Source organism: Streptomyces coacervatus (genome assembly GCF_029223485.1).
In the GTDB taxonomy this organism is placed as follows: Bacteria; Actinomycetota; Actinomycetes; order Streptomycetales; family Streptomycetaceae; genus Streptomyces; species Streptomyces coacervatus.
The window spans coordinates 56,797-111,990 of record NZ_JARHTP010000023.1; the positions used below are offsets into that span (position 1 = coordinate 56,797).

The 55,194-nt window shown below is 70.1% G+C and carries 52 protein-coding genes and 6 pseudogenes (1 of these 58 only partly in view); 33 read left to right on the forward strand and 25 right to left on the reverse strand.

What is annotated here, in order from left to right:
* Positions 1-908, forward strand: partial view of an aldo/keto reductase gene (locus P2Q00_RS41725; protein WP_275779924.1) — the 3' portion only. It extends 151 nt beyond the left edge of the window; the window shows 908 of its 1,059 coding nt (coding positions 152-1,059); the start codon falls outside the window, past its left edge; its stop codon occupies positions 906-908.
* Positions 909-966: 58 nt separating this feature from the next.
* Here the strand turns inward: P2Q00_RS41725 and P2Q00_RS41730 are convergent, their stop codons facing one another.
* Together P2Q00_RS41730 and P2Q00_RS41735 are read right to left on the reverse strand one after the other, a co-directional pair.
* On the reverse strand, positions 967-1,890 hold the full coding sequence (locus P2Q00_RS41730; RefSeq protein WP_275779925.1) for an alpha/beta hydrolase: 924 nt from the start codon (positions 1,888-1,890) through the stop codon (positions 967-969).
* 301 nt (positions 1,891-2,191) lie between these two features.
* Positions 2,192-2,429: pseudogene (locus tag P2Q00_RS41735) on the reverse strand (MmyB family transcriptional regulator); the annotation flags it as partial.
* A 766-nt stretch (positions 2,430-3,195) separates the two neighbouring features.
* On the opposite strand from P2Q00_RS41735, the gene P2Q00_RS41740 reads away from it, so the two are divergent.
* Both P2Q00_RS41740 and P2Q00_RS41745 read left to right on the forward strand, forming a co-directional pair.
* Entirely contained in the window at positions 3,196-3,423 is a 228-nt protein-coding gene (locus P2Q00_RS41740) for a hypothetical protein (protein ID WP_275779927.1), read from the forward strand.
* 41 nt (positions 3,424-3,464) lie between these two features.
* Entirely contained in the window at positions 3,465-3,692 is a 228-nt protein-coding gene (locus P2Q00_RS41745; protein ID WP_275779928.1) for a hypothetical protein, read from the forward strand.
* 472 nt (positions 3,693-4,164) lie between these two features.
* Here the strand turns inward: P2Q00_RS41745 and P2Q00_RS41750 are convergent, their stop codons facing one another.
* Positions 4,165-4,989 (reverse strand): hypothetical protein, encoded by an 825-nt coding sequence (locus tag P2Q00_RS41750; RefSeq protein ID WP_275779929.1) that lies wholly within the window; start codon positions 4,987-4,989, stop codon positions 4,165-4,167.
* A gap of 120 nt (positions 4,990-5,109) precedes the next feature.
* Here P2Q00_RS41750 and P2Q00_RS41755 point away from each other — a divergent pair, with 120 nt between their 5' ends.
* Complete coding sequence (locus P2Q00_RS41755; RefSeq protein WP_275779930.1) at positions 5,110-5,577, forward strand: Lrp/AsnC family transcriptional regulator; 468 nt, start codon at positions 5,110-5,112, stop codon at positions 5,575-5,577.
* 91 nt (positions 5,578-5,668) lie between these two features.
* Entirely contained in the window at positions 5,669-6,415 is a 747-nt protein-coding gene (locus P2Q00_RS41760; RefSeq protein ID WP_275779932.1) for a hypothetical protein, read from the forward strand.
* A 114-nt stretch (positions 6,416-6,529) separates the two neighbouring features.
* On the opposite strand, the gene P2Q00_RS41765 is transcribed toward P2Q00_RS41760, so the two are convergent.
* From P2Q00_RS41765 to P2Q00_RS41775, 3 genes are read right to left on the reverse strand one after another with little or no spacing between them, the layout of a single operon-like run.
* The gene (locus tag P2Q00_RS41765; RefSeq protein WP_275779933.1) at positions 6,530-7,729 is read right to left on the reverse strand and encodes an aminotransferase-like domain-containing protein; all 1,200 of its coding nucleotides are present in this window, start codon (positions 7,727-7,729) and stop codon (positions 6,530-6,532) included.
* A gap of 38 nt (positions 7,730-7,767) precedes the next feature.
* Positions 7,768-8,103, reverse strand: coding sequence for a branched-chain amino acid transporter permease (locus P2Q00_RS41770; protein ID WP_275779935.1), 336 nt, complete (start codon positions 8,101-8,103; stop codon positions 7,768-7,770).
* Positions 8,096-8,698: an AzlC family ABC transporter permease gene (locus P2Q00_RS41775; RefSeq protein WP_275779936.1), complete on the reverse strand. Its 603-nt coding sequence runs from the start codon at positions 8,696-8,698 to the stop codon at positions 8,096-8,098. The genes P2Q00_RS41770 and P2Q00_RS41775 overlap by 8 nt, the downstream gene beginning before the upstream one ends.
* A 195-nt stretch (positions 8,699-8,893) precedes the next feature.
* Here P2Q00_RS41775 and P2Q00_RS41780 point away from each other — a divergent pair, with 195 nt between their 5' ends.
* On the forward strand, positions 8,894-9,352 hold the full coding sequence (locus tag P2Q00_RS41780) for an Lrp/AsnC family transcriptional regulator (protein ID WP_275779938.1): 459 nt from the start codon (positions 8,894-8,896) through the stop codon (positions 9,350-9,352).
* 247 nt (positions 9,353-9,599) lie between these two features.
* Entirely contained in the window at positions 9,600-10,388 is a 789-nt protein-coding gene (locus P2Q00_RS41785) for an alpha/beta fold hydrolase (RefSeq protein ID WP_275779939.1), read from the forward strand.
* 114 nt (positions 10,389-10,502) lie between these two features.
* Here the strand turns inward: P2Q00_RS41785 and P2Q00_RS51025 are convergent, their stop codons facing one another.
* Positions 10,503-10,913, reverse strand: a complete 411-nt coding sequence (locus P2Q00_RS51025; RefSeq protein ID WP_345601052.1) for a pyridoxal-phosphate dependent enzyme — start codon at positions 10,911-10,913, stop codon at positions 10,503-10,505.
* Here P2Q00_RS51025 and P2Q00_RS41790 point away from each other — a divergent pair.
* The gene (locus P2Q00_RS41790; protein ID WP_275779940.1) at positions 10,837-11,775 is read left to right on the forward strand and encodes a LysR family transcriptional regulator; all 939 of its coding nucleotides are present in this window, start codon (positions 10,837-10,839) and stop codon (positions 11,773-11,775) included. The genes P2Q00_RS51025 and P2Q00_RS41790 overlap by 77 nt on opposite strands.
* Here the strand turns inward: P2Q00_RS41790 and P2Q00_RS41795 are convergent.
* The 4 genes and pseudogenes from P2Q00_RS41795 to P2Q00_RS41810 all read right to left on the reverse strand — a co-directional run.
* On the reverse strand, positions 11,721-13,058 hold the full coding sequence (locus tag P2Q00_RS41795; protein ID WP_275779942.1) for an enolase C-terminal domain-like protein: 1,338 nt from the start codon (positions 13,056-13,058) through the stop codon (positions 11,721-11,723). The genes P2Q00_RS41790 and P2Q00_RS41795 overlap by 55 nt on opposite strands.
* Positions 13,059-13,080: 22 nt before the next feature.
* Entirely contained in the window at positions 13,081-14,421 is a 1,341-nt protein-coding gene (locus P2Q00_RS41800) for a gluconate:H+ symporter (protein ID WP_275779943.1), read from the reverse strand.
* 45 nt (positions 14,422-14,466) lie between these two features.
* A complete protein-coding gene (locus tag P2Q00_RS41805) occupies positions 14,467-15,414 on the reverse strand; it encodes a 5-dehydro-4-deoxyglucarate dehydratase (protein ID WP_275779945.1) in 948 nt (315 codons plus the stop codon).
* A 119-nt stretch (positions 15,415-15,533) separates the two neighbouring features.
* Positions 15,534-16,127 (reverse strand): annotated as a pseudogene (locus P2Q00_RS41810) (mandelate racemase/muconate lactonizing enzyme family protein); the annotation flags it as partial.
* A gap of 39 nt (positions 16,128-16,166) precedes the next feature.
* Here P2Q00_RS41810 and P2Q00_RS41815 point away from each other — a divergent pair.
* The 4 genes from P2Q00_RS41815 to P2Q00_RS41830 all read left to right on the forward strand — a co-directional run bounded on the left by P2Q00_RS41815 (position 16,167) and on the right by P2Q00_RS41830 (position 22,384).
* A complete protein-coding gene (locus P2Q00_RS41815) occupies positions 16,167-16,433 on the forward strand; it encodes a type 2 periplasmic-binding domain-containing protein (RefSeq protein ID WP_275779947.1) in 267 nt (88 codons plus the stop codon).
* Positions 16,434-16,558: 125 nt separating this feature from the next.
* Positions 16,559-17,545: a hypothetical protein gene (locus P2Q00_RS41820; protein WP_275779949.1), complete on the forward strand. Its 987-nt coding sequence runs from the start codon at positions 16,559-16,561 to the stop codon at positions 17,543-17,545.
* A 49-nt stretch (positions 17,546-17,594) separates the two neighbouring features.
* Positions 17,595-19,442, forward strand: coding sequence for an HSP90 family protein (locus tag P2Q00_RS41825; RefSeq protein WP_275779950.1), 1,848 nt, complete (start codon positions 17,595-17,597; stop codon positions 19,440-19,442).
* 2 nt (positions 19,443-19,444) lie between these two features.
* Complete coding sequence (locus P2Q00_RS41830) at positions 19,445-22,384, forward strand: hypothetical protein (protein WP_275779951.1); 2,940 nt, start codon at positions 19,445-19,447, stop codon at positions 22,382-22,384.
* 271 nt (positions 22,385-22,655) lie between these two features.
* On the opposite strand, the gene P2Q00_RS41835 is transcribed toward P2Q00_RS41830, so the two are convergent.
* On the reverse strand, positions 22,656-22,982 hold the full coding sequence (locus tag P2Q00_RS41835) for a terpene synthase family protein (RefSeq protein WP_275779953.1): 327 nt from the start codon (positions 22,980-22,982) through the stop codon (positions 22,656-22,658).
* Here P2Q00_RS41835 and P2Q00_RS41840 point away from each other — a divergent pair.
* Both P2Q00_RS41840 and P2Q00_RS41845 read left to right on the forward strand, forming a co-directional pair.
* Positions 22,962-23,459, forward strand: a complete 498-nt coding sequence (locus P2Q00_RS41840; RefSeq protein ID WP_275779955.1) for a hypothetical protein — start codon at positions 22,962-22,964, stop codon at positions 23,457-23,459. The two genes, P2Q00_RS41835 and P2Q00_RS41840, sit on opposite strands and share 21 nt — an antisense overlap.
* A 344-nt stretch (positions 23,460-23,803) precedes the next feature.
* Positions 23,804-24,049, forward strand: coding sequence for a Smr/MutS family protein (locus P2Q00_RS41845; RefSeq protein WP_275779957.1), 246 nt, complete (start codon positions 23,804-23,806; stop codon positions 24,047-24,049).
* 99 nt (positions 24,050-24,148) lie between these two features.
* On the opposite strand, the gene P2Q00_RS41850 is transcribed toward P2Q00_RS41845, so the two are convergent.
* The gene (locus tag P2Q00_RS41850) at positions 24,149-24,445 is read right to left on the reverse strand and encodes a hypothetical protein (protein WP_275779958.1); all 297 of its coding nucleotides are present in this window, start codon (positions 24,443-24,445) and stop codon (positions 24,149-24,151) included.
* A gap of 360 nt (positions 24,446-24,805) precedes the next feature.
* On the opposite strand from P2Q00_RS41850, the gene P2Q00_RS41855 reads away from it, so the two are divergent.
* Positions 24,806-25,366 carry a MoxR family ATPase gene (locus P2Q00_RS41855; protein ID WP_275779960.1) on the forward strand — a complete coding sequence of 187 codons (561 nt, stop codon included), beginning with the start codon at positions 24,806-24,808 and terminating at the stop codon, positions 25,364-25,366.
* Here P2Q00_RS41855 and P2Q00_RS41860 read toward each other — a convergent pair.
* Positions 25,305-25,625, reverse strand: a complete 321-nt coding sequence (locus P2Q00_RS41860; protein ID WP_275779961.1) for a Rossmann-fold NAD(P)-binding domain-containing protein — start codon at positions 25,623-25,625, stop codon at positions 25,305-25,307. The genes P2Q00_RS41855 and P2Q00_RS41860 overlap by 62 nt on opposite strands.
* Positions 25,626-25,856: 231 nt before the next feature.
* Here P2Q00_RS41860 and P2Q00_RS41865 point away from each other — a divergent pair.
* Positions 25,857-26,009, forward strand: a pseudogene (locus P2Q00_RS41865) (universal stress protein); the annotation flags it as partial.
* Positions 26,010-26,018: 9 nt separating this feature from the next.
* On the opposite strand, the gene P2Q00_RS41870 reads toward P2Q00_RS41865, so the two are convergent.
* Positions 26,019-26,768 carry an APC family permease gene (locus tag P2Q00_RS41870; RefSeq protein WP_275779963.1) on the reverse strand — a complete coding sequence of 250 codons (750 nt, stop codon included), beginning with the start codon at positions 26,766-26,768 and terminating at the stop codon, positions 26,019-26,021.
* 1,195 nt (positions 26,769-27,963) lie between these two features.
* Between P2Q00_RS41870 and P2Q00_RS41875 the strand changes: the two genes are divergently transcribed.
* The 4 genes and pseudogenes from P2Q00_RS41875 (at position 27,964) to P2Q00_RS41890 (ending at position 31,275) form a co-directional block, all read left to right on the forward strand.
* Positions 27,964-29,100, forward strand: a complete 1,137-nt coding sequence (locus tag P2Q00_RS41875) for a molybdopterin-dependent oxidoreductase (RefSeq protein ID WP_425579656.1) — start codon at positions 27,964-27,966, stop codon at positions 29,098-29,100.
* Positions 29,097-29,507 (forward strand): hypothetical protein, encoded by a 411-nt coding sequence (locus tag P2Q00_RS41880; protein ID WP_275779967.1) that lies wholly within the window; start codon positions 29,097-29,099, stop codon positions 29,505-29,507. Before P2Q00_RS41875 ends, P2Q00_RS41880 begins: the two co-directional genes overlap by 4 nt.
* A 76-nt stretch (positions 29,508-29,583) precedes the next feature.
* Positions 29,584-30,177 carry a hypothetical protein gene (locus P2Q00_RS41885; protein WP_275779968.1) on the forward strand — a complete coding sequence of 198 codons (594 nt, stop codon included), beginning with the start codon at positions 29,584-29,586 and terminating at the stop codon, positions 30,175-30,177.
* 52 nt (positions 30,178-30,229) lie between these two features.
* Positions 30,230-31,275 (forward strand): annotated as a pseudogene (locus P2Q00_RS41890) (NAD-dependent epimerase/dehydratase family protein).
* A 79-nt stretch (positions 31,276-31,354) separates the two neighbouring features.
* On the opposite strand, the pseudogene P2Q00_RS41895 reads toward P2Q00_RS41890, so the two are convergent.
* Together P2Q00_RS41895 and P2Q00_RS41900 are read right to left on the reverse strand one after the other, a co-directional pair.
* A pseudogene (locus P2Q00_RS41895) lies at positions 31,355-32,466 on the reverse strand (sensor histidine kinase).
* A complete protein-coding gene (locus tag P2Q00_RS41900) occupies positions 32,456-33,184 on the reverse strand; it encodes a response regulator transcription factor (RefSeq protein ID WP_275779970.1) in 729 nt (242 codons plus the stop codon). The pseudogene P2Q00_RS41895 and the gene P2Q00_RS41900 overlap by 11 nt, the downstream one beginning before the upstream one ends.
* A 142-nt stretch (positions 33,185-33,326) precedes the next feature.
* Here P2Q00_RS41900 and P2Q00_RS41905 point away from each other — a divergent pair, with 142 nt between their 5' ends.
* The 5 genes and pseudogenes from P2Q00_RS41905 to P2Q00_RS41925 all read left to right on the forward strand — a co-directional run.
* Entirely contained in the window at positions 33,327-34,052 is a 726-nt protein-coding gene (locus P2Q00_RS41905) for a glycosyltransferase family 2 protein (protein ID WP_275779972.1), read from the forward strand.
* The gene (locus tag P2Q00_RS41910) at positions 34,049-34,690 is read left to right on the forward strand and encodes a TIGR04282 family arsenosugar biosynthesis glycosyltransferase (protein WP_275779974.1); all 642 of its coding nucleotides are present in this window, start codon (positions 34,049-34,051) and stop codon (positions 34,688-34,690) included. The genes P2Q00_RS41905 and P2Q00_RS41910 overlap by 4 nt, the downstream gene beginning before the upstream one ends.
* Entirely contained in the window at positions 34,687-35,556 is an 870-nt protein-coding gene (locus P2Q00_RS41915) for a class I SAM-dependent methyltransferase (protein ID WP_425579657.1), read from the forward strand. Before P2Q00_RS41910 ends, P2Q00_RS41915 begins: the two co-directional genes overlap by 4 nt.
* A complete protein-coding gene (locus P2Q00_RS41920) occupies positions 35,553-36,971 on the forward strand; it encodes a glycosyltransferase family 87 protein (RefSeq protein WP_425579658.1) in 1,419 nt (472 codons plus the stop codon). Before P2Q00_RS41915 ends, P2Q00_RS41920 begins: the two co-directional genes overlap by 4 nt.
* Before the next feature lie 261 nt (positions 36,972-37,232).
* A pseudogene (locus P2Q00_RS41925) lies at positions 37,233-37,788 on the forward strand (transposase family protein); the annotation flags it as partial.
* A 214-nt stretch (positions 37,789-38,002) separates the two neighbouring features.
* On the opposite strand, the gene P2Q00_RS41930 reads toward P2Q00_RS41925, so the two are convergent.
* Both P2Q00_RS41930 and P2Q00_RS41935 read right to left on the reverse strand, forming a co-directional pair.
* Positions 38,003-38,941 carry a sigma-70 family RNA polymerase sigma factor gene (locus tag P2Q00_RS41930; RefSeq protein WP_275779976.1) on the reverse strand — a complete coding sequence of 313 codons (939 nt, stop codon included), beginning with the start codon at positions 38,939-38,941 and terminating at the stop codon, positions 38,003-38,005.
* Positions 38,942-38,951: 10 nt separating this feature from the next.
* On the reverse strand, positions 38,952-40,142 hold the full coding sequence (locus P2Q00_RS41935) for an NAD(P)/FAD-dependent oxidoreductase (RefSeq protein WP_275779978.1): 1,191 nt from the start codon (positions 40,140-40,142) through the stop codon (positions 38,952-38,954).
* A 1,007-nt stretch (positions 40,143-41,149) separates the two neighbouring features.
* Here P2Q00_RS41935 and P2Q00_RS41940 point away from each other — a divergent pair.
* Genes P2Q00_RS41940 through P2Q00_RS41955 form a run of 4 tightly spaced genes read left to right on the forward strand, consistent with a single transcriptional unit; the run spans position 41,150 to position 46,557 of the window.
* Positions 41,150-42,739 carry an NAD(P)-binding domain-containing protein gene (locus P2Q00_RS41940; RefSeq protein WP_275779979.1) on the forward strand — a complete coding sequence of 530 codons (1,590 nt, stop codon included), beginning with the start codon at positions 41,150-41,152 and terminating at the stop codon, positions 42,737-42,739.
* A 5-nt stretch (positions 42,740-42,744) separates the two neighbouring features.
* Positions 42,745-43,881: an alpha-hydroxy acid oxidase gene (locus P2Q00_RS41945; protein ID WP_275779980.1), complete on the forward strand. Its 1,137-nt coding sequence runs from the start codon at positions 42,745-42,747 to the stop codon at positions 43,879-43,881.
* Complete coding sequence (locus P2Q00_RS41950; RefSeq protein WP_275779981.1) at positions 43,878-45,266, forward strand: cytochrome P450; 1,389 nt, start codon at positions 43,878-43,880, stop codon at positions 45,264-45,266. The genes P2Q00_RS41945 and P2Q00_RS41950 overlap by 4 nt, the downstream gene beginning before the upstream one ends.
* Before the next feature lie 13 nt (positions 45,267-45,279).
* The gene (locus P2Q00_RS41955; RefSeq protein WP_275779983.1) at positions 45,280-46,557 is read left to right on the forward strand and encodes a cation:proton antiporter; all 1,278 of its coding nucleotides are present in this window, start codon (positions 45,280-45,282) and stop codon (positions 46,555-46,557) included.
* 69 nt (positions 46,558-46,626) lie between these two features.
* Here P2Q00_RS41955 and P2Q00_RS41960 read toward each other — a convergent pair whose 3' ends face one another.
* A complete protein-coding gene (locus tag P2Q00_RS41960; protein WP_275780078.1) occupies positions 46,627-46,764 on the reverse strand; it encodes a hypothetical protein in 138 nt (45 codons plus the stop codon).
* Positions 46,765-47,063: 299 nt separating this feature from the next.
* Here P2Q00_RS41960 and P2Q00_RS41965 point away from each other — a divergent pair, with 299 nt between their 5' ends.
* Positions 47,064-47,399 carry a TfoX/Sxy family protein gene (locus P2Q00_RS41965; RefSeq protein ID WP_275779984.1) on the forward strand — a complete coding sequence of 112 codons (336 nt, stop codon included), beginning with the start codon at positions 47,064-47,066 and terminating at the stop codon, positions 47,397-47,399.
* 59 nt (positions 47,400-47,458) lie between these two features.
* On the opposite strand, the gene P2Q00_RS41970 is transcribed toward P2Q00_RS41965, so the two are convergent.
* Together P2Q00_RS41970 and P2Q00_RS41975 are read right to left on the reverse strand one after the other, a co-directional pair.
* The gene (locus P2Q00_RS41970) at positions 47,459-48,871 is read right to left on the reverse strand and encodes a GNAT family N-acetyltransferase (RefSeq protein WP_275779985.1); all 1,413 of its coding nucleotides are present in this window, start codon (positions 48,869-48,871) and stop codon (positions 47,459-47,461) included.
* Between the two features lie 128 nt (positions 48,872-48,999).
* Positions 49,000-49,734 carry an SDR family NAD(P)-dependent oxidoreductase gene (locus P2Q00_RS41975; RefSeq protein ID WP_275779987.1) on the reverse strand — a complete coding sequence of 245 codons (735 nt, stop codon included), beginning with the start codon at positions 49,732-49,734 and terminating at the stop codon, positions 49,000-49,002.
* A 104-nt stretch (positions 49,735-49,838) separates the two neighbouring features.
* On the opposite strand from P2Q00_RS41975, the gene P2Q00_RS41980 reads away from it, so the two are divergent.
* A complete protein-coding gene (locus P2Q00_RS41980) occupies positions 49,839-50,468 on the forward strand; it encodes a TetR/AcrR family transcriptional regulator (protein ID WP_275779989.1) in 630 nt (209 codons plus the stop codon).
* 404 nt (positions 50,469-50,872) lie between these two features.
* Positions 50,873-51,220 carry a flavodoxin family protein gene (locus P2Q00_RS41985; RefSeq protein WP_425579659.1) on the forward strand — a complete coding sequence of 116 codons (348 nt, stop codon included), beginning with the start codon at positions 50,873-50,875 and terminating at the stop codon, positions 51,218-51,220.
* Here P2Q00_RS41985 and P2Q00_RS41990 read toward each other — a convergent pair.
* Positions 51,211-51,909, reverse strand: coding sequence for a hypothetical protein (locus P2Q00_RS41990; protein WP_275779990.1), 699 nt, complete (start codon positions 51,907-51,909; stop codon positions 51,211-51,213). The two genes, P2Q00_RS41985 and P2Q00_RS41990, sit on opposite strands and share 10 nt — an antisense overlap.
* Before the next feature lie 41 nt (positions 51,910-51,950).
* Here P2Q00_RS41990 and P2Q00_RS41995 point away from each other — a divergent pair, with 41 nt between their 5' ends.
* On the forward strand, positions 51,951-52,592 hold the full coding sequence (locus P2Q00_RS41995) for a winged helix-turn-helix transcriptional regulator (protein ID WP_275779991.1): 642 nt from the start codon (positions 51,951-51,953) through the stop codon (positions 52,590-52,592).
* A gap of 221 nt (positions 52,593-52,813) precedes the next feature.
* On the opposite strand, the gene P2Q00_RS42000 is transcribed toward P2Q00_RS41995, so the two are convergent.
* Both P2Q00_RS42000 and P2Q00_RS42005 read right to left on the reverse strand, forming a co-directional pair.
* Entirely contained in the window at positions 52,814-53,398 is a 585-nt protein-coding gene (locus tag P2Q00_RS42000) for a haloacid dehalogenase type II (protein ID WP_275779993.1), read from the reverse strand.
* 49 nt (positions 53,399-53,447) lie between these two features.
* Positions 53,448-54,941, reverse strand: coding sequence for an NB-ARC domain-containing protein (locus tag P2Q00_RS42005; RefSeq protein ID WP_275779995.1), 1,494 nt, complete (start codon positions 54,939-54,941; stop codon positions 53,448-53,450).
* Positions 54,942-55,194 lie beyond the last annotated feature (253 nt).

The following is a 55,194-nucleotide window of genomic DNA, read 5'->3' on the forward strand; positions in this document are numbered from 1 at the left end:
CGGCCGACGCCTACTCCGGAGGAGTCTCGGAGGAACTCGTCGGCAAGGCGCTCAAGGACGTCGACCGCGACTCGGTGGTGCTGGCCACGAAGTTCCGCCTGCCGGTGGGTGACATCAGCAGGCTGGGCGAGGCGAAGGGGCCGGACGTCATGAATCGGCAGGGCGGCTCACGCCGTTGGATCGTCAAGGCCGTCGAGGACAGCCTGCGCCGCCTCGGCACCGACCACATCGACCTCTACCAGATGCACCGTCCCGACCCGGCCACGGACATCGAGGAGTCCCTGTCAGCCCTCACCGACCTGCAACGCGCGGGCAAGATCCTCTACATCGGCTCGTCGACCTTCTCCGCCGCGGAGATGGTCGAGGCGCAGTGGACGTCCGAACGGCGCTCCCTGGCACGCTTCGTCACCGAACAGCCCCCATACTCGATCCTCGTCCGCGGTATAGAGGCCGACGTCCTGCCCACAGCACAGAATTACGGCATGGGCGTGCTCACATGGAGCCCCCTGGCGAGCGGATTCCTCTCGGGCAAGTACCGGCCGGGGGCCGAGGCGCAGCGGTCGCACCGGGACCGGTTGGCGGCCGGACGCCCGATGCCGCCCGCCAACGCCTACGACACCCTCAAGCGGGAGGCCGCCGAGAAGCTGTACATCCTGGCGAAGGAGCACGGCATGTCGCTGATCGAGATGTCCCTGGCGTTCGCGGCCGGTCACCCGGGTGTCACCAGCGTGATCATCGGTCCGCGGACACTGGAACATCTCGAAACGCAACTGCCCGCCAGCCACCGCACGCTGCCCGGCGAACTCCTTGACCGGATAGACGAGATCGTCGCCCCCGGCACCACAGTGAAGCCGGGCGACACTCACGCCGTCGTCCCCGCCCTGGAGAAGGCCAACCGCCGCCGCTGAGCCGGTGGCGATTCCCGTCGGATACTTCAGGCCGTCGGGTGGTGTCCCTGACGACCGGTCACAGGTGCTTGCCGAAGAACTCGGTGAGCTTCTCGGCGACCTGGGGAACGTACTCGGGATTCCAGTACAGGTCGATGTGGCTGGCGCCGTCGAGGACGACGAGCTCCTTGGGCTCCTTCGCCCGCTCGATCGCGTCCTGGCTCATGTAGAGCGTGTCGGCCTCGGAGCCGGCGATCAGCAGCAGCGGGCGCGGGGAGATCAGCTCGATCCCCTCGAACGGGAAGAACGCCATCTGCTGACTGAGGCTGGAGAGGGCGAACGTGCCCATGAACCGGGGGTTGGGGTCGATCTCGGAGTAGTACTTGTAGCCCTCCAGGTACATCGCGGGGATGGTGGAGAGGTCGTTCATGTCGAACTTGGGGTTGTCAGCGATGAGGGAGAACATCTCGACCTCCCCGCCGGCCGCCTCGCGCGTGCGGGCCTGGGCCGAGCGCCTGAGCAGGTCGCTGCGGTACTCCGCCGACTGAGCGCCGAGGGGGCCGACGCCGTCGCGGCGCGCGGAGCCGATGTTGAAGGTGCTCACGCCCGCGACGGCCTTGATCCGCAGCTCGGTCTGCGAGACGTTGACCGTGTAGCCGCCGCCCGCGCAGATGCCGAGGGCGCCGATGCGCTCCTCGTCCACGTCGGGGTGGATGCTCAGGAAGTCCACCGCGCGGCGGATGTCCTCGACCCGCGCCGAGGGGAACTCGGAGAAGTGCGGCTCGCCGCCGCTCTCGCCCTGGTACGAGGCGTCGAAGACCAGGGCGATGAAGCCCTGTTCGGCCAGCAGCTTCGCGTAGGTGGTGGGGACCTGCTCCTTGACCGCGCCGAACGGGTGGGTCACCACGATCGCGGGGTACTTCGTGCCCTGCTCGAAGCCGTCCGGCTTGAACAGGTTGCCGACCACCGTGTTGCCCTTGTTGGTAAAGGTCACTCGGTCCATTTTCAGGTCCTTTTCGTTCCAGGTTTTTCTGTCGCACGTGGGGCGGTCGACGGAGCGAGGGGTTCCCGGGCGCGCACGCGCCCACGCCCCGGTCCAGCCCCAGTCACCCGTACGTTTGTACGTCTGCGTCGGGGAGGCCGACGGACGGCTGCCGACGGGTGTTGCCGGTACGCGACCAGCCTCGTTGCCCCGGCCTCCGAGTGGCAGGCCCCACGGTGGCGTGGAGTACCGATCCGTGGTGTGACAGGGCACCCCACGTGTCTGCCGCGCAGGTCAGCGGGCCGGCGCGGTGCCGGGACGCTGAGGTCACCTACTTCCGGACGGTGGAAGGTCTTGGACTCGCGGGGGTGCCCCTTCACGTCGTAGCGTTCCCACAGACGGGCGAACTCCGGGCTCTTCAAGAGGAGTTCACCGACGAGCCGGGGCAGGTCGGGGGCGTCGGGATCGGTACCGGCCAGGGCGCGCAGATGGGCGAGGCAGCTGCGGATCTGGTTGTCCCAGTTCTCGAAGAGGTCGGGCGCGGCGGGGTGGAGGAAGAGCTGCCCCTAGTGCTCCGGCAGCACCGACGGGGATGCCTCCCCGGGGGACTGCCGGACGACGCCCCCGAGCACGTCCCACACCGGCACGCCTTGATTGCTCCATCGCTCCCAGTTCGGCACGTGGTCACCCATCGCGCCGAGGTCAGCTGCGAGTGCCACTTGAGCCTGGCATTCAGACAGTTCCAATACCCGACTCCACCGTCAGCCCGCCCCGGCGGCTCCCAGACCAAGTTCATGTCCGAGGTCAGCGCGGAGGAGCAGGTCCGAAACAAGGACCTGACCCTGGCGGCGTTCCGTGACTACCAGAACGGAATCCGCCCGGCCGGACCCGGAGCCCGCGACCTGATGGCCCACTTCAAGTCCGTCGACGAGACGATCCGCGAACTGCAGGCATCGTCCCCCGGTGTCCGCCCCGGGGACGAGGAAGTGATCCAGCTACTGGCCCGCCGAGCGAAGACGCTGCACCTGGGCGTCGCGAACTACTGCTGGTTCGCCGACCCCTCCTGGGCATTGTGCCTCTTCTTGGCCGGCACACCAGGAGCGGACAAGCCGATGGTCGGCATGTGCGACTCCGCCCGGTGTCCGCAGGCCACCCACCACATCGGACACCGGACAGTGTGGGTCTCCGCCGCAGAGAACAAAAAGGTGTTCATCGGCAACATCGGGCGCGGGCAAAAGGATGAGAAGGCCCGCCTGCAGAAGGAACTCGACCGCGACCTGCGGGTCTTGGCCGAAATCGACGCCGCGACCGGAAGGGCAGTGTGACATGGGACGTATCAGCGTGGACACCCGAGCCCATAACGAGGAGGCGATCCGCGCGGCGATGGACCGGCTGCTGCGCGGCGACTTGCCGCCCGGCGGCAAGTGCGACCTCCGAACCGTGGCGAGCGAGGCCGGGATGCCCCGCACCGCCTTCTACGCAAGAAGAACCGCGACGGCACTGCCAGAAAGGGCCCGTATCAGCACCTCGCCCAAGAGTTCGAACGGCCCTTGACCGCCCTCAGGGATGCCGGAACGGTCCCCGACCCCCGAACCGTGCAGATCGAGCGGCTCAAGGAGGCCAACGCCACCCTCAAGACCCGGCTCGAACAGCGGGACGCCGAACTTGAGACGCTCAAGGACTTCAAACGACGCGCCCTGTCTCAAATTGCAGCCCAGCACCTGGAAATCGAGCGCCTACGGGAACAGAGCGCGGGCCTCGGCAACGTTCGCAGGATCCCGCCTGGCCGAGTGGGCACGGCGCCGTATGGGTCATGCAGCTGACGACATTCACATACAGGGGGGCGGCTGCCCGGCCGATGAATGCCGGCCAGCCCCCCTGGTGCTGCGCCAGGGATCTACTCGTCTGAACGAGGACGCGCGCTGCCACCTACCGCGTCCTGGGTCGTCACCAGCCGATGGTCAGGCGGGTCTCGGGACTCGGGCCGCGTGACGCGGACACCGGCGGCGAGCCGGTCGTCGGGGGCGCTTGCGGGGTAGGCGGTGACGACGGGCTGCTGGGGCCTCTCCTGACCTCAGCGCCGCAGGAGGTCGTTGACCTGGCCGATGAGTTTGCTGCTGTCCGGGCCGTGCACGATGAGACCGAGCTCGTTGGCGTCCTCGCCGGCCGGGCGGGCGGTCACGTAGACGGGTGTGCCGCCGTCGTACAGGCCTCCACTTGGGAGACCCCGCCCGTGACGCCGCGACTCCCTGCTGAGCGCGCTGGTCGCGACCGGCCTGCAGGTCGTTCTCGCCTTCACCGTGTTCGCCGCGTGACGGGCAACCGCTGCGTGGGTGATGGCTGTCGTGATCCGTCGGTTCCGCGTCCGGCGAGGGCCACCCGCAGGAGCCCGTTCGTGAGCACCATCCCCGCAATGGCCAGCAGGAATGCCGCGGGCGCACCGAACGGGCCGAGGGCGGCGGCCAGCACCATCAGGAACACGGTGCTGCCGGCCGCCGCGGTCAGCGCACCGTGGGTCAGTTCCACTGCCGCCCGCGGACCGGTCGACCGGTGCAGGCCAGGAGCCATCACCGCCAGCAGTACCGGCAGCGACGAGAGCATGCCGCCCAGCGTCGGCCCCAGAGTCTGCGAGGCCGCGAGGGCCACGGTGACCGCGGCTGCCGATACTGCCATCCGTATCGGCAGCTCCCAGCCGCCCTCCCGGCGCGGTGCACGCGGCGCCGCACCGGGCTCGGGCCAGGTCCACAGCCCGGCCACGATCGCCGCACCGGCCAACGCGGCCGTCAGCCACGCGTCGTCCACCGCGATGCCCAGTGCCGCTGCCGCGCCACTGGCCACAAGGGCCGCCCCGAGGGCCTGCCGGGGCCGCACCCGCGGCGCGAACTGCCCGTAGGCCAGGGCGAAACACACCACCACCAGCTGCCCCGTCACCGCCCCGAGTGCCGCTCCGGCAGCCACCCGGTGCCCGGACGTCAGACACATCAGCACCAGGAACGGCCCCGTCGTCGTCGGAGCACCAAGGAGCTGCCCGCCCAAACGCGGGCCCAGCCTTCGGGCGAGGACGGAGGCGAGCAGAACAACCGAAGGCGCCAGAGCGACACGGAACAGCAGCATTTCCATGACTTCGACCCTGCCGGAAGAACCCCCGATTCAGATTCGGATCTCGACCCGCCCATGGCCACAGTGCCGATCAATCCTCGGCAGATGCACGAAGAGGCCGAGGAATCCTACGATCCATGCATGGACCGTATCGACCGGCAGCTCCTCGTCCTTCTCCGGCGGGACGGCCGCGCCACCTACCAGGACCTGGGGCGACACGTGCGTCTCTCGGCGAACACCGTGGCCGACCGGGTCCGCAGACTGCAGAAGGCCGGCATCATCCGCGGCTACCGAGCCGACATCGACCTGGCCGTCCTCGGCCGCACCATGGAGATGCTCAGCGACATCCGGCTGCGCGACGGCGTCGACCGCGCCGCCTTCGAGCAACAGCTCACCCAGATCCCGCAGGTGGTCGGCGCGATGCGGCTCACCGGCGAGTACGACTACCAGCTGCGCGTGGTCTGCACCGACGCCCACGAGTTCGAGGGCGTCATCGACCGCCTCAAGGGGGATGCGGGCGTGCGCGAACTGCGCAGCCGACTGCTCCTCCACGAAGTGCCGCTGGGCCCCGACAACCTGATCGACCAAACCACCCCCGCCCGTCCCTGAGCAGTGCAGGTCCTCATCACCCTCAAGGCCCGGCACGCCGCGCTCTGCGGCATCTCTGCGCGTGTATGGGGCGGCACGACGTTTTCCGCCAATGCCTCTGTTTGAATCGGCGGAGCGATTGAAAGGTGGACCAACCGATGCAGCCACGCAAGCACCCGTCCGGGCCGGCGCGATGACCGCTTCCGATCGCCGCCGGAGCGCGCCGGAGCATCCTTGGCGTGGGATTCACCTCGACGTGTACGAGCGGCACATGGGCGACCCAGGGGTCGGGCAGCTCCAGCGGCTCCGCGAGATCACCCGGGAGCAGCTCGCGGCGTACCCGTTCCGTGCGATCGGGGTGCTGGGAGTCGCAGGAGGCAACGGCCTGGACCTCATCGACCCGGAGACCACGGATGCCGTCTACGGGTACGACATCAACCCCGACTACCTCGACGCCTGCGAGACCCGGTATCGCGACACCCTCGGCGATCGCCTCCAGCTGATCGAGACGAGCATCGACCGTTCCGTGCGGATCGAGCGCGTCGACCTCCTCATCGCCAACCTCATCATCGAGTACGTGGGTGCCGAAGAGTTCGTCGCCTTCTCGGCCGCGAACGCCCGCTCCATCGGCGTGCTGTCGTGCGTGATCCAGCGCAACGACGCGGCAGGCTTCGTCAGCTCGACGGACTACTCATCGTCGTTCGACGCTCTTGCCTCGGTGTCATCGGACATCGACCCCGAGACGCTGACCTCAGCGATGTCGGATGCAGGGTTCGCAGACCTGGGTCGCTGCGATTACCCCTTGCCGAACGGTAAAACCCTGGTGCGACAGGACTTCCGGACGACCCCGCGCCCATGAGCAGCCAGACCCCTGCGCCCGCGTCGTCGTACTTCGAGGCGGTGCCGGAGGATCTGGTGGCCGGGTTCCAGTAGGCCGTGACCAGGACCGGGTGACAGTTCGACAGGGCTGGGGTCAGTTCAGGGCTTTGGACAGGCGGTTCAGGCCGTCCGCGATCTCGGCGGGGGTGTGGGTGGTGAACGACAGGCGCAGCGTCGCCGGGTCCGGGTGGCCGGCGAAGAAGGGGGCGCCGGGGACGTAGGCCACGTTGCGGGCGACCGCTTGCGGGAGCAGCGCGGTCGCGTCGTGGCCGGAGGGGAGGCGGGCCCAGAGGAACATGCCGCCGTCCGGACGGTTCCAGCTGCTCCCGGCGGGCAGCGCGTCCGCGAGTCCGGCGAGCAGGGCGTCGCGGCGCTCGCGGTAGGCGTCGCGGACGGTGGCGAGGTGAGCGTCCAGGTCGCAGTCGGCGAGGTAGCGAGCCGCGGCGGCCTGGTCGACCGTCGAGGTGTGCAGGTCGGCGGCCTGCTTGGCGATCACACAGGCGCGCCGGAGCGCGGCCGGGCCGCGCAGCCAGCCGAGCCGCAGCCCGGGGGCCAGCACCTTGGAGAAGCTGCTCAGCAGCACCGTACGGTCCTCTGCCCCGGCGCAGCCCGCGACCCACTGCACCGGCTCGCCGCTGAAGCGCAGTTCACCGTACGGGTCGTCCTCGATGATCCAGAGCCCGCGCCGCGCCGCGACCTCCGCGACCGCCCTGCGGCGGGTGAGCGGCAGCGTCCGGCCGGTCGGGTTCTGGAAGTTGGGCACCAGATACAGCAACTTGGGCCGTTCCGCCGCGACGAGCGCGTCGAGCGCGTCCGGCATGATGCCGTCTGCATCGGTGGGGGCCGCGATGATCCGCGCGCCTGCCAGTCCGAAGCACTGCAGCGCGGCGAGGTAGGTCGGGTCTTCGACCAGGATCGTGTCGCCGGGTTCCAGCAGGGCCGAAGCCAGCAGCGACAGTCCCTGCTGCGAGCCGCCGGTGACCAGCAGCTCCTCGGGTCCGGTGGGGAGGCCGCGCGTGGTGAGCCGAGCGGCGACGGCCGCGCGCAGCGACGGGTCGCCTTCGGTGGTCGAGTACTGCAGCACTTGCCGCGGTGACTCGCGCAACACCGCGTCGTAGGCCGCGCGGATGCCCTCCGCGTCGAAGAGCTCGGGGGCGGGAAGGCCGCCCGCGAAAGAGATGACGTCGGGGCGGGCGGTCAGCGCCAGGATCTCCCGGACCGGCGACCCGCCCACGACAGCGGTGCGGGCGGCGAGAGCAGGGACGGCGGCGGCGCCGCTGTCGGCAGTGGTCATCTCATGGGGCCTTTCGGAGTGCGCGGATGGGGCGCGGGTCAGGAGAAGAGAGGCAGGGTGGAGGCGATCGCGACGTGCACGGCGGTTCCGCCGACGACACTGAGGACGGCGTTCTTGCGCCAGATGTGCAGTGCCGCGGTGGTCACCAGGGCAGCCAGGGCCGCCGCGGTCTGCGGCGCGATGCCGATCGGGGTATGGCGCAGGGTGTAGAAGACCAGAATCGTCAGCACGCCGACGGGCATGCTCTCGTTCAGGTACGGCAGCAGTGCGCTGTGACGGATCGGTGCGAGGAAGGCGAACGGCGCTGCCCGCAGCGCCCAGGTGACGGCCGAGGAGACGAGTACGGCCGTGATGATGTACGTCGGCTCAGGCATGCGCGCTCCTGCGCTTGACGCGGGTGAGCGCGTACTGGATGAGCAGGATCGCGACGAAGGCGGTCATGGCGGCCACGAGCATTCCGTCCCCGAACAGCAGGTACGAGCCCAGGGCGCACAGCAGCGCGATGACGGGCGCAGGGACACTGCGCCGGACGCGGAACGCGTCGATGGTCAGGACGAGGAAGAACGCCGTGACCGCGAAGTCCAGCCCGACGACGCCGTCCGGGATCAAGGTCCCCACCAGGGCGCCGACGGTGACAGAAGCGACCCACATGACCTGAAGCGCCGCCTGAATCGTCAGGATGCGCCGCCTGCTCCAACGCTGCGCCTGGGGACCGGTGGTCAGTGCCCACGCTTCATCTGTGAGCGTGAACGTGGAGTACACCTTCGCCCCGCGCCCGTGCACTCGATGCAACGGGAACGACAGCGCGTAGAACACATGGCGGAAGTTCACCAGGAACGCCGTTGCCGCGATCTGCGCCAGCGGCGCCACGGCCACCACCATCCCCAGAACCAGGAACTCCAGCGAACCCGCGAAGATCACCGTCGCGAATACCGGGCCCCACCACCATGCCAAGGGCGACTGGGACACCACGAAACCCCATCGGCAGGGCGGCCAGCGCCGCAGGTGTGACGATGCGCAAGCCTTCCCGAACCTCGTTGCCGAGGCCCGTGGTCGGTGGGGGAGGAGGGCTCGTGGAAGGGGCGACCGCCGGGGAAGTCATTCGACAATTTTATGTCAGTATCGGGCGCAAATGATTGCCATAGATGGGTGCATAATGCTCGTATGAGCAACGCCAGGAAGCTCGATGCCACTGACAGAGCAATTTTGTTTCAACTCTCCAAGGACGGTCGATTGAGCAACGTCGAGCTGGCCGCTCGGGTCGGTCTGACTCCGGCGCCCTGTCTGCGCCGCGTCAAGCGCCTGGAGGAGGAAGGGGTGATCACCGGCTATCGGGCCAGGATCGATCCCGTTGCTGCGGGCCGGCCCTTCTGCGTGGTCATGTCTGTGGAGATCACCATGACCAACAGGCAGACGGTGGAGCAGTTCGAGCGAGCTGTCGCCGCGTTCGACGAGGTCACAGAGGTCCGTCGAGTCTTCGGTGTGCCCGACTACATCATCCGCGTCGACGTCGCCGACGGGAACGCGTACGAGCGGTTCCAGACCGAGAAGATGACGCAGCTCCCCGGCGTGCACCGCATCGTGTCGCACCAGACCATGAAGCTGATCAAAAGCTTCGAGTGAGCCTCGCTTGCTGCTGCACATGGAAAGCGGGCGGTCGACCGGCCCTCCTGGCGACGGCCGGAGTCGGTCATTCCCCAGCGGTACCGTTCGGTTCGCGCAGGGGCCGCCACCGACTCGTCCTGCTGGTGCTCGGCGGCACGGTCGCCGCTGGCGGCTGACGCCCGTCGCCAACCAGGCACTGCGGCGGGCCGGGTGCCGTCAGCGTCACTACACTCGCTGAAACCCGCCCACCAGGAGTGAAGGACCGATGCAGCACACGATCACGCCTGACGGGGTCCGTATCGCCTACCAGGTCCAAGGTGCAGGAGCGCCGCTCGTTCTGCTCGCGGGCCAGGCGAACAACCACCAATGGTGGGACGGGGTACGCGAAGACTTCCACGCCGACCGCAGCACCCTCACGCTCGACTACCGCGGTACGGGCGAGAGCGACAAGCCCGACAGGCCCTACAGCACCGAGGTCTTCGCGCAGGACGTGATCGCGGTGCTCGACGAGCTCGGTGTCGACCGGGCCGACGTCTACGGCACGTCCATGGGCGGACGCGTGGCCCAGCAGCTCGCGGCCCGTCATCCGCACCGGGTGCGCGCCCTGGTACTCGGCTGTACGTCGCCCGGCGGCCAGCACGGCGTCGAACGCGACAACGACGTGCGCAGGTCGCTGGTACAGACGCAACCGGGTGCGGCGCGACAGGCCCTGCTCGACCTGATGTACACCCCTGCCTGGCTGGCGACCCACCCCGGCCCCTACCGGACACTCGGCGACCCGGGCATGCCCGCCTACGCCCAGCGTCGCCACCTGGCGGCCAGTAACCAGCACGACGCGTGGCACCTCCTGCCCGGCATCAGCGCACCCACTCTGGTCGTACACGGCAGCGACGATCTGCTCAACCCGGCCGCCAACGCTCCCCTGCTGGCGAAACGCATCCCCGGTGCCCGGCTTCACATGATCCCCGGAGCGCGGCACGCCTATTTCGAGGAGTTCCGCGCCATCGCAAGCCCGCTCGTCCTGGACTTCCTCACCACCGTGCCGCACCAGTGACAGGGAACGAGCAGTCTCCGCACGGCAGCCGGTCAGCGACGGTCGTGGCCTCAACACCACCACCAACGAGGTCGAGTCGAACAGGCGACGGGCGGGCCACTCAAAGCCACAAGATCATCTCGTGACCCCTTTTGCCAGCGCCGATCCGCCGCTCGTGTTCGCTGGAGCCACTGGTGAGGGTCTACGGCGGCTCGTCGAAGCCAGCCCGATACTGATCATCCCCAGCTTCTCGTGGGAGAAGGCATCCGAGGAGCCCGTACTGCCTCCGGTGTACTCGACGACGCGTTGCCCGGGAGGCAAGGCACCGCGGCGTTCCGCGCCCTCGACGACGGCGAGCGCCATACGGTCCTTGTAGCTCCCGGTCGGATTGCAGCCCTCCAACTTGACCAGTACCTGCGCCGCGCCCCCGGGAACGACGTGCCGCAGGCGCACCGGCGGGGTGTTGCCGATGGCTTGCAGAGCCGTCTGCCTGTTGGTGGTCTTCGCCGCCCTGATGCGGGAACGCAGCGTGACGCGGGCGGCCACCGCCCTGCATCTGAGCCAGGGCGCGGCCGGCGCTGCCCTCGGCCGGCTCCGTAAACTCTTCGACGACGAACTGTTCACCCGCACCCGCACCGGCATCGAACCCACACCGCGCGCCGTCGAACTGGCCCGCCGCATCGAACCCGCTCTCGGGCTGATCCACGGCGCCGTCACCGACCAGGACCGCTTCGATCCGGCCACCGCCAAATGCACCTTCACCCTCGGCATGTCCGACGACCTGGAAGCCGTCCTGCTGCCCCGGCTGCCGGCCGCCACTGCCGACCTGCCGGGCATCCGGATCGCCGTACGGCAGGCCACCCGCAACACGGTCGCCGGAATGGTCGACCGCGGCGAGATCGACTTCGGCATCGCCACGGCACCCGCACACGGCCCCGACCACCGCACCCGGACACTGTTCACCTCCGGCCACAGCCGCCTCTTCAACCCCCGCCTCCTACCCCTTGCGACCCCGCTCGGCCTGGAGGACTTCCTGGCCCACCCGCACCTGCTGATCTCCTACGACGGTCGCCGGGGCATCGTCGACGACCTCCTCCAGGCACGTGGCCTGGACCGCCGGGTGATCGCCTCCACCACCCACTTCGGCGGCGCCGCACTCCACCTCGCGACCGTGCCCGTTCTGGCCATGGCCCCCGCCCATGCAGCTACCGTCTACGCCGACGCTCTGGGCCTGACGGTCGCCGAGCCGCCCCTGCCCATGCCCGAGTACGTCGTCAGCGCGATCTGGCATGCCGCGGCGACCGACGACCCCGGTCAGCTCTGGTTCCGCAACCTGGCCTGCGCGCACAGGGCCTACCGCACCAGACACGGCCGCTTGTTATCGAAGGTCCAGTCGGGGATGAGGTAGCGCATGCCGATCGCGTCGTCGCGGGCGCCCAGGGCCTTTGCGCGGTAGAGCTCGTGGGCGGCGAGGAGGCGGTCCGTGTCGAGCTGGATGCCCAGGCCCGGGGCGCGGGGGATTGCGATCTCGCCGTCGACGATGCGCGGCGGGGAGAGGGTGAGGCGTTCCAGGCCCTCCTGCCAGATCCAGTGCGTGTCCAGGGCGTTGTACTCGCCGGGCGCCGCGGCGCCGCAGTGGGCGACCATGGCGAGGCTGATGTCGAAGTGGTTGTTGGAGTGGCAGCCCCAGGTGAGGCCCATCGAGTTGCACAGCTGGGCCACGCGCACGGAGCCTTGCATGGTCCAGAAGTGCGGGTCGGCGAGCGGGATGGAGACGGACTGCAGGGCCAGGGCGTGGGTGAGCTGACGCCAGTCGGTGGCGATCATGTTGGTCGCCGTGGGCAGCCCGGTGGCCCGGCGGAACTCCGCGAGGATCTCGCGGCCCGAGTAGCCGTCCTCCGCGCCGCACGGGTCCTCGGCGTAGGCGAGGGTGCCGAGCAGAGGGGCGCACAGCTCGATCGCCTTGCGCAGGGACCAGGCGCCGTTGGGGTCCAGGGTGATCCGTGCGTCCGGGAAGCGTTCCTTCAGCCGCTGGACCGCCTTGACCTCCTCCGCGCCGTCCAGCACCCCGCCCTTCAGCTTGAAGTCGCGGAAGCCGTAGTGGTCGTAGGTGGCCTCGGCCTGGCGGACGATCGCCTCGGGGGTCAGCGCCTCCTCGTGGCGGATGCGGTACCAGTCCACGTCCGCGTCGGGTTCGCGGACGTAGTCGAGGTCCGTGCGGTCCGGGTCGCCGACGTAGAAGAGATACCCGAGGACGCGTACCGAGTCGCGCTGTTGGCCGTCGCCGAGCAGGGCCGCCACAGGGACGTCGAGGTGCTGGCCGAGGAGGTCGAGGAGCGCCGACTCGACGGCGGTGACCGCGTGGACGGTGGTGCGCAGGTCGAAGGTCTGCAGGCCGCGGCCGCTGGAGTCGCGGTCGCCGAACCGCTGCCCGATCTCGCGCAGGACCCGCTTGTGGTCGCCGACCTTCGCGCCGACGACGAGGGATTCGGCGTCGCGCAGCGTCTGTGTGATCTTTTCGCCGCCCGGGACCTCGCCCAGGCCCGTGCGGCCCTCGGAGTCCGTCAGGACGACCACGTTGCGGGTGAAGTAGGGGCCGTGCGCACCGGAGAGGTTCAGCTCCATCGAGTCCCGGCCGGCGACGGGATAGACGGCGAATGCGGTGACGGTCGGCTGGCTTCCGCTTGACATCGGGTTCCTTGAGAGAGGTGGGTCAGATATTCAGGGCGTCCAGGGCCCATTCGACGGCGAGTACACCGCCCAGGCCCAGGATCGCGAGCACGGTCGTGTACGTCGTACGTGCCTTGATGGCGTCGAGGACCGACAGGTTGAAGTACTCCTTGAACATCCAGAAGCCCGGGTCGTTGACGTGGCTGAAGGCGATCGAGCCGCAGGAGACGGCCAGCACCATCAGCTCGGGGTGCACGCCGCTGCCCGCGACGAGCGGGGCGACGACTCCGGCGGCCGTGACGACCGCGACCGTCGCGGAGCCCAGTGCTATGCGCAGGATCGCGGCGATGAGCCAGGCCAGGATGATCGGCGAGATGTTCCAGCCTTCGGTGAAGTCCTTGATGTAGTCGGCGATCCCGCCCTCGACGAGGACCCCCTTGTACGCGCCGCCGGCGCCGATGACCAGCAGGATCATCGCCATGGACTTGGCCGCCGACACACAGGACGCGCTCACCTCGTCCAGGCTGCGGCCGATGCGCGGGCCGAAGGCCCAGATGGCCAGGCAGAGGGTCAGCAGCAGGGCGACCGGGGCCGAGCCGATGAAGTCGACGGCGTGCAGGACGGGGTTGTCGTCGTCGGACACCGCCATGTCGGCCACGGCGGCCCCTGCGATCAGCACGATCGGGACCAGGGCGACGAACAGGGACCAGCCCAGGCCCGGCAGCTCGTCCTCCTCGAACTCCCGCTCGGTGACCAGGCCTTGGGGGATCGTGGGGTTCATCCGCCGGACGAACGGCAGCCGCGGCCACACCAGCGCGATGGCCGCGCCGATCGGTACGGCGAAGAACAGGCCGTAGAGGAGGGTGTGGCCGACTGAGGCGTGGAAGGTGGCGGCGACGGCCGTGGGGCCGGGGTGGGGCGGCAGGAAGCTGTGCATCGTGGACAGGGCGATCGACATCGGAAGGCCCACCCACAGCAGGTTCTTGCGGGTGACCCGGACAATGGTGAAGGCGACCGGCACGATGATGACGAAGGCGACCTCGTAGAACATCGTCACGCCGATGAGCATGGCGGTGACGACCATGGCGACCTGGACGTAGCGCGGGCCGAAGGCGCCGACGAGCCGGCCGGCTATGCGCTGGGCGGCGCCCGAGTCGCCCATGACGCGGCCGAGCATGGCGCCGAGTCCGACGACGAGCAGGGTGTCGCCGATCTGGTCGCCGACCCCCTGCCCGAGGACGTCGCCGATCTTCGCGGCCGGAATCCCCTGGACCAGCGCGACCCCGACGGCCACCAGGAGCAGAGCGACGAGGCCGTTGAGCTTCAGTCTGGTCATGAGGAACAGCAGGACCAGCACGCTGATCGCTACGACGACAAGTGGCATGGATCAGTTCCCCTTTGAACTGTTCTGAACTGGGGTGAGGGTGGTTCAGCCGGTGGCCCCGACCAGAGCCAGGCCCGTCTCCAGGAGCTTCTCCAGCTCGGCGAGGTCCTGCGGGCCGGGGTCGGTGAGCGGGGCGCGGACCGGGCCGACCGGCCTGCCGCGCAGCCGGGCCGCGGCCTTGACGAGGGAGACCGCGTAGCCCGGTACGCGGTCGCGCAGTTCGACCAGGGGAACGTAGAAGTCGCGCAGCAGGTCGTCGACGGTGTTGTCGTCGCCGCTCTGGAGGGCGGCGAAGAACGCGTTCGCGATCTCGGGGGCGAAGGCGTGGACCGCCGAGGAGTACGCCGGGACGCCGACGGTGGCGTACGCGCGGGCCTGGATCTCCGCGGTGGCGGCGCCGTTGAAGAAGAGCAGATGGTCGGGGGAGTTGAGGGTCAGGCGCTGGAGGCGGTCCAGGTCGCTGTGGCCGTCCTTGAGGCCGATGACCGTGGAGATCTCCGCGATGCGGCGCAGGCTCTCGACGCTGAAGGCGACCTGGTCGCGCTGGTAGACGATGAGCGGTATACCGGTGCCCGCGGCGATCCGGCGCACCTGCTCGACCAGACCGTCCTGCGGGGCGTTCAGCAGGTAGTGGGGGAGCACCAGCGCGGCGTCCGCGCCGGCTTCCTCCGCGATCCGGGCGAAGCGCAGGGCCTGGGCCCAGCCGTAGCCGATGCCGGCAACGACGGGTATGCGTCCGTCGGCCACCTCCACGGCGACGGTGACGACCTGGCGGTACTCGTCCTCGTCCAGCGCACTGAACTCGCCCGTGCCGCAGGCGGGGAAGACCGCGCCGGGACCGGTGGCCAACTGGCCCTCCAGGTAGGCGCGGTAGGCGTCCAGGTCGAGGCTGCCGTCGTCGGTGAAGCTGGTCAGCGGGAAGGACAGCACACCGCGTGCCATGCCGTCCCGCAGGCGTCGCGCGACGTCTTGGGCCGCCGTGTTCAGTGACATGAACTCTTCTCCATGTATATGGATGCTATCTACGTATGAGGATGGAGGTTAGGGTGCTGTACATGGCTGGTCAATGGGTCGACGGCCGCCGGGCACCCGATGAAGCCCGATACGGCGGCTCAGGGCCGCGTGCCCACCTCGCGCACCGCCTGCGTCCAGGCGCGGGCCTGCTCGCTGAGGGCGATGCCGAGGCCGGGGCGCGACGACAGGTGCATCCGGCCGTCGCTGATCCGGAGCCGCTCGTTGAACAGCGTCTCCAGCCAGTCGAAGTGCTCCACCCACGGCTCGTGCGGATAGGCGGCGGCGAGGTGGAGGTGGATCTCCATGGCGAAGTGGGGTGCGAGTTGCAGGTGTTGGTGTTCGGCGAACGCGGCGAGCTTGAGGAACTGTGTGATGCCGCCGATGCGGGGCGCGTCCGGCTGGATGAGGTCCACCGCGTTGTGGCGCAGCAACTCCTGGTGCTCGGCCACGCTCGCGAGCATCTCGCCCGTCGCGATCGGCGTGTCCAGCGAGGCGGCGAGAGCGGCATGGCCCTGCGCGTCGTACGCGTCGAGAGGTTCCTCGATCCAGATCAGGCCGAACTGCTCCAGCGCACGGCCCATGCGCTGGGTGGCGGGTCGGTCCCACTGCTGGTTGGCGTCGACTATCAACGGCACGTCGTCGCCGAGGTGTTCGCGTACGGCGGTCACCCGGCGCAGGTCCGCCCTGCCGTCGCTCTCAGGCCTGCGGCGAAGGAGCGGCTGGTCGCCGCATTGCCGACTGCACACGAGCTGACGACACATCAAGGAGCGCTCTCGGTACGGGACTTCGAGGGCCGGGAGCTGCTGATGTACTCACCCGTCGAGGCCCGCTACTTCCACGAACTGCTCATCAGCATCTTCCGGTCCGCCCATGTCACCCCCGTCTACTCCCAGTACCTCAGCCAGGTCCAGGGCATCCTCGCCCTGGTGTGCCGCGGCGCCAACGACAACCCGGCCCTGCACGCGCTGCTCAAGTGTCTGCCGGAGCGAATGCCGTGACGTGCCGGGCATGACGGGATGGGGCCCGGCGCCGTGGAGCATCGGTGAAAACCCTGTGGAAGCGGTGTCAGTGGGGCCGTTTATGCTGCCCCACACGATCACGCGGCACCAGGGGAGGGCGCGGCATGTTGGGCAAGCTGTTCGGTAAGGGGGCGGAGAGACCGGCGGCGGATCCGCATGCGCTTCCCGCGCCGCGCTGGCAGAAGCAGGGGATGTACACCCTGCGCGCACTCGGGGACGCGCGGGTGCGCGCGCTGGTGGACGCCGCGGAGGCGGGTGACTGGGACGCGGTCAAGGTGGCACTGGCCCCCTTCGATCTCGGCCGCGACCACCAAGTCCTGGGCGAGCTGGCCGACCTGGAAGGTGTGCAGGACTGGATCGGCAGGGCAGTCGAGGAGGACAAGGAGCACCGGGCGACCGCTCTGCTGATATCCGGGGCGCGCCACATCAGCTGGGGCTGGGAAGCGCGCACCCGCCGGCTTGCCAAGAACGTCTCCCAGGAGCAGTGGCGGATCTTCCACGAGCGCCTGCACATCGCCGAGGATCAGCTGCTGGAGGCCGCCGAGCTGCGGCCGGAATGGGTCACGCCGTGGCGCCGCCTGCTCACCTCCGGCCGCGGCATGTCGCTGGGCCCTGCGGTCAACGAGACCAGGCGTGATGCCGCCCTGCGCCGCGACCCGCTGGACCTGGAGACCCATATCGAGTGGGTGTCGCAGCTGCAGCCCCGCTGGAGCGGCGAGCCCGGCGAGGCCCTGGAGTTCGCCCGTGAGGCGTTCACCGGCGCCCCCGAAGGCCATCGCCTCGGCTGTGTGATCGCCATGGCGCACATCGAGGACTGGGTCGAGTCCGACCACAAGAACTGCCTCATCACCCCCGAGATCCAGGACGAGCTGCTGGAGGCGGCCGAGCGCAGCATCCTCCACCCCGCCCATGTGCGTCGCCCGGGCTGGCAGGAGGACTTCAACATCTTTGCCATGGCCCTGTCGCTGGCCTCCGAGCGGATCGCGTTGCCGCGTGTCTTCCGCGAGCTGGGCGGCGCCTACACCTCGTGGCCGTGGAGGTACATGGCGGAGCCGGAAAAGATGTACGCCCGCGCCCGGCGCAACGCCTGAACCCGCCACCCACCAGCCGCCCGTCGATCACCTCACCCCGGACTGCCCCATGACTCTGCCCGACACCTCTTTGAGCCCGGCCGGCGCCGACCGCACCTTCCAGGTCGATCTGCGCGGCCTCGTCGACCTCCTCTCCCACCACCTCTACTCCAGCCCCCGTGTCTATCTGCGCGAACTGATGCAAAACGCGGTGGACGCGCTGACCGCCCGGCACACCCTCGAACCGGCCGCGCCCGCAGGGGACTTGGGCATCCGCTTGTACGCCGACCGCTCCGTGGTCCGCGTCGAGGACGACGGCGTCGGTCTCACCGAGGCCGATGTGCACACCTTCCTCGCCACCATCGGCCGCAGCAGCAAGCGCGCCGAGGGGATAGCCGAGCAACGCGGCGACTTCATCGGCCAGTTCGGTATCGGCCTGCTCTCCTGCTTCCTGGTCGCCGACGAGATCCACGTCCTGAGCCGCTCCGCCCGCACCCCCGACGCCCCCGCGGTGGAGTGGCGGGGACGCGGCGACGGCAGCTACACCGTCCGCACCCTGCCCGTCTCCGCCCGTCCCCGGCCCGGCACCACCGTCACACTGACCCCGCGTGCCGACACGGCCGAGTGGACCCGCCCGGCCCAAGTACACGCGCTGGCCCGCCACTTCGGCTCCCTGCTGCGCCACCCGGTCACCTTCGACGACGGCACGGGCGGCCCGGGTGCGCCCGTCAACCCCGAGGCCGCGCCCTGGGCGCGTACGTACCCCACGCCGGGATCCCGCTCCCGAGCGCTGGCCGCGTACGGCGAAGAGGTCTTCGGGTTCAAGCCGCTGGACACCATCGAACTGGACCTGCCGGCCGTGGGGTTGAAGGGCATTGCCTGTGTGCTGCCCGAGGCGGTGCCGGCCGGGCGCCGCCACGGCCACCGCGTGCATGTCAAGGGCATGCTGCTGTCCGAGCACGCCGAGGAGATCCTGCCCGAGTGGGCCTTCTTCGTCCGCTGCGTCGTCGACGCCGAGAGCCTGCGCCCGACGGCGTCCCGCGAGTCCCTGTACGAGGACGACACCCTCGCCGCGGTTCGGGACGCCCTCGCCGAGCGGCTGCGCGACTGGATCGCCCGGGCCGCCGCCAGCGACCCCGACCTGCTCGGCCGCTTCCTCCAGGCCCACCACCTGGCCGTTAAATCCCTCGCCGTGCACGACGACGAGATCCTGCGGATGCTCCTGCCCTGGCTGCCGTTCGAGACCACCGACGGGCACTGCACCCTCGACGAGTTCGCCCGCAGCCACCGCACCGTGCTCGTGACCTCCAGCGTGGAGGAGTTCCGCCAGGTCGCCGCGATCGCCTCGGCGGCCGGACTCGGCGTCGTCAACGGCGGCTACACCTACGACCGTGAACTGGTCCACCGGCTGCCCGAGATCAGGCCCGAGGCCACCGTCGCCGACCTCGACCCGGCGACCCTCACCGCCCATCTCGACCCCGTCGACCGGGAGACCGAGCTGGCCGCCGCGGCCTACCTCGCCCAGGCCCGCGACGCCCTCGCCGTCTTCGACTGCGACGTCGCCCTGCGCACCTTCCAGCCCGCCTCCGCCCCCGCCCTCCTCGTCGACAGCCGCGAGGCGCGGCACGAGCGCACCCGCTCCCAGCTCGCCCGCGAGCAGCAGGGCGGCGTATGGGGCGACATCCTCGGCGCCCTGCGCCAGGAGGCACCGCGGGCCCAGCTGATCCTCAACCAGCTCAACCCGCTGGTCCGCACCGCCGTCACCATCGACGAGCCCGAACTGGCCCGCACCAGCGCCGAAGCCCTCTACGGACAGGCCGCGATGCTCTCCCGGCGTCCGCTGAGGCCCGCCGAGTCGAGTCTCATCAACCGCTCGTTCCTCGACCTTCTCGCCCACGCCCTCCGCAAGGACAGCTGACGATGCCGACCGCACCCCATCCCCAGAACACAGACGAGCTGTTCAAGGCGCTCCAGGAGAACGACGCGCGTCCCTACGGGCGCACCCGCACCGTCACGGCCGAGGAACTCGTCGACGCCGCCGAGCAGTTCGAGGAGCCCGTCGTCCTCGTCCACGCACTCCTCGAACTGCAGGAGGCGTACACCTACGGCTCCGAACCCCGGAAGTCGCCCGTCGTCTTCGCGCGTCTGCTCACCCTCTTCGACGAGCAGCCCGACCTCTTCGACGAGCGCCTGCGCCACATGCTGTTCTGGCGGTTCAAGTGGGTCGCCCACGCCCTGCGTCAGCTGCCCGAGATACCGCTTGCCAGCCTGCGCCAGTGGCTGACGGAGATGCGCGACCGCTACGAGAGGGCCGACCTCGACCTCCAGCCCTACTACGGACAGGCCTACCAGCTCGCCGCCCACGTCGGCGAGGACACCGACCTCGCCTACGAGCTGTGGGCGGGCCGCACCCGCACCAGGCTCAGCGACTGCGAGGCCTGCGAGATCTGCCAGCGAGCCCGGTACCACCTCAGGGCGGGCGACGACGAGCGGGCCCTGCGCGCCTGGGAGCCCGTCCTGGCCGGGAAGGAGTCCTGCCAGGAGGAGCCGGCCCGCTCCGCCTCGTACGCCCTGTTGCCCCTGCTGCGCACCGGCCGCACCGACCGGGCCCGCGAGCTGCACCTCGCCGGCTACCGCGCCTGCCGCCGCAATCCCTCGATGTCCGAGGAGGTCGGCCGGCACCTGGAGTTCTGCGCGCTGACCGGCAACGAGGCACGCGGCCTGGAACTCCTTGCAGAGAACCGGAACCTGTTCGACGAGGTCGACTCGCCGCTGGACCTGATCGGCTTCCTCACCGGCGTGGAGGTCCTCCTCCAGCGCGTCGAGCACCTCGGCCACGGTGAACTGCCCGCCGCCGGATACGCGGGCCGCACCTGGACGGTGGCCGGACTGCGCGCCGAGGTGCGCGGCCGCGCCGAAAACCTCGCCGCCCGCTTCGACGCCCGCAACGGCACCACGGCCCAGAGCGACGGCCGTACGGCCCGCCTCGACCGTGCCCCGCTCCTGGAGACACTGGAACTGACCCTGCGCACCCGCGGCCTCGACGACGTGGCCCCCGCCGCGCAGGTTGCCGCGCCCGCCGCCGGTACGGCCGCCGCCGTCCCCGACCCGCTGCCCGAACTCATCCTCCGGGCAAGGGACTTGGACCGGCAGGGGCACCCGAACGCCCAGGCCTGCTGGGCGCGGCTGCGCACACTCGTGGCCGCCGGCGACTACACCCATCCCGACGATCCGGCCGTCGGCCCGCTCGGACAGCTGCGCGCGGACCTGCTGGCCGAGGAGGCGAGCCGGGCGGGCGAGAAGGACGAGTTCGCCGACTGTGCCGCCCGCCACGAGGAGGCCGCGGCCCTGTACGAGGAGGCCGGAGAACCGGGTCACGCGGCGCTCTGCCGAGGCAGCGCCCTGTTCGCCGCCGCCCGGATTCCCACGCAGGACGGCGACGGAGCCGAGGCGAAGGCCGCCGCGCTGACCGCCGCTCACGCCTCCCTGGTCCGCCTGCACGAGGAGACCCCGGGCCTCGCCCCGTACCAGGAGGCCCGTCTGCTGCGGCTGCGGGCGACCGTGCTCGGCCTGCGTCTGCAGACCTCGCGCAACGACGAGCACATCGCGCCGGTCCTGGCCGAGGTGGATCTGCTGCACACGTTCGCCACCCGGCACGACATCGGCACGCAGATCTCCGGCGCGCTGCTGCTGCGGAGCAGCACCTACGCCCTCTCCGGCGACCTGCCCGCCGCGGTCACCGAGATCGACGCCCTCCTCGACCGGCTGAAGGCACACGGCCCCGCCTGGCACCTGCCCCGAACGCTCGGACTGCGCGGCCGGCTCCACTTCGGCCTCCGGGACGCGCAGACCGCGTACGACAACCTCACCGAAGCCCTGCAGCAGGCCGCCGACTGGCCGGCCGACGCGATCAGCACCGCCCGCCTCCACGGTGATCTGGCCGAGGCCTGCATGCACCTGCGCCGCCCCGACGAGGCACTGCCGCACCTGACGCGCTCCGCGGAGCTGGACCTTCGCCGCGGCAGCCGGACGGAGGCGTTCTGCACCTACAGCAACGCCGCCCAGCTCACTCTCGACCTGGGCCGTATCGAGGACTGCATCGCCCTGCTCGACTCCCTGCTGGCCGAACCGGACGTCACCGCCGGAGAGGTGGACGACCGGCTTGTCGCCCAGCTGCGCCTGACCCGCGCTCGGGCACTGCAGGCGGGGGAGGACCCCAAGGCGGCCACGGCGGAGTTCGTCGCCCTCGCGGCCGAGTCGGCCGGCTGGGACGACGACCCCGGGAGCCACGCCATGATCGCCGCGGAGACCGCCGTACTCCTGGGTGAATCCGGCGAGTTCGACCGGGCCCGCGAAGCCGCCGACCAGGCACTCGCCGCCCATGCCCGCGCCCCGCGCTACCAGCAGCTCAGCAACTGCCTGCGCGAACTCGCCCGCCTCCAAGCCCAGCAGCAGGGCCCCGACGGCCTGGCCGACGCGCTCGCCCTTCTCGCCGACGCGGGCCGGATCGCCGACGAGGCCCGCGCCGCCGAGTACGAGTCCCGCGGCCGTTCCCTGGACACCGCCCTGGCCTATGAACACGGGCGGGTCAACGCCTTCGCCGGCGAGTACGAGGACGCCCTGGCCGCCCTGGAGAAGGCCCTCGCCCTGCTCGGCGAGCCGGGACAAGGGGACGACCACGCCGACGAGTGGGCCGAGTGCATCCGCCTCGCGGGCGCCGTGGAGGGCCTCTACCTGGAACGCCCCGCCCCCGCCCTCACCCGCCTCGACGCGGCGATCACCCGCCTGACCGCCCTGGGCCACACCGCGGAGACCAAGCCGCTGACCTCCTTGGCGGCCCGGCTGCGCGACGAGGAGTGACACGGCGGTGCCGAGGCCGTTGCCGCACGACTTACCTCCCTGGCAGTCGGTCCACCACTGGTGAGTCAGGTGGCAGAAGGACGGTCCGATCAGTTGGTCGGCTCCAGCCCGGAGGAACGCTCTGTAGTCGACGACGCGCGGCATCGGCTTCACTCGCTGCACGAGAACCTCGACACCACCACCCCCCTCGGTGAGCCCGTGATGACCGGGTGTTGCACCTGCCCTCAATCACTGTTCCGCACCGAGACAGGCAAGCGGTGTGCGGGATCGGTCAGGCCGGTGCCGGCTCTGTGGGCGGGGTCTGGTGTCCGGCGTATCGGGGGGTGTTGGGCTGCCAGTCGTAGAAGCCGCCAAACCACAGATGAAATGCCTCCGCCCCACGTAGCGCAGCTTCGCGGCGGATGAGGGCGGCGACGGTCTCGACGGCAGCCGACCGGTCGAGGTTCTCCTCCTGCTGCAGCAGGAGGATCGAGTTGAACGTATCTGTGCGGACTTCCTCCTTCTCCAGCGAGGCCACGTCGTTGCTCAGGATCGCCGGTTCACGTGCGAGGGTGCACAGCCGGCGGTACTCCGGCTGGTGGAACAGTTCACCGGGCACCTCAAATCCGCCCAGCCATTGGTGCCCCGGCGGCGTGCGGTGGCTTCGGCCAGGTTGGCCCACAGCGCCGCATCGAGGAAGTTCTCCCGCGTTTCTCTCTTCGCCGTTCCCGCTGCTGTGGCCGTGTTGGTCGGAGCGACCGGGGCGTTCGCCGAAGCCTCTCCGTCCGCCTCCGCCGCGTCGCATCCCTGGCAGGCTCACTCGTCGTCGGTCGAGACCGGCGTGACCGTCCCGAGCGTCGGCCGGTCGTGGGTGGCCGACTTCGGTGACGAGACCACCTTCGGCGGCCCGTTCGGCGCGAAGATCACGTACACCTCGTCGCGAGGCGTATGCCAGGCAGTGGAAGATCTTCTGGCGGTGGCGTTTTGCGTGGCCACGCTGCCCGCGGTCCCTGCGGGAATCGTTGCGGTCTTCAGTGACGACGAGGTCGAGGAGTTCGGCCTGGGACGTGTGTCGATTCCGCTGTCTGCGGCCTGAAGACCGGTGCGGAGCCTCCGCTGGGCGTGCCCGCAGTCAACTCGACTGGATGCGGGCGTCTGAGGAAGACTGGGCACGTCCGGGAAGCGTTGGCGGGCGGGCAGGTTTTCCGAGCCGGTCCGCTGCGGGCGAAGTGCACCCAGCGCCCCGAAGTCGCCGAGATCCTCATCTGCACAGGGGATGCTGTCATCCGGTACCCCGGCCTTTCGGACTCGTCGTCCCGGAGGGAATTCGGTGCGATCCGTTCGGACCTGCCCAGGTCGGGGTCCTGGCAGGGTGAGGCATGACACACTCGGACCGGGTCGTCACAGGTGGCGGCAGCGGGAGGTAGCACCTTGCTGACATTGGATTTGCACCCGATCTTCCGGAACAACCGCGACATCGAACTCGCGCTGCGACAGATCGTCTTCCAGGCGAAACGCACGGGGGAGCCCGTCGTGCAGATCATTCACGGAAAGGGCACCGGGCAGCTCAAGGGGCGCGTCCTCGCGTTCCTCGGCCAGAAGCACGTCAGGAAGCTGTACGACCGCGTGGAGATCGACACGGCCAACACGGGCCGGATCCTCGTCCACTTCGCGCCACGCCCCTGAGCCCTCTCCCGCCTTGGTTCGGGGCGCCGGGGCGCCCGTTCCGGGGCCGTCCATCCGGCGCCCCGGTCCGTACGCCATCTCAGGATGGAGCTGACGCCGTCACCAGGTGACAGGCAACTCGTAGAGACCGTAGGCGAGTTTGTCGTGCCGGAAGGGGACGTTAGCCAGCGGGACGGTCAGCCGCAGGCCGGGCAATCGCCGCAGCAGAGTGGGGCAGGCGACCTGACTTCGCGCGCTTTCCCCGATCTTCGCCACCTCCGCGGGCAGCCCGATTCTCAGCATGATCGGCTCGGCCCGCGCCGGCGCCGGCGCGTCCGCGACGACCTCCACGATGTCCCGATACACGCGCGACAGCACATCCACCCCCATACCCGGCCGCCACTTCGGCACGCTCAAAACCCCCACCACCCATCGCTCCGCACCCCGCGCACGGCGACGTCTGTTCATCACGCGCCACCGTCGCCCCCGGCTCCGCGTCCGGCGCAGCCGATGCACCCGTCGTCACCTCGGCCATCACCTCGGTCACCGTCTCCCGCGCGACCCACAGCCCTCCCAGACTCTTCCGAACCTCCCCCAACCGCACTGTTGGATCGGCGAGTTCCTACTCCAGCTCTGTACCTGCGCCGCCCGCTGCTTATCACCGGCCGCCCCGGCACCTTGCAAGTCGAGCCGCGTCCACCGCGTGGCACGCAATTTGCGGCTGGGCCGTGTTCTGGGCTGGCCGATCACCACTCATAGGACCCTGAGGTCCGGAATGTGCGAGTACGACGCCATAGGGCGAGCCCAGGACGCCACCTACCGCGCCGCGGCGGAGGCGGAAGGGAGGCGGGGCTCGCCGACGGGCGGACCCGTATCCGCGACTACATCAGGCTCGGCCCCCTGGACACGGCGCTGCTGCCGTACCGGCTGCCGCGCGTCCTGCTCATCGACGAGCTGGACAAGAACGACATAGAACTGCCGAACGACCTGCTGAACATAATCGAGGAGGGCGAGTACGACATCCCCGAGCCGGTCCGTAACGCCTCGCGCGAGCCGGAGGCCGAGGTGTTCACCGCCGGCCCCGGGGCGACGGCCCGAATCGGGGGCGGGCGGGCGCGCTGCCATGCCTTCCCCTTGATCCTCATCACGTCCAACGGGGAGAAGGAGTTCCCGCCTGCGCTGCTGCGCCGTGGCGCTTCGAACTGCCGCCGCTGGACCTGGACCAGCTCGCCGCGATGGGAGCGCCCCGGTTCGGCAAGCGGGCCGGTGCGCGTGGTCAGGAGCTCAGGTCGCCGTTGGCAGAAGTCCTCTCGGAACGGCGGGCCCGGGCGCCGGTGAACTGCTTGTCGAAGGCGGACGCCTCTGTGATCGGGCCCATCCGCTGCACGGCCTCCGCACGGGTCAGCCATTCGTTCCTGCCCAGGCACCGGGCGGCGTGGCTGAGGGTTCGGGTGATGTCCGCCAGCGGGAGGTTCTGGCCGCTGACCCCGGCGTAGACGGAACCGGCCGGGGCGTTCAGGGCCAGGACGTACAACTCGGCGATGTCGTCGACTTGGACCAGCGCCCAGTGGTTGGAGCCGTCCCCGATGCAGGGCACGGCGCAGGCGCCCCGGTCCGACGAAGAACGGCTGCGTCAGGCCGCCGGAGCGGCCGTAGATCAGCCCTGGGATCACCACCACACGGTGCTTCCGTGTAGTGGCCCGGGCCAGGACGCCCTCTTCGTTCTCCAGTCGCCAGGCGGTGATGCGCGGCGGGCTCAGCGGGGCGTCCTCGCCGACGACTCCGTCGGCGTCGTCATACGCCTCTCAAGTGGCCGAGTCGTCGGGGGCATCCGGCACCCGTGCTGTTCGAGGCCGCCCGGCACGCCGAGCTGCTGGTCGTCGGCAGCCATGGGCATGGTGCGTTCGCCGGGATGCTCCTGGAGCCGGTCAGCCGGCACTGTGTGCAGCATGCCGTCTGCGCGGTTCTGGTGGCCCGCTGATTCGTGGGGTCAGTCGGCTTCGGCGCGCGCCTCGACGTCCTCGATCCCGCTGGGGTGCCCCGCCCGAGTCCACCGCACGTACAGGCCGGCCGCGATGAGCAGGGCCGCGGCCAGGGACAGCATGGGCCAGCCGCGCAGCAGGTTTACCGCGAGGGTGAAGGCGACGGCCGCGGCGGCCAGGCCGTTCAGCCAGGCCAGGGCCGTTTTCCGCTCCTGGCGGGCAAAGCGGGCCATGGCAACGAGGCCGACCAGGAAGCTGACGAAGACAGCGACGGCGTAGAACAGGACGAGTTCCTGCTCCTGACCGGCCGCGGCGACGATGATCAGGGCGGCGGCGGCCAGGTACACCACCACGGACCAGTACGGGGTGTGGTGCCGGTTGGACCGGCCGAGAACCGGCGGCAGCACTCCGGGCCGGTCGGCCGTCCCCGCCAGTGCCTTCAGCAACCCCGGGCCGGCCTGGAAGGAGGAGCTGGCGGCGGCGAGCAGCAGCAGGGCGCTGGTCAGCTGGAAGGCGTCGTAGAGCCAGCCCGGTCCTGCGGCGGCGTGCGCGATGTCGGCGATCTGGGTGGAGTCGGCGCCGGGAATGCCGATGTGCAGTTGTGCGGCGAGGGCGGTCAGGGCCAGTGTCAGGCCGCCGACGATGACCAGGAGCAGCGCGAGCGTGCCCCGGCCGAAGCGGCGGCGGTGTGTGTCGTCGAGCTGGCCGAGCTGCGCGATGGCGGTCGACGGCGCCTCGATCCCGGTGGCCAGCGCCATCGCGACCGGGAAGGCCAGGACGACGGCGAGTACGGCGGGCCGGCCGGGGTCGGCCGTGGCGGCGGCCTGCCGGTGGCATGGGGCGAGGCGAAGCCCAGGACGAGCACGGCGACGGAGATGAGCACGAATGCCACGGTCATGACGGCGAACAGCAGCCGCCCGCCGTGCCCGAACCAGGTCAGTCCCGCCACGACCAGGAGCAGCAGGAGCGCGAGCGGGATACGGATCGGGGCCAGGCCAGGGAACAGGGCGATGACCGCGCTGGCCGCGGCCGCGATCGAGATGCCGATGGTCAGGACGAAGTCCACGACCAGTGCGCCGATGGGCAGGAACGTCCAGCGGGCGCCGAAGGCCCGCCCGGCCGCGGCCGCCGCGCCGCCGCCCTTGGGGAAGCGCCGTACGAGTTGCCAGTAGTTCGCGGTGACGACCACGACGAGCCCGATGACCAGACTCATCGTGGGCAGCAGCAGCGCGAGGTCGCCGTGCAGGGCGCGCAGGGCTGCCTCGATGGCGTACGCAACCGAGGAGACCAGGTCGGCGATCACCGCGAAGGCGAACGCGAAGAAGAGCACTGAACGGCGGGGTGTGCGCATGCCCGTGGACACGGGCGCGGAGGTGGCGGCAGCCGCCTTGGAGAGGGTCACGCGAAGACCTTCCTGACGTCCTGACGGACGGATCTCATTGAGGACACTTCGCCGACCAGACTTCCCGGCACACCGCCGTCAAAGCTACGTCAACGACCCGGTAGGGAAGTGTTAGGGGATCGTCAAGATTTCCGCTCGCTGTGCTCGCGGCAGCAGAAGCAGGGCTCTCGACCGGCCTGCGCTTCGGTGCCGGTTTCGCCGGCTTCCTTGCGACGCTGGAGGTGGGTGCGGGCCTCGGGGTGGTGGCTTGAGCGAAGGCGATGCGGTGCAGGGCTGCGTTGCCAGCCGGTCACCACCCCGATGTGGTGCGCGCCGTGATCATCGGTCGACGGGTCCCGAAAGAAGCAGAGGACGCGGCCCGTTGATCCTCTCGGTGGCTCCGTGCGCGTTGAATGCCAAACACGGGGGAATGTGCCGACGCACACAGTGGTCAGGACGGCGAAGGGTGGAGTCCCGCGGAAGTTGTGCGTGCCCCGTGGCCGCGAGACGTCCCTGTTCCGTAAGGCGGTCAGACGTTCCACGGCGGCCTTCCTCCGGGTGGGATGGAAGGCATGAGATCGCGCTTCTTTCCGCCCGTGTTCAAGGGCAGACTGCACGATGCCCGCACGGCGACCTCGATCGGTCGGTGGCTCGGCCTGGCGCTCGCGGTGTGCTTCTGTACCGGTTTGATCAGTCATTTCATGCAGCACCCGCCGGGATGGCTCGCCAACGAGCTGCCGAGCCGCCCGGTGTGGGGCTACCGGTTCACGCAGGGGCTCCACGTCGCTTCCGGTATCGCGGCGATCCCCTTGCTGCTCGCCAAGTTGTGGACGGTGTATCCCCGCTTGTTCGAGTGGCCACCGGTGCGCTCGGTGCGGCACGCCTTGGAACGGTTGTCGGTGGCTGTCCTGGTCGCGGCGGCCCTCTTCGAGCTGGCGACCGGCCTGCTGAACACCGCCCAGTGGTACCCGTGGACCTTCCCCTTCGTGCAAGTGCACTACGCCGTGGCCTGGCTGCTGGTAGGAGCGCTGGTACTGCACATCGCGGTCAAGGCACCCGAGATCGCGGCACACTGGAGCCGTCGCTCGCCGGGCACGCTGGCCCTGCCCGCCGAGGACGGCCCCGATCGACGCTCCCTGCTCGCGGCGGTGGCAGCGGCGGTCGGCGCCGTCACCGTGACCACGGTGGGGCAGTCCTTTACCCCGTTGAAGGACCTCACCCTCCTCGCACCCCGCCACCCCGACCATGGTCCCGAGGGCCTGCCGGTCAACCGGACCGCCGCGGCGGCGGGCGTCGGCCTGATCCACGCCGAGCGCTACCGCCTGACCATCTCCGGACCGCGGCCCTACACGCTGACGCTGGACGAACTGCGCGCACTGCCCCAGCACGAGGTCGAGCTGCCGATCGCCTGCGTGGAGGGCTGGAGCAAGTCGGCGCACTGGACGGGCGTGCGCGTCGTGGACCTGCTGGAGCGGGTGGGAGCCCCGGTCCATGCGCGGGTACGAGTGGTGTCGTTGCAGACCCGGGGCGGTTACCGGGTCTCCGAGATGGGTCACGAGCACGCCCGGGACCCGCTGACCCTGCTCGCACTTCGGCTGAACGGTGAGGAGCTGTCGCCCGACCACGGATACCCGGTGCGCCTGATCGCTCCGAACCGTCCGGGCGTACTGCAGACCAAGTGGGTCGGCCGACTGGAGGCGCTGTCATGAGGGCCAAGGTGCTGCGACTGCTGGCCGGCGCGGCCGGGCTGGCGCTGATGGGTGTCGGCGCGTCCCTGCTGCTGGACGTGCAGGACCTGATGGGTGTGGCGGAGTGGCTCGGCGGGGCGGTCGTGTTGCACGACGCGCTGATCGCGCCGTTGGTGCTGCTCGTCGGGCTGCTGCTGGTCCGTGGTGGGGTGCGGGGGCCGATCCGTGGGGCGCTGCTCGTGGCGGGCGCGCTGACCGCGGTGGCGCTGCCGGTGCTGCTGCGGCCGGGGCCGCGGGCCAACTCGACGGTGCTGCCGCTCGACTACCCGCGCAACTGGTTGCTGACCCTGGTGGGCGTGGCTACGGTCACGGCCCTGCTGGTGGTGGCGAAGGAGGTCCGTCGCAGCCGACGGCGTCCACCTTCGTAACGACGGCGTCTTACGGGTGTCTTACGCACCTTCGGCACGGGCCACGCCCGGCTCAGGGCATTCCTACGTTGGCGCCATGCGAACTCTTCGTACAGTGGCCCTCGTAATGGCGCCGCCCCTGCTTCTGGCTGTGGCGGGCCTGGTCCACCCGCGGCATCTCACGGCGTCGACGGCCGCTCACTGGACGGCGCTGCATGTCGCCCTGCTGCCCGTCTTCCCTCTGCTGGCGCTCGGCCTGCTGGTGCCGCTGTGGGGAAGACCGGCGCGTGACCTCGACGGCGCCCTCACCGTGGTGACCTGGGCCGGGTGTCTGGGGTACGCGGCCTACTACTCAGGGCTGGACGCGGTGGCCGGTATCTCTGCCGGGACGGTGGCGAGCCATGGGGTGCATGGGGCGGTGGGGTGGCTGTTCTCGACCGGTGACGAGTTGGGCCGGGCAGGGGTGTACGCGCTGACGCTCGCCGCTCTCGCCGCCGGCGCGGTACTGCTGCGGCGCCACGGCGTCCGGGTGCTGCCCGGTGCCGTGATGGTGCTGGGGGCATGCTGGTCGTTCCTCGACAGCCACATCTTCTGGCCCCGCGGCGTGTTCACCATGATCGCGTTCGCCGTGGGCTTCGGTCTGCTGACCGTCGCGGCGTCCGGCAGGTCCGGAAGGCTTACGAACTCCTGACGGATTCCCGTCCCGGCATCCGCACTCGCACAGCCAGGCTTAGCGTCGGGGCATGTTGATCCTGGTCACCGGAGGTGCGGGCTTCATCGGCTCGCACATCGTCAGCGTTTTCACCGGCGCCGGGCACGAGGTACGCGTGCTCGACGCGCTCCTGCCCGCCGCCCACCGCCGCCCGTCCCCGATGGTGTCGACTGGCGCCACGCGGATGTGCGCGACAGGGGAGCGGTGGTGGACGCTCTGCGGGGCGTGGACGCCGTCTGCCATCAGGCGGCGATGGTCGGGCTCGGCAAGGACTTCGCGGACGCGCCCGACTACGTCGGCAGCAATGACCTTGGCACGGCCGTACTGCTGGCAAGCATGGCCGAGTCCTGGGTACCCCGACTCGTGCTGGCGAGTTCCATGGTCGTCTACGGCGAGGGCCGCTACGAGTGTGCCCAGCACGGCGTCGTACGGCCGGGGCCGCGACGGATCGCCGAGCTGGACGCGGGCCGTTTCGAACCACCGTGCCCACACTGCGGTGAGCCCTTGTCCGCCGGCCTGGTGGGGGAGGATGCGCCGACCGATCCGCGCAACGTCTACGCGGCTACCAAGCTCGCTCAGGAGCACCTGGCCGCGGCATGGGCGCGGGCGACCGGTGGATGGGTGGCGGCGCTTCGCTACCACAATGTGTACGGGCCGGGCATGCCCCGCGACACCCCCTACGCGGGAGTCGCCTCCCTGTTCCGGTCCGCGCTGGCGCGCGGCGAGGCACCTCGTGTGTTCGAGGACGGCGGTCAGCGCCGGGACTTCGTCCACGTCCGGGATGTCGCAGGGGCCAACCTCGCGGCCCTGGATGGGCTGCCCGCTCTGCCGGAGGGCGTCCTGCGGGCGTACAACGTCGGCAGCGGCGACCCGCACACGGTGGGGGAGATGGCCGCCGCCCTGGCCGCGGCACACGGCGGCGATGCACCCGTCGTCACCGGGGAGTACCGGCTCGGCGACGTCCGCCACATCACCGCCTCTTCGCACAGGCTGTGTGACGAGCTGGACTGGAAACCGGTGGTGGGCTTCGCCGAGGGAATGACGGAGTTCGCGAAGGCCCCGCTGCGGGCCGGCTGAGCCCTCCCCGGTGACAACCCGGAAGGGCCGTCCCTGTACCTCCACAGCGATGGCCGTTCTCCGGACCGGAAACGGGGGTTCAGGCGGCTGTCGGCAGGCGGACCTCGAAGCCGCACCGCAGGGCACGTTGTGGACGGCGGCCCGGCCGCTGTGGGCCTCGAGGATGCCCCGCACCATGGCCAGACCCAGGCCCGCACCGGCGGGCGGGGTGCGGGCGTCGGTGCCGCGCCAGCCGGTGTCGAAGACGCGTGGCAAGTCCTCGGACGGGATGCCGCCGCACCCGTCGGTCACCGAGACGAAGACGCTGCCGTCCTCCTGCCGGGCGGAGACGGCGACCGTTCCGTCGGTGGGCGTGCGGTGGATGGCGTTGACGAGGAGGTTGGCCAGGACGCGGGACATCTCGCGGCCGTCGACCTCGACCGGCGGCGGCTCGACTCCATCGCCGATGATCCGTGCGCCGTGTTCCTCGGCCAGGGCGTCGGCGCCCGCGATCGCGTCGCCGACGAGGTCGTAGACCGACATGCGGGCCGTGTTCAGGGCCAGCACGTCGGCCTGGATGCGGGAGAGCTCGAACAGGTCGCTGACCATTTCGCTGGGCCTTCCGACCTCTGTGCGGATCCGGGCGTGGTAGACGCTCGGGTCGTCGACCATGCCGTCCTCCAGTGCCTCGGTCATCGCCTGCAGCCCAGCGAGCGGGGTGCGCAGGTCGTGGGAGATCCAGGCGACCAGCTCCCGTCGGGACTCCTCCAAGGACCGCTTGCGCTCGCCTGAGGCGGCCGGCTTCGCACTGGTGGCGTCCAACTCCCGGACGAGTCAGGACAGTTCAGCTGTGGGAGCGGTCCTGGGCGGGGTGAAGCGGCCCTCGTCGCCGAGAGCTCGGGTGGCCTCGGCGAGGGCCTGGTTGCCCTTGACGACGCTGCGGCCCAGGACGAGCGCCACCGCGAGGGAGACGACCGCCGCGATGGAGCACACCATGGTGACGACCCACAGGTCGTGATCCGACAGCAGCATCGCCCACGACACGAGCATCGTCCCGGCGAGCATCGCCGCCACGGCAACGGCGGCGACCACGGCCAGCGACAGCGCGACCGAGCGGTTGCGCAGCAGCCTCAGGGCGGCCACACGGTGCAGTCCGGCGACGCCCGCGCCGATCGCCGCGTACAGGGCGATCAGGAAGATGTCACGCAGCATCGTCCGCCCCGTTCGTCTCAGGTGTGTCGAAGCGGTAGCCGACGCCCCACACGGTGTTGATCAGTCGGGGGCGGGCCGGGTCGTCCTCGATCTTCTCGCGCAGCCGCCGTACATGGATGGTGACGGTGGACAGGTCGCCGAACTCCCAGCCCCACACGCGACGCATCAGTTCCTCCCGGCTGGTGGCCCGCCCGGGATTGCGCAGGAAGAACTCCAGCAGATCGAACTCCCTGATGGTCAGGGCAAGTTCCCGACCATCGCGGGTGGCCCGGCGAGCCGTGGGGTCCAGAGCGAGCGGTCCGGCCCCCAGTCCGGTCAGGCGCGGTGGGGACGGTGCGCTCTGCGCTGTCGCCAGCGCTCCCGCACGGCGCAGCGCCGACTCCACCCGCAGGACCAGCTCCCTCGGGCTGAATGGCTTGGTGACGTAGTCGTCCGCCCCGACCTCCAGGCCGAGGATGCGGTCCTCCTCGTCACCCCGCGCCGTCAGCATGATCACGGGCAGCGGGCCGGTCTCGCGGATGCGGCGGCAGACCTCCAACCCGTCCATGCCGGGCAGCATCAGGTCAAGCACCACCAGTTCCGGCGGCTGTGCCATGGCCCTGGCCACGGCGGACGGCCCGTCGGCGGCCACATCGACGTCGAAGCCCGCCCGGGTCAGGTATCCGGCGACGACCTCGGAGACAGTCGGGTCGTCGTCCACGACGAGTACGCGTTTCACGGTATCGAGTCTCACACCGCCCCTCGGCTGTCAGGAGGAGTGGTGGCGGAGGTCAGAGATCCGTAAGTACTGCCGCCGACGTCAGAGATCTGTAAGGACGCCAAGTCCCTTACGTCCCTTTTGTATTCGTAGGGTGAGTGGGGTGATCGAGACTTCCCCCTCTTCTCCCGCCCGGGTCGATGTGGTGCTGCCCTGTCTGGACGAGGCCGAGGCCCTGCCGTGGGTGCTCGACCGGATCCCGCCCGGCTGGCGCGCCATCGTGGTCGACAACGGCTCCAGCGACGGCTCGGCGGACATCGCCCGCGCACTCGGCGCCCACGTGGTGACCGAGCCGGTGCGCGGGTTCGGCGCCGCCTGCCACGCCGGCCTGATGGCCGCCACCGCCGACGTCGTCTGCTTCTGCGACTGCGACGCCTCCCTCGACCCCGCCCTGCTGCCGGACATCGCCGCACCCGTGCTGGGCGGCACCGCCGATCTGGTGCTGGGCCGGCGGCGCCCCACGTCCCCCAAGGCATGGCCTGTGCACGCCCGCCTGGCCAACGTGGAGCTGGCCCGGCTCATCCGCAGACGCACCGGGGTGCGCCTGCACGACCTCGGCCCGATGCGCGCCGTCCGCCGCGAGGCCCTGCTCGCCCTGGACCTGACCGACCGGCGGTCCGGCTACGCGCTGCAGATGGTGGTGCGCGGAGCCGACGCCGGCTGGCGGGTGCGCGAGACGGACGTGCCGTACCACCCGCGCACCGGCCGCTCCAAGGTCACCGGCACCTGGCGAGGCACTTGGCAGGCGGTACACGACATGCGTGCCGTGCTCGCCGAGACGCCCGCCACCACGACCGCCGTCGCTGGCGTGCGGGGAGGCGGACGATGAACACCCGGCCTCCAGTGACCCTATTGGTGATCGCCAAGGAACCCGTGCCCGGCCGCGTCAAGACCCGGCTCACCCCGCCCTACACACCCCAGGAAGCGGCCACCCTGGCCGAGACCGCCCTTACCGACACGCTCCACACCCTGCTGCAAGCCCCCGCACGCCGTCGCGTCCTTGCTCTCGACGGCACCCCTGGCCCCTGGCTGCCACCCGGCTACGACGTCGTACCCCAGAGCCCCGGCGACCTGGACGAGCGGATCGCCGCCGCTTTCGCCCACTGTGACGGCCCGACGCTCCTGGTCGGCATGGACACCCCGCAGCTGACCGCCGACATGATCGCCGACGTCGGCCGGGACGGCCGCGATGCCTGGTTCGGTCCGGCCGTGGACGGCGGCTTCTGGGCGCTGGGCCTCGCCGATCCCGCCCGGGCCGGTGCCCTGGTCCGTGGGGTGCCGATGTCGACGGACCGTACGGGCGCGATCCAGCGCATCCGCCTGGCCGAGGCAGGGCTGGCCGTGACCGACCTGCCGGTACTGCGCGACGTGGACACCGCAGCCGACGCCGCAGCGGTCGCCGCCTGCTGTGCACGGGGCTCTCGCTTCGCCGCGGTCCTCAACTCGATGGCAGAGGTGATCCGATGAGCGGGACGGCGGTCGACATCGACTTCGCCGTGGCCGAGCGGCCGGAGCCCGCCATGGCGGAGCCCCGGGCGGAGAGCCCGACGGTCGTCATGGCCAGGAATCACATGCCGACGCTCCCCGTCCACCCCACCGTGCCCGTGGAACCGGGCACCCCGTGGATCAACGATCCCTATGGCAACGCTCTGCGCACCGGACGCGGCCCGCTGTTCTTGCGTCGTCTGTCACACCCTGATCGCCCCGACGGCTTCGGCGAGGAGCACGTGCTGCAGTTGGACGTGGAGCGCTGGTGTGCACCTCCCGACACGGCGGACACGAGCGTGCTGCGCCGATGTACGGGCTCTGTTCTGGACGTGGGTTGCGGACCGGGACGCATGGTGGCCGCACTGGCCGCCCGCGGCGTACCGGCGTTGGGCGTGGACCTCAGCCGGGACGCCGTGAAGCGCACCCGGCACAGTGGCGGCGCCGCCATCCAACGGTCAGCCTTCGACCGCCTCCCGGGCGAAGGCCGCTGGGGCACCGCGCTGCTGATGGACGGCAATATCGGCATCGGCGGCGATCCCGTCGCCCTGCTGCGCCGCATGCGCGAACTCATCGCCCCCGGCGGGCTCCTGCTGGCCGAAGCCGCCCCAGAGGACATGGACGAGCGCCTCATCGTGCGCGTCGAGGACGCCCACGGTCACCACGGGCGGCCCTTCCCCTGGGCCAGGCTCGGCACCACCGCGCTCCTGAACGCCGCAGACTCCGCCGACTGGATCCCGGCCGGCAGGTGGACGGCCGGGGGACGCCCGTTCGTCGAGCTGCGCCGCCGACGGGCGAATCACCTCGACGCGCAGCACCCGATCATCGAAAGGCCCCACCACTCATGACCGACAGCGCCGCAACGCGTTGGTCGGTTCCCTGGCCCGCTGAGCCGTTGCCCGACCACCCCGCAGAGCCGATGAACCGCCGCGCCGGTCTTACGCGTACCACCCTGGTCGTGGCGGTGCTCGTCGCGCTCAGCGTAGTTGTCATCGGCACCCTCCACGCCGGCGACAACCAGAGCGACCCGGGCCGCCTGCTCGTGGGATACGCCATCGCCTGGGCACTGTTCGCCGCCGGGGTCTGGGCCGTACGCAAGGTCCCCGCGCGCGCCGCGACCTTCCTGGTGCTCGCGGGCTCGGCCGCCGTCGCACTTTCCGGCCTGGCGGCACCGCCCCGCACCAGCGACGACATGTACCGCTACGCCTGGGACGGCCGCGTGCAGGCCGCAGGTATCTCCCCCTACGCCCACCCGCCGGCCGCCCCCCAACTCGCCCATCTGCGGGACGAGTGGCTCTTTCCCACCCGTGGAGCCTGCGACGGCTGGGGACTGAGGCGCACCGACAGTGGCGCGTGCGTCCGCATCAACCGGCCCACCGTGCCGACGATCTACCCGCCCGTCGCGGAGGGCTGGTTCTTCGCCGTCCACACCCTCTCGCCACCGGGCACTCGTCACAAGCCGCTCCAAGTGGGCGGCGCGGTACTGGCGTTCGGCACCACCGTCGCCCTGCTCGCCGTCCTGCGACGACGCGGCGACCCGCAAGGGGCCCCCGCCCGGGCCGCACTGTGGGGCTGGTGCCCGGCCGTCCCCTTCGAGGCCGTCAACAACGCCCACATCGACACCCTCGGCGTCCTGCTCACCGTGCTGGCACTCGGCACCGCCGCCGGGGCGCGTCGCGGCGCCCTGCTCGGCGCGGCCATCGCGGTCAAACTGCTGCCCGTGCTGGCGCTACCCGGCGCCCTGTCCGGACAGCGCAGCGCGCGACGCATCGGGAGCGTGGCGGCAGCTGTCCTGGGCGCGGTCGCGCTCTCCTACCTGCCCTACGTCCTGGCCTCCGGCACCAGCGTCCTCGGCTATCTCCCCGGCTACCTGAACGAAGAGGGCTACGAACCCGGCAACGTACGCCGCTTCGCCTTGCTACGGCTGATCCTGCCGGACTCGGCCGCCGGAATCGCCGCTGTTGTCCTGCTCGCGCTGACGGCCCTGTTCGTATGGTGGCGCGGCGACCCCACACGCCCCTGGCGCGGTGCCCTCCTTGTGACCGGCACGGCTCTGCTGCTGTTCTCGCCCAACTACCCCTGGTACTCCCTGTTGGTCATCGCCCTCGCAGCTCTGGACGGCCGCTGGGAGTGGCTGTCCGTCACGCTCGCCGGCACGGTCCTCTACCTCGCCGGGCGGCTGTTGCCCGGATTCCCTCTGCAGGCATGGGCCTACGGCGCTGCCGCTCTCACTGTGGCACTGGGTGCCTTCCTGAGAGCATGAAGCCAACGCAACCCCTGTTGATCGGCCGGGTCCGGCAGCAGCCTCCGCTCCGTCCTTGAGATCGTCGAACGCACCGTGACGACGGCACTGGATTCGTGGTGATGCCGCGCAGGCGGGTGGTGGTACGAGGCACCTGAAGGACGCAACTCCGGCTACCTGCACGCAAGCGGCGTAGGGGTGACCAGGGGGCCTGAGCTGCATGGTGCTGGGATGGAGCCCATGCTGGGACCGTGCTGGGACGGCTCCCTCCAGATACACGATTCCGTCGTCGTACCCACGCTCCAGCAGGCCGCCAGCGCGGGCAGGGCCAAGGCGTTCGTAATCTTGGATGGCACCCTGCTGTCCGTCGACCGGATCGCCGCCGACCGCCCCTACTACTCGGGCATCAAACACAAGAAGCACGGCATGAACTCGGAGGTCCTGGCCGAACCGTTCGGTCAGCTGCTGTGGGCCTCAGCTGCCCTGCCCGGCGCAGTTCACGACATCAAGGCCGCCCGCACCCACGGCATCATCGACGCCCTGACCCACGCGGGCATCCACCGCTGGGCCGACAAGGGCTACCGGGGCGTGGGAGGCACAGTCCGCGTTGCCTACCGCGGGCGGTGGGACAAGCTGTCGGCCGGCCGGCGGACCGTCAACGTCTCCCCTGCGAAGATACGCGGTCTCCCCTGCGAAGATACGCGCCGTCGGCGAGCAGGCCATGGCCACCCTCAAGCAGCGGCGCCTGCTGCGGGAGCTCCGCTGCAGCACCACCCGCATCACCGACATCGTGAAGGCCGTTCTCGCCCTCCACCTGGCCACCTCGGCATGTGGTTGATGTGACTTCGAGCGATCGGTTGCCAGGGGCCCATAGATCCGCCCTGGTCAGCTCTCCGTGACGATTCGTAGTTGGCCATCGGGAATCCGAACTGCATGGCCGAGTCTGATTCGGGAGACCGACGTGCTTCGGCCCCGTGCTGCTGTGGAGCGCGGGGGCCGAAGGGGGTGCCGTCCTCGCTCCGACTCAGGTCACTGGATTCCGGTGGCTCTGGTCACCATGCGTTGATGACCGGCGCGTCGGGTTCGTGCTGCCGCCAGGCTTTGTTGAGGTGCGCGAGCCGGTCTGCGGCGGCGATGCCGAGCAATGACGCGACCTTGCCGTCGCTGACTTCGAACGCCATGGCGCCCACGACCCGGTCGTCGGTCACGGCGAGGACGGCCGGGGAGCCGTTGACCAGCACGAAGTGGAACGCGGGGGAGCCGCCGGCCAGCCGCCGCTTCGCCGGCGTGGGCTTGAAGCCGGCCCGCACGTAGGAGGCGATGCGCTCGCGCGTCTTGTACCGCAGCAGCCGCCTGGCCAGTCCGTAGCCGTCCGAGACCGCGGTCGCGTCGTCGGTGAGCAGCGCTACCAGCCGTTCGGTGCGCCCCGACGTGGCGGCGGCGAGGAACTCCTCGACGACCCGGCGCGCGGACACGGGGTCCACCTCGTCGCCGCCGCGGCGCTCGGCGGTGATCCGGATCCGGGCCCGGTGGACATGTTGTTGGCTCGCGGACTCGGTGATGTCGAGGATCCCGGCGATCTCGGTGTGGGGGTAGGAGAAGGCCTCGCGCAGGACGTACGCGGCCCGCTCGACCGGCGAGAGGCGCTCCATGAGGGTCAGTACGGCCAAGGACACCGATTCGCGCTGCTCGAAGGTTTCGGCAGGGCCGAGCATCGGGTCACCCTCAAGGAGTGGCTCGGGCAGCCAGGCACCGGCTGCCCGTTCATGGCGTGCCTGCGCCGAGCGGAGCCGGTCGAGGCAGAGATTGGTGGCGACCTTGGTCAGCCACGCCTCCGGCACCTCGATATGTTTCCGGTCCGCGGCCTGCCAGCGCAGGAACGTGTCCTGCAGGGCGTCCTCGGCGTCGGTGGCCGAGCCGAGCAGACGGTACGCGAGCGAGGCCAGCCGGCCCCGGCTGGCCTCGAACCGATCGATGGCTGCGCTGTCCATGCGGAGCAGCCTATGCGGCGGCCCTCACACCGGCTCGGTCAGGCGCGGTGGCCAGGCGGCGCCTGCGCTTCGGCATGCCGAAGGTCGGGTGGACGATGCTCCACCCGGCCCCCTTGAGCACGCCCGACTTGAGCCGAGCGGCGGTCCGGCCGCCCAGGTACCAGGACTTCGACCGGACGTCCCCGTCCACCATCTGGAAGATCGCGTCCCGCCGCCCGAGGCTGATGTGGTTGCCGTGGTACTTCAGCCCGGTGGTCGGGACCTCGCTGCCCGTCAGGCGCGCGATGATCGCGGCGGTCGCCTGCATATTGGTGTAGCCGGCCGAGGCGCAGGACATCGGCAGCGGCCGGCCGTTCTCGCCGATCGCGTAGGCGCAGTCACCGGCGGCATAGACGTCCGGGTGCGAGACCGAGCGCATGGTGCGGTCGACGACGATCTGGCCGGTCTCGGCGACCTCCAGGCCGCTGGCGGCCGCGATGGGGTGCACGGCGAACCCGGCCGACCACACGGTCACGTCGGCCGGGATGGACGTACTGTCGGCGGCGATCGCCCGTGTCGGCTCGACGGCTTCGATGCCGGTGTGCTCGTGGACGGTGATGCCGAGCCGGTCGAAGGCCTGGCGCAGGTGACGGCGGGCCTTCGGGGAGAGCCAGGCGCCCAGCTCGCCGCGGGCGGCGAGCACGAGCGAGAGATCGGGCCGGGACTCGGCGAACTCGGTGGCGGTCTCGATGCCGGTCAGCCCCTCACCGACGACCAGCACGGTGCCGCCCTCGCTCAGGCCGGCCAGGCGCTCGCGCAGACGCAGCGCCGAGGACCGGCCGGTCACATCGAAGGCATACTCGGCCACGCCGGGAACGCCATGGTGGGCTACAGAGCTGCCGAGCGCGTAGAGAAGCGTGTCGTACGCGAGCACGCCGTCGCCGTCCTCGCCGGTCACGGCGACGGTCCTGCGCTCGGGGTCGACGCCGGTGACGCGCGCCACGCGCAGCAGCACCCCGGTGCCCGCGAATACGTCGGCGAGCCCCCGGAACGCGAGGTCCTGGCCGATCGCGAGCTGGTGGAGCCGCATCCGCTCGACGAAGTCGGGTACGGCGTTGACGACCGTGATCTCGGTGTCGGCGGGGGAGAGTCGGCGGGCCAGGTTTCCGGCGGCGAAGGCCCCGGCGTATCCGGCGCCGAGTACGACGATGCGGTGCTTCATGGCGTTGCTCCTGTCTCGTTCGTGTGCCCCTTGAACGAGACGGCGCCCCGATTGCTGACAGGAGCCAGGTGTGACGCGGGTCACCGAACTAAGAGGTCTTTTTCATCCGCAGAGCCTGTTTCATCCCAACAAGTCCCTGTGACGGAGCGGCCGTTGGGAGGATTTAGAGGATGGCGCGATTGACGGGGCGCGCGGGAAGTCCGTATTGCCTGTCTCATCCCGTGAAACCCCTCTCATTTGAAGGGGAGTTGATATCAGCGATTAGTCCCGCCGCCCTGCACCGGAACCCGACACGTGCGAGGCGCGAGTACTCATCTGTGGCGCGTGAGGCGACGCAAACTAGCTCATCTGCTTCAGTTGGCGCTCTCAACTTGGGAAGCGGCGGCGCTCGCGCGGACGGATGGTTTCTGACCTGGGCGTATGTGTCCCGGCATGAGGTCCGAGAGGGCGGGATCGCACCGCTGTTGACCGTGGTTTACCGGTCTTATGGGCACGCTATGGGCACGGGCTGCGTCCGCGGCCTTCCCGCTCAGTTGAATGGTGGTGTGGGAGAAGAGCACGGCCATAACGGAGGAGTCGCAACCGGTCATGGCGAAGGTGTCAAGGCCGTTGCCGGAAGAAGGTGAGGACCCCTGGTCGGTGCGTGTGGTGGTGCGGCCTGCGTCGGGCCGGCGCCGGGTCCCTGCAGTGGACCATGACCGCGTCGTCGGCGTTGCGCGCGGCGTGCAGGGCGACACCTGTCGAATTCCTGTCATCCCTTGAGGCGTTGTTGCCCCTGGCTGTCGCTCGTCACTAGCGTGCTGATTGAGGTTTCAAAGGAAAAAACGACGGAGGGGTCAGTCATGTCCCTGGCATGGTGCCCGGTTGTGCCGTCCCCGCGTGCCACTGCCTGCGGCTGTTTCCCGGACCGCTCCCCACACCTGTGAACCGCACTCTCCATTTCTCACCCCCCGCCAGCCTTCAGGCACGTCTTCGCCCGAAGCAGCCTGGAGCAGAAGGAGAGATCCATGCACTCCATGCACAGCGAGCCTCTCGATTATCTTGTCGTCGGCGCCGGTCCGGCAGGGCTCCAGCTCGGGCAGTTACTCCAGGCGGCAGGGCACGGATACCGGATCCTCGAGAGCGGTCACGCTCCCGGCACGTTCTTCCGTACCTTCCCCCGCCACCGCACGCTGATCTCGATCAACAAGGTGCACAACGGCACCGATGATCCCGAGCTGAATCTCCGGATGGACTGGAACTCCCTGTTGTCCCCGGACGACCGGCTGCTGTTCACCCGCTACAGCAAGCGTTACTTCCCGCACGCCGACGATCTGGTGCGCTATCTGGCCGACTTCGCCGAGGCGTTCAAACTGGACATCGCCTACGACACCCGGGTCGAGCGGATCCGGCGCGATGCCGATGGCTACACCGTCACTGACCAGCACGGGCAGGGACACCGCGCCCGCCGTCTGGTGATGGCCACCGGACTGACCCGGCCCCACACACCCGACATCCCTGGCATCGGGACCGCCGAGGACTACTCCGTCGTATCCATGGACCCCGAAGACTTCACCGACCGGCGTGTCCTGGTCATCGGCAAGGGCAATTCCGCCCTGGAGACCGCGGACAACCTTGTCGAGACCGCGGCGGTGATTCATGTCGCCGGGCCGCATTCGATACGGATGGCATGGAACAGCCACTACGTCGGCCATCTGCGCGCGGTCAACAACAACTTCCTCGACACCTATCAACTCAAGTCTCAGAACGCTCTGTTGGACGGCCAGGTGCTGTCGATCGACAAGGACCCCGAGGCCGGCTATCGCGTTCGCTTCAGCTTCTCCCGGGCCGATGAGGTCGTGAAGGAGCTGCGCTACGACCGGGTGATCGTCTGCACGGGATTCCGTTTCGACGCCTCGGTGTTCGACCCGGAGTGCCGGCCCGAGCTTGTCATCGACGACCGGTTCGCCGCCCTGACTCCGGCGTACGAGTCGGTGAACGTGCCCGGCCTGTACTTCGCCGGCACCCTGATGCAGCAGCGTGACTTCAAGAAGTCCACCGGCGGCTTCATCCACGGATTCCGTTACGCCGTCCGGGCGTTGAGCCGCATCCTCGACGAGCGCCACCACGACCGGCCATGGCCGCACCAACCGCTGGAGGCGACTCCGGCCGCGCTGGCGGACGCCGTGATGGCCAGGGTCAACCGCAGCTCGGCGCTCTGGCAGCAGTTCGGTGTGATCGGCGACCTGATCGTCACGCCGCCCGGCAAACCGGCCCACCTCCACGAGGAAGTTCCGATCGCCTACGCCCACGAGAGCCAACTCGCCGCGAATGGTGACTACTTCACCGTCACTCTGGAGTACGGCCCCGACCACGACAAGGTCGACCCCTTCGACATCACGGTACGTCGCACCGCCCAGAACTCGGTCGACACCGCCCTCGACGCCGCGTACCTGCACCCGGTGATCCGCCACTTCCGGGACGGTGAGCTGCTGGGCATGCACCACATGGCCGAGAACCTGGAGAACGAGTGGGACCATCCTGAGGTCCACCACGCGCCACTCGCCGAGTTCTTCGCCCGTGAGCTGGATCGCCGGCCGAGCCCCGCGGGGCGGTGAGCGGCGTGCAGCACACCGTTCATGACTTCGAGGCCGCCGCGCGCGACAAACTCGATCCCGTCCACGTCGACTTCATCGCCGGCGGGGCACGCGACGAGATCACCGTGCGGGCCAACGAGGCGGCTTTCGGGCGGCTGCAGCTGCTGCCCCGGGTGCTGCGGGGGAGTGCCGTACGGGACCTGGACATCACCCTGCTGGGCAGCCGGGCCCGCATGCCCGTCCTGCTCTCTCCCACCGCCTTTCACAAACTTGTCTATCCGGAAGGGGAGTTGGCGACCGTGCGGGCCGCGGCCGCAGCCGGAGCGATCATGATCGCCTCCATGGCCTCCACGGTGGCGGTGGGTGAGATCGCCGACGCGGCCCGTGCGACGGACAGTGACGCACAGCTGTGGTTCCAGCTCTACATCCAGCCCGATCTGGAGATCACCGAGGCGCTGGTGCGGCGGGCCGTCGACGCCGGGTGCACCGCCCTGGTCGTCACGGTCGACTCCCCGGTGCTGGGTGCGGGCGAGCGCAACCGGCGCAACGGGTTCCACGACCTACCGCCCGGACTGCGCTGCGAGAACCTGGTCGACCTGCGCGACGGCGAGCGCGGGCACGTACGGCAGATCGCCATGTCCCCCGAGCTGAACTGGGAGCACATCGACTGGCTGCGAGGCGTGACGGAACTGCCCGTCCTGCTCAAGGGCGTCCTGCATCCCGAGGACGCCCGGCTCGCGGTCCGGCACGGCGCCGACGGGCTGCTGCTGTCCAACCACGGCGGCCGCCAACTCGACACCGTTCCTGCCACGTTGGAGCTGCTGCCGGAGATCCTGGCCGCCGTCGCAGGCCGCATCCCCATCGTGCTGGACGGAGGCGTACGGCGCGGTACCGACGTGGTCAAGGCGCTGGCGCTCGGCGCGTCCGCCGTGGGCATCGGCCGCCCCGTGATGTGGGCGCTGGCCCAGGGCGGCGAGGAAGGCGTACGGCGACTGCTGGAGCTGCTGCGCGACGAACTGGACGACACCCTGGCCCTGTGCGGGGCGTCCGGGCTCGCCGACCTGACGCCCGATCTGGTTCGGGTGCCCGCGTGGGCGCCCGTGCCGGGCCCTGCCGTGGCTCCGGGATCAGACCATCGATTCGGCGGCGGGGCGGTCGTATGAACACCGCCACCGGATGGCTGGTCACCGGCGCGATCCTGGCCCTCGTGGCCGCACTGCCGTACTGGCTGCCCCGGGCCGTGATCGCGCTGCGGGTGCGCATCTTCGCCTGGGTGGGCGGCGAGGAGGGCATCCGGGCGCCCGGACGGGAGGTGCCTGCCGAGGAGTTCAAGAAGGTGTACGGGCATCCGGCGGCCAACGGCCGCAGCCGGGGCGCCGCCCTGTCCGACCTGTTCTGGTACTGGCTCTCGCCCGGCCCGGAGGTCCACCAGGAGCATCTGGAGCCCGGACCGCGCTACGACGACGTGGCCCGGACCACCCGGCAGATCCTGGCCGGGCTCTCCCGGGAACAGTGGACGGAGCTGGTCGGCCGCTGCACCCGCCGCGTGCTCGACGGACTCGACGGCCACGCGCGCGTGCATCGGGTCAGACTGCGCGACCTGATGATGCCGGTCTGGGCCGAGGTCTACTACGAGGTGGTCTTCCGCGCACCGTGCCCGCGTCACGTCCGGGACCTGATCACCGGCAACGCGGACGACGTGGTCAGCGCCCTGAAGTGCACCGGCCTGCGGCACATGGACCGGCGGGCCCGCCTCACCGCCCACCTGCGCGACCGGCTCGCGCACGACCCTCCCCCCGTACCGCTGCCTTCCTCGCTCACGCCGCGGGAGCAGGCGTACTACCTGCAAGGGACGTTCTTCAACACTGCCGTGGTGCAGATGTCGGAGGCCATGGCCCATCTGCTGCTGGCCCTTGCCACGCACCGGCCGGTGCAGGAACGTCTGGCGGCCGGTGCGGAGGATCCGGACTTCCTGGACCGGGTGATCGACGAGACGCTTCAGCACTTTCCGCTCTTCGGCGTGGCCCACCGCATCACCTCCGCGGAGATCCCCAGGGACGGGCGCGAGCCCATCCCGGCCGGCTCGGTCCTGCTGTTCAACTACCCGGAGTACCAGCGATCGGGCGGCGCCCCCTTCGACCCGGATCGCTGGCTGAACCCGGACACCAGGCCCTCGGCCTTCATCCCGTTCGGGGTCACCGCCAACCGGCCCTGCCCGGCGCGTGGCTTCGCCGTCCTCACCATGCGGGTCGCGGCCGAAGACGTCCTGCGCCGCTTCCGGCTGGTGTCCTCGGCGGAGCACACCCGGTCGCTGCCCAGTCGCGGCCCCTGTCTGTTCATCCCGCGCGCGGACGCGGGGGAGTCCCGCCAGGGGATCCGGCTCGCGGCGATGCGGCTGGCCGACCGCTGGGCGGCGGTCCCGCGCAGCCTCACCCAACTCGTCCTCGGCAGCTACATGGTGTGGGACGCCCGGCGCCAGGGCCTGTGCCGGAACTACTTCGCCGCCGCGTCCGGTGGCTCCGCCGCCTCCGTCACCGCCGGTCGCTGAGAGGAACGCGTCCATGACTCCTGTGGAGCTCGCTCCCGCGTTCTTCCTGGCCGTCGTCGTGATTCTGTTGACGTGCCGTCTGGTCGTCCTGGTGGCGGGCCGCTTCGGACAGCCGCCCGTGGTGGGCGAGATGATCGCCGGGGTGCTGCTGGGCCCCTCGCTGTTCGGGCTTCTCGCCCCGGGGCTGTCCGCGGAGGTCTTCCCCTCCGAGCTGAAGCCGGTGCTGTACGTGGCCGGACAGATCGGTCTGGTGGCCCTGATGTTCGCCGCCGGGTACGAATTCCGTACGCACGCCGGGCGCGGGCTGGCCGGCACCGCTGTCGCCGTCTCCTCGGCCGGGGTGACGATCCCGCTGGCACTGGGCGTGGTGCTCACCCTTGTGGCCCACGGCCACGTCGGCATATTCGTCGACGGCGTCTCGGTGTGGGTGACGGCGGCCTTCGTCGGCGTCGCCCTGGCGATCACGGCGTTCCCGATGCTGGCCCGGATCATCACCGAACGGGGGCTGGCGGGATCGCGGTTCGGCTCGCTGGCTCTGGCCTCCGGAGCCACGGACGACGCCGTCGCGTGGATCCTCCTCGCGGGGGTGCTGAGCGTGGCCAAAGGCGAGGCAGGGCCCGTCCTGAAGGCCGTCGGCGGCTCCCTGCTGTTCGTGACCGTCCTGTTCCTGCTGGGACGCCGTCTCCTGGCGTGGATCGTGGCCCGGCCCGGCCTCGGCGACGACACCCGCCTCCTCTTCACCGTCGCCGTGCTGTTCTGCGCGGCCTGGTTCACCGACACCATCGGCCTGTACGCCGTCTTCGGGGCGTTCTGCGTCGGGATGGCCATGCCGCGCGGCGAGGCGTCCGAACACCTCGTACGGACCACCCAGTCGGTGACCCAGGTCGTGTTCGTGCCGATGTTCTTCACCTACTCCGGCCTCAACACCCGCTTCGACGTGTTCTCCGACCCGTCCGTGACGGCGTTCGGGGCGGCCGCGGTCGTCCTGGCAGTGGCCGGCAAGTTCGGCGGCTGCTGGGCCGCCGCCCGGCTGCGCGGCGAACCCGGCCCGGTGGCCGTCCGGGTCGGCGCCCTGATGAACGCCCGCGGGCTGATGCAACTGATCGCCCTCAATATCGGACTGGCGGCCGGCATCGTCAGCGAGGAACTGTTCACCGCGCTCGTCCTCGTCGCCCTGATCACCACGGTCATGACCGTTCCGGTACTGAGCCGGCTGGATCACCGGGACGCCAGGTCCCGGGCGGCCGAGGAGACGCGCGAGGGCGAGGAGGCGGCAGCGGCGGCGAGTTGAGCGGGGTGCAGGAGCTGGCGTTCCTGCGGTGAGGGCCGGACCGCTCCGGCCCTCACCGCGAGACGGGTCTCAGTGCAGCGCATCGAGGGCGGCGAGGATGCCGGCCGGCTCGGCGCGGGTCGTGTAGGAGATCCCGGCCGGGTCACCGCTCGTGCCGAGGCCCTCGCCGGTCCCACCACGCCCGAGGGGGCGCGGGTCAAGGTCCACAACGCCTCCGGTGCCGAGCCGGCCCGGGGCAGGTTGCCACCTGGGGCGGGCCACTCCGCCACCGGCGCGCTCTTCGCCGGGATCGTCTCGGTGTCGTACATGAGCAGAGAGGGGTTGTCGTCCTCGAGCGCGGCGATAATCTCGGCCTTGGTGAGGAACCCTCTGGCGAACGGTCAAGAAGTTCCCGGTACGCCGCAATGCCGTCGAACCTCCCGGCCGGGGCATCGCATACGACGTCGTCGGGCACCGCAGTCCCGGAGCTTCCGCTGGTTGCCGCTGTCTGGGAGGGCAGCTGAACGATGGCATACGACAAGGACCTGGCAGACCGCGTCCGCGAGGCGATGTCGGGGGAGGCGCAGGTCCGCGAGGTGAGGATGTTCGGCGGCCTCTCCTTCATGGTCAACGACAGGATCACGGCCACGGCCAACACCCACGGACAGCTCATGGTCCGATGCGATCCCGAGCGTGTCGAGGAACTGCTCGGGCGTGACGGAGCGCACTGGCCGGAGATGCGCGGCCGCAGGATGAGCAAGGGCTGGATCGTGGTCGACACCTACGGCACGGAGTCGGAGGAAGCCTTCAAGTCCTGGATCGAGGAAGCCCTTGGCTACAACAGGAAGGTCAGCGGCGGATGAGCGTCGCACGGGGTGGCGTCGGCCCACGGCGCTCAACCGGTGTCGACCAGGCGGGTGCGTCAGCTGGGCGCAGGACGATCGAGCAGGTGGTCGAGCCAGACCCGGTCGCGTAGTTCGATGCCCTCAATGACGGTGCCGGGTTCGTAGCCGGTGCGGAGGGTGAAGGCGTCCCGTTCGACCGTCCGCATACGGAATCCCTGCCGCTGGTAGAAGCGCAGGTTGCCGATGTCGGCCGCGGCGGTGGCGACCAGCAGGCGTCGTCCCGACTCGCGCGCGACCAGGTCGATCGCACAGTCCACCAGACGCTTGCCCACGCCGGTGCGCTGAAGGTCTTCCCGTACGGCCATGTTCTTGATCTCGAAGATGTCGGGTTGGTCGGTTGCCACCAGCTGCAGATGACCGACCATGTCCGTGCCTCGCAACGCGACGAGCACACGCCCGTCCTCGATGTAGCCGTCGAGTTGTGTCGGTGAGTCCTCGGCCAGTTCGAACAGCGGCCTGAGCTTCTCCCGCGAGCCGTCGTACTGCACCACACGCAAAGCGTCCGGGGTTTCGGTCCCTGGTCCTCGGACCTTGCGGGTCACATGGTCGGTGGTCGACGCATCGCGGCGATTCACGGCTCCTTCTGCCGGAGCCTGTTTCACCAGAACGGAACGGCTGTACAGCAGGTGGAATCCCCGCCGCTGCACGTTCTGCTGGGACTTGGAACCCGGTTGGGTGGTCACGACGGCGATGTCGCAGCCGGCGGCAGCGGCGTCGGCGAGCCGGGCCGAGAGCAGGGCGGTCTGGACGCCGCGTCGGCGGTACGCGGGGGCGGTCGCCGCACCCGTGAGCTGTGCGACGCCGTCCGCGATGCGGAGGCTGCCGCCCCCGGCGACGGTGCCGTCGCACAGCGCGATGTAGTGCACCACGCCGGCCGCGGCGAAGTCCCGTTCGGCGTTGGCGAGCACGTGACGCGGAAACTCCTCGTGCGAGGGAACCCCCTGGTCGTCGGGGTGAGCGAAACCCTCGACCACGGCATCCAGCCACGCTTCGAACTCGTCGTCGCGCCCCACCCGGACCTCGATTCCAGGAAAGGCCACCCGCTCGTACCCGCCGTCGAGCGTGAGCCCGAGCACGTTCTCGAACGAGGCCAGCCAGTATCCGCGATCGGTGAGCAGGGCGCCGACCGCCGGGTCGGCCAGCTCGGACACCTCGGCCTGGACGGGAGCACCACGCTCGGCGAAGGCACGCTCGATGCGGTCGAGCACGGCCGCGTCGGGAGTGCCGTCGAATCCGAGTCCGGCGATCTTGTCGAAGGGTGAGCCGTCCTCGGCGAACGTGGCCACTCCGCCTGCCACCCGCATCACGAAACCGCCCCGGTCCGCCCGGCGCAGGCAGGCGGCCTGGGTCGCCGCGGCCATCAGCTGAGCCTCGACGCGCTCGATGCGCCGCGCCATGGCGACATCACAGAAGAGCGGCAACCGATTCATGTCCTCCCGCACTCCTTGTCCGCACTCATGGTTCGAGGCTAGCCGCGCTCCCCGAGCCGAAGAGGCCGGAATTTCTTACGGTTCCGGGAGCGGCGGGCCGCCCGCCGCTCCGGGGACGGCGATGGGCTCTATACGGCGGTTCGGCCGGCGTCGGCGGCGACGGTGGCGCCGGTGAGGTAGGCGGACCGGTCCGTGGCCAGGAAGAGGATCACCTCCGCTATCTCGCGCGGTGTGGCGAGCCGGCCGAGGAGGGTGGTCTTGGCGAACTGTTCGGCGCCCTCCTCGCCCACCGTGTCGAGCACCATGTCGGTGCGGGTCGGGCCGGGGGCGACGGCATTCACACGGACCCCGGCTGGGCTGAACTCGGCCGCCCAGGTGCGGGTCAGCGACTCCAGGGCCGCCTTGGTCGCGCTGTAGACGGACAGCCCCGGCATGCCGATCCGGGCGGCCATGGTGCTGACGTTGACGATGCTGCCGGCGCCCTTGGCGACCATGGCGGGGGCCAGGGCCGCGGTGAGGAAGTACGGCGCGCGCACGTTGGCCGCGAGCGCTGTGTCGAAGGTGTCGACGTCCTGGTCAACGGTCGGCGCGCCGGGGAAGATCGCCGCGTTGTTGACCAGGATGTCCACCTCACCTGCCGCATCGGCGAGGCGCCGCAGCGACGCCAGGTCCGTGAGGTCGGCCGCGACGAACCGGGCCCGCCCCCCTGCGTCCGTGATCGAGCGCACGGTCGCCTCGCCGCGCCCGGCGTCGCGGCCGGAGACGACGACCTCGGCGCCCTGGGCGGCCAGCAGCCGGGCCGCCTCACTGCCGATGCCGCCGGTCGCGCCGGTGACGAGGGCGCGCTTGTTGCTGAGTTCCATGCCTGGGTCCTTCCAGAGGTTCTGCCCATGGAATGGGATGCGTGACCCACAATGGCGATGGAAAAATGGGTTGTCCAATCCAAAAAATGATAGCCTGTACGACCATGGGGACCCAGGCAGAGACACGACAGCCGGAGCGGAAACTGACCCGCAAGGGCCAGGAGACCCGGCGCCGGATCGTCGCCGCGGCCGCGCAGCTCATGTACGAGCGGGGTGTGACCGAGGCGACCCTGGAGGACGTGCGGGCCGCGGCCGGGGTCAGCGGCTCGCAGATCTACCACTACTTCGCCGACAAGCAGGCACTGCTGCTGGCAGTGATCGAGTACCAGACCGAAGCGGTGCTGGACATGCAGCAGTCCCTCTTCGCAGATCTGGACACCATGGACGGCCTGCACCGCTGGCGGGACGCCCTCGTCGAATACCAACTGCGGCTGCAGTGCCAGGGCGGCTGCCCGATCGGCTCCCTCGGCAGCGAGGTCGCCGAAACGAACCCGGAGGCCCGGCTCGCCGCGGCCACCGGCTTCCTGCGCTGGGAGGCCGCCATCCGCTGCGGCCTTCAGGCCATGCACGACCGCGGCGAACTCGACGGCGACCCCGAAGACCTCGCCCTCGCCACCCTCGCCGCACTCCAGGGCGGCCTCCTCCTCACTCAACTCCAGCGGAAGGTAAGGCCGTTGGAGGTTGCCCTGGATGCGATGCTCAACCACATCGAATCGCATACGAGACGCCCTTGACGTGGTCGCCGACGGCATTGCCAAGGCTGAGCCGCTCGGTCATCGAGTCCCCGGCGCTCGCGCGTCGCCACCTGGTGGGCAGCTGCGCCTGTGCGCATGCCTTGGGCCCAGCCGGTCTCCTGTCCTCAGCCTGTGGCGTACTCCGCCGCTCGTTCGGGTGGTAGCGGAGAACACGCGACATCAGACGAATTGATGATGCATGGAAGGAAATGCGCGACAAGCAGAGATCCTCGCGAGAAGCTGCGGCTGGACCCGCCCTGTACCGGGCGGCATGCCGCGTGACGTGAAGGAGTCCGCCGTGACCGCCGCGAACCCCGACGACGCGTACCGCTTTGACGACCTCACGCCCTGTTCATCAACTGCACCCTCAAGCCGTCGCCGCAGGTCAGCCGTACGAGCGGGTGATGGCCGCGGACATCCTGGTGCTCGCCGGACCGATGTGGCTCGGCGACAACAGCTCGGTGACCAAGCACGTCATCGAGCGACTGTACAGCTGCTCCGGACTGCTCAACTCCGAAGGCCAGTACGCCTATTACTGCCGTGTCGGCGGCTGTCTGATCACCGGCAACGAGGACGGCGTGCAGCACCGCGCGATGAACTTCACCAACCGCAACACCACCTTCATGACCTGGAACCTGATGCGCCTGGCGGCCATGCTCAAGCGTGCCGAGGGCTTTCCTGCGTACGGCAACCAGCGCTCGGAGTGGGATGCGGGCTGCCGCTTGGACGCACCCAACCCCGACTACCGGTGAGCCTGGGCTTCTTCCGCGGATGCTCGGCAGGCGCAGGTACTCGGCGGCGCCGGATCATCCTGTGCCGGGGTGTCGCGGACAACGACGATCCGGCACACCGCGGCGACCGAGGGCGGATGAAGGAGTCGCCTCTCCCTTCCGGCGTCCGCTCTCGCACTCTGCTCGTCTCGACGCAGTCGTGCGGCGAAGGTGCTGAAGCTTCCCGCAATGTCGAACAGACTACGGGGGTTGATGACGGTGAGCATGCGGGCGAGCTTCCATGGCCGACGGCCCCAGGCGGCGAGCGTGCCTCCAAGAAGCGGCTTCCCTAGCCCTTGTCGTCCGATGAACACCAGCATGAGAGCTGCGGGGTCGGCAGAGATGTAGGCGTCAACGTCACGTGCGCGCCCCGCGCCGAGCGTCAACGACCCGTCGTCGAAGATCATTGACGTGGATCCACCTCCTCTCAGGCGTAGTTCGAAGCGAGCTCGGAAGGATCCGGCCTTCTCCTGGTTCACGAACGCGGTGAGTGGCAGAGCCGCGATCAGCGGAAGCACGGCGCCCTCGACCGCGAGCAGGGCGTGGTGGCGCCGTACTGGCCACGGTTGCCGGGTGACTCTGGCGATGTCATGGCCGTGGATCAGGCATTCCTCGAGCAGGTGACACGCCACCGCCGAAGGCGGCAGGCGGACGCCTTGCAGCCAATCCACGGTGGCTGAGCGCGAGCGCGACGCCACGTCGTCGAACTCGGTTGCGAGCGTGCCGATGCGATCTGCGAGTACGGCTGGGTCCCGTTCGCTGTCCTCTGCTCATCGTCCGCCAGCTCCTGATGGCTCCCGCCCGCTACCGGGAGCTGCTCGATGGGCTGCCTGGCGTGGCCACGAACCTGCTCGCCGACCGGCTCCGCGACCTGGAGACCGCAGGAGTGGTCGAGCGGCGGTTGGCCGAGGAGGGCAACGCCGTCATGTACGCGCTCACCCCATGGGGCGCCGAGCTGCGGGAGCCGATCGAGGGCCTCATCCGCTGGTCCACGCCGCTCATGGCGCGCGGGCCGGGCGGCGACCGCTTCCACCCCGAATGGCTCGTCGTCGCCCTCCGGGCTCTGCTCGTCGGCAGGGCGACCGCACACCGGTCATCGACGGTGGGGATCGCGGTCGACGGCCAGCTGCTCCAGGTACGGACGACGCGCTCGGGCACAGAGGTGAGCCGGCACGATGGTCGCGATCTCGATGCCGTCGTGCGCGCTGACGCCTCGATCGTTCTCGGCCTGGCAGCGGGTCCGCTCACCCTCGACGACACCCTTGGGCTCGTCGACATCGAGGGCGACGAAGCTGCCGTACGAGCCGTCTTCAACCCCCGACGCACCCATGCCGGCGACTCCGCGCGCCGATGACCGCCCGCCCCAGCGGCGCAGGGCGGACACGTCCAGTCGATCGTCCTTCAGAGCTGCTTGGTTGGCGCTCAGGGCGCGGGTGAGATGCCGTCTCACCTGCAGGGCGGCCCTGGTGGTGGTCACTGGTCGGCGGCCAGCACCTCCGCAAGCTCCCGCAGGTCCTGCACGCTGTAGCTGGGCGAAGTCATCGTCCGCGGGCACGCGGAGGCTCCGCGCCGCAGTCACGCGCCGTGCAGCCCGGCGCGGCGCGCTCCGTCGATGTCCCAGGGGTGCACGGCGACCATCAGTGCCTGGTCGGGCCGTACGCCGGCCCGCTCGACGGCGTGGTGGTAGGCGGCCGGGGCCGGTTTCCAACAGCGCGGACTTCGTACGTCGGACAGGGTCTCGAAGCGGTCCAGCACTCCGGCCCTGTCCAGCAGCCGCTCGGTCAGGGTGATGCTGCCGTTGGTCGTCGCTGTCAGCCGAAACCCCGCATCGCTCAACTTCCGCACACCGTCCGGCACATCGGGGTGCACGTCCAGGTGGGAGAAGCCGTCCAGAATGTGCCGGGCCGCGGCCTCTCCGTCTCCCGCCCAGCCCTCCAGCCTCGACAGCAGCACCCGTACTCCGTCGTGGGCGACGGATGCGAAGTCCGCATACCCGTCGGCGGCTGTCAGGGCGAATCCGTCTCGCAGTACGCCCGCGAACCAGGTCGGCAGCAGATACCGAGGGGCGCCGACCTCCTCGAAGCGGCTGCCCAGCGGCGTGAGGTCGCTGAGCGTCTCGTTGACGTCGAAGACGAGGACCGGGTGCTGGTCGGCGGGCATGTTGTCCTCCTCCTGGCGTCCGTGTGGCGCGATGTCGGACCGAGGTCCGTCAGGCTGCGAGTACCCGTCCTGCGTGCAAGTGCTGCGGCGACCTGGGCTGTTGATCTGCGTCAGCGGGCTGCCGAGCCATGGGCAGACGGAGTCCACCGATGGTCCTGGGCTCACGTCGGAGCCCGGCGCCGCGGTGGCGGCCGTTCTCCAGCAACCGGCCCAGCGCCTGTCGGATGCGGGTTGCCGGTTCGTCGATGCAGAGACGTTCCTCCGCGTAGGCGTGGGTGAGCGGGTGGGGCCGGAAGCGGCCGGACGCGGTTCGCTCGATCAGGTGCGCGGTTGTCAGGGCGGAGAGGTGATGCAGGGCGACAGCGGGCGGTTCACCCAGGAGCGCGGCGGCCGATGCGACTTCCATTTCCTCCAGCGGGTGCAGCGCCAACAGACGCAACAGCCGCCGAGCACCTTTTGGCAGTCGTGCGTCGGAGGCGGCAAGCGCGGTCCGTACGCCATCCTCCAGGGCCAGGGTGAGCAGGGGCTCGCGGTAGTAGTCGCCGAGTGCCCAGGCGGGATGGTCGCGCATATGGCGGCCGATGACCGACAGCGCCAGCGGCAGGTGGCCCAGCAGGTCCGCGATCTGGTGGACGGCTGGGAGGTCCGGGGCGACGCGTTCGGCTCCGGCTGTTGCCCGCAGCAGTGCGTGAGAGTCATCGGGATCGAGCATCGGTACCGGCAGGCGCGTGACCTCGCCGAGGCCGGTCAGGGCGCGTCGGCTGGTGACCAGCGTGCGGCAGCCGGCGGTCCCCGGCAGGAGTGGCTGTAGCTGTTCCGCGTCTGCCGCGTCGTCCAGGACGATCAGCGCGCCGGTTCCCGCGAGCAGCTGGCCGTAGAGAGCCGCGCGTGCGTCGAGGTCGTACGGGATACGGTCGCCGGTGGTGCCGAGGAGCCGCAGAAAGGTCTCCAGTACGGCGGCAGGGTCGGCGGGTGGACCCTGTGGGGCGGAGCCCCGCAGGTTCGCGAAGAGGACGGGTGCCTGGGTGCGTTCCACGGCGAGCAGTCGGTGAGCGACGTGCAGGGCCAGTGACGTCTTGCCCACGCCCGCCATGCCCTCCAGTATCAGCGGTGGCACGTACCGGTCGGAGGCCAGCAGGGACTCCGCTTCGGCTATCGGGCCGGTCCTGCCGACGAATGCGGGAAGTCTCGTGGGCAGCCGGTCGTAGGCGCTGACCTGTGCGGCGGCCTCCGCCTCGCCGAGCACGGCACGAAGCGACTGCCGCCAGCCGGAGATGACGCCTTCGTCAGTCCCGACGAGCGCCTGCACCACGGCCAGCAGCAGATCGGCGTTGGGACGGCGGCGGCCCACCTGGAAGCAGTTGCCCACCGTCGAACGGGCCGGCCATTCGCCGCGCGGGCGTCCTGCCCGCTGCCAGTCCCGGTGAATGCGCCGCGTGAGCTCGGTGATCGACGGGTTGCCCGCCCACGCCTTCAGCAGTCTCAGTTCCGCGATGAATTCGTCGATTGTGCGGGCTTTTCCCGGATCCAGCACCTGCGGCACGAACATCCTCCCCCATGGGACACCTGGGCCACGAACAACTTGGAACAGTCGTTTCAAGTTAGACGATGTGGGGCCGTGAGTGTCAAGCAATTTCCGTCTGTTGACCTCCGGCCACGGAGCGCATCCAGGATCATCCACGATCTGTCCGGAAGCCCGAATTCCGTCCTGATGCTGAGGCCCGTGCCCGCTCATCGGCACGGCAGGAGCCCCGCCGCGCCCCTCGTGCCCCGTTCCAGGACAGGAGTCCGTGTAC

Bases quoted from the DNA above. Each gene is read 5' to 3' on its own strand.
- P2Q00_RS41970 (WP_275779985.1), bottom strand. From the start codon at position 48,871: ATGAATCGGTTGCCGCTCTTCTGTGATGTCGCCATGGCGCGGCGCATC.
- P2Q00_RS41765 (WP_275779933.1), bottom strand. From the start codon at position 7,729: ATGACCACTGCCGACAGCGGCGCCGCCGCCGTCCCTGCTCTCGCCGCC.
- P2Q00_RS41935 (WP_275779978.1), bottom strand. From the start codon at position 40,142: ATGAAGCACCGCATCGTCGTACTCGGCGCCGGATACGCCGGGGCCTTC.
- P2Q00_RS41740 (WP_275779927.1), top strand. From the start codon at position 3,196: ATGGGACGTATCAGCGTGGACACCCGAGCCCATAACGAGGAGGCGATC.
- P2Q00_RS41985 (WP_425579659.1), top strand. From the start codon at position 50,873: ATGGCCGCGGACATCCTGGTGCTCGCCGGACCGATGTGGCTCGGCGAC.
- P2Q00_RS41830 (WP_275779951.1), top strand. From the start codon at position 19,445: ATGCCGACCGCACCCCATCCCCAGAACACAGACGAGCTGTTCAAGGCG.
- P2Q00_RS41880 (WP_275779967.1), top strand. From the start codon at position 29,097: ATGAGGGCCAAGGTGCTGCGACTGCTGGCCGGCGCGGCCGGGCTGGCG.
- P2Q00_RS41805 (WP_275779945.1), bottom strand. From the start codon at position 15,414: ATGTCACTGAACACGGCGGCCCAAGACGTCGCGCGACGCCTGCGGGAC.
- P2Q00_RS41730 (WP_275779925.1), bottom strand. From the start codon at position 1,890: ATGGACCGAGTGACCTTTACCAACAAGGGCAACACGGTGGTCGGCAAC.
- P2Q00_RS41780 (WP_275779938.1), top strand. From the start codon at position 8,894: ATGAGCAACGCCAGGAAGCTCGATGCCACTGACAGAGCAATTTTGTTT.
- P2Q00_RS41915 (WP_425579657.1), top strand. From the start codon at position 34,687: ATGAGCGGGACGGCGGTCGACATCGACTTCGCCGTGGCCGAGCGGCCG.
- P2Q00_RS41785 (WP_275779939.1), top strand. From the start codon at position 9,600: ATGCAGCACACGATCACGCCTGACGGGGTCCGTATCGCCTACCAGGTC.
- P2Q00_RS41790 (WP_275779940.1), top strand. From the start codon at position 10,837: ATGGCTTGCAGAGCCGTCTGCCTGTTGGTGGTCTTCGCCGCCCTGATG.
- P2Q00_RS41940 (WP_275779979.1), top strand. From the start codon at position 41,150: ATGCACTCCATGCACAGCGAGCCTCTCGATTATCTTGTCGTCGGCGCC.
- P2Q00_RS41825 (WP_275779950.1), top strand. From the start codon at position 17,595: ATGACTCTGCCCGACACCTCTTTGAGCCCGGCCGGCGCCGACCGCACC.
- P2Q00_RS41795 (WP_275779942.1), bottom strand. From the start codon at position 13,058: ATGTCAAGCGGAAGCCAGCCGACCGTCACCGCATTCGCCGTCTATCCC.
- P2Q00_RS41875 (WP_425579656.1), top strand. From the start codon at position 27,964: ATGAGATCGCGCTTCTTTCCGCCCGTGTTCAAGGGCAGACTGCACGAT.
- P2Q00_RS41885 (WP_275779968.1), top strand. From the start codon at position 29,584: ATGCGAACTCTTCGTACAGTGGCCCTCGTAATGGCGCCGCCCCTGCTT.
- P2Q00_RS41760 (WP_275779932.1), top strand. From the start codon at position 5,669: ATGCCTCTGTTTGAATCGGCGGAGCGATTGAAAGGTGGACCAACCGAT.
- P2Q00_RS41800 (WP_275779943.1), bottom strand. From the start codon at position 14,421: ATGCCACTTGTCGTCGTAGCGATCAGCGTGCTGGTCCTGCTGTTCCTC.
- P2Q00_RS41930 (WP_275779976.1), bottom strand. From the start codon at position 38,941: ATGGACAGCGCAGCCATCGATCGGTTCGAGGCCAGCCGGGGCCGGCTG.
- P2Q00_RS41820 (WP_275779949.1), top strand. From the start codon at position 16,559: ATGTTGGGCAAGCTGTTCGGTAAGGGGGCGGAGAGACCGGCGGCGGAT.
- P2Q00_RS41755 (WP_275779930.1), top strand. From the start codon at position 5,110: ATGGACCGTATCGACCGGCAGCTCCTCGTCCTTCTCCGGCGGGACGGC.
- P2Q00_RS41955 (WP_275779983.1), top strand. From the start codon at position 45,280: ATGACTCCTGTGGAGCTCGCTCCCGCGTTCTTCCTGGCCGTCGTCGTG.
- P2Q00_RS41750 (WP_275779929.1), bottom strand. From the start codon at position 4,989: ATGGAAATGCTGCTGTTCCGTGTCGCTCTGGCGCCTTCGGTTGTTCTG.
- P2Q00_RS42000 (WP_275779993.1), bottom strand. From the start codon at position 53,398: ATGCCCGCCGACCAGCACCCGGTCCTCGTCTTCGACGTCAACGAGACG.
- P2Q00_RS41770 (WP_275779935.1), bottom strand. From the start codon at position 8,103: ATGCCTGAGCCGACGTACATCATCACGGCCGTACTCGTCTCCTCGGCC.
- P2Q00_RS41920 (WP_425579658.1), top strand. From the start codon at position 35,553: ATGACCGACAGCGCCGCAACGCGTTGGTCGGTTCCCTGGCCCGCTGAG.
- P2Q00_RS41965 (WP_275779984.1), top strand. From the start codon at position 47,064: ATGGCATACGACAAGGACCTGGCAGACCGCGTCCGCGAGGCGATGTCG.
- P2Q00_RS41950 (WP_275779981.1), top strand. From the start codon at position 43,878: ATGAACACCGCCACCGGATGGCTGGTCACCGGCGCGATCCTGGCCCTC.
- P2Q00_RS41980 (WP_275779989.1), top strand. From the start codon at position 49,839: ATGGGGACCCAGGCAGAGACACGACAGCCGGAGCGGAAACTGACCCGC.
- P2Q00_RS41870 (WP_275779963.1), bottom strand. From the start codon at position 26,768: ATGGCGCTGGCCACCGGGATCGAGGCGCCGTCGACCGCCATCGCGCAG.
- P2Q00_RS41975 (WP_275779987.1), bottom strand. From the start codon at position 49,734: ATGGAACTCAGCAACAAGCGCGCCCTCGTCACCGGCGCGACCGGCGGC.
- P2Q00_RS41910 (WP_275779974.1), top strand. From the start codon at position 34,049: ATGAACACCCGGCCTCCAGTGACCCTATTGGTGATCGCCAAGGAACCC.